This window comes from Terrisporobacter petrolearius, from assembly GCF_020748185.1.
GTDB classification, from domain to species: domain Bacteria; phylum Bacillota; class Clostridia; order Peptostreptococcales; family Peptostreptococcaceae; genus Terrisporobacter; species Terrisporobacter petrolearius.
This window is the reverse complement of the sequence record NZ_JAHZMO010000005.1, coordinates 1-57,671: the sequence shown is the minus strand read 5'-3', so window position 1 is coordinate 57,671 and position 57,671 is coordinate 1. Positions and strand designations below refer to the sequence as shown.

Genomic DNA, 57,671 nt, shown 5'->3' with positions numbered 1-57,671 from the left:
GTTTTAAAAACAATAAATGATAATACTTTATTTATACCAACTACAACAAGAACAAGAGAACAGTTTCAAAGAATTAACTTTAATAAATATAATATAAATTTTGACTATGCAATTACTAGTAATGGAGGATGTATATTAAAAAATAATAGACCACTTTTAAGTTGGCAGGAAGAAGTAAAAAAAATAAAAAAATCATCTGAATCTATTGATGTAATGTTAGATTTATTTGAACCATATACAAAAATGAATGGTGTTACTAATTTTAGAGTAGCAGAAAATTTATTTTTTTATATAGTTGTAGACTTTAAAGAATTTGACATAATGAGTTTATATAATTATATAGGTATATTAAACAATAAAAATTGGATTCATTATATTAGTGGGAGAAAAATATATTTTCTACCAAAAGGAATTACAAAAGAAGGTGCAATTAAGTATATTTGCAAAATTGAAAACATAAAAAATTTTGCTGTTATAGGGGATTCTAATATGGACATGGGAATGTTAAATATAACAGATAATGCCTATGTACTTAAGCATGGAGATATAAATCATGATGATATAAAAGGACAATTTGTTAGGAGTAAGGAAGAGGGTATAAAAGGTACAGAAGAAGTACTTCTAAATTTATTAGAAAAAATATCATTATAAAGTTAAAATATAATGGGGTTGGTAAATGGAGGGTAAAATGAATTTTATATAGAAGATGGCATGGATTCTGAGATTATACATAGTGAATACGCATATAATCTACCTAAAGTAATTAAACCTGGAACTAAAATTAAGAATATTGTTTACCCTATAACAATTATGGGAGATGGATATGATGATATTCCTGTCAAAGATATGAATGTACAAATGGAGACAGGGGTAAAAATGCAACATGAAGGTAAGAATATAAGAGAAAATATAAATAAATAGCAAAAGGAACTGTTGTATTAATTTAATATAACAGTTCCTTTTTAGTACTATGAAATTTACTTTTGCTATTTGCTTATGTATTTATTATTTAATATATTCTTTTAAAAACTCACTAATAGTTGACCAATAAAATTTAGGTTGAGCCAAATCTGAATTACTGTGTTGACCATCTTTTATACTTACTTTTTCCTTTTCAGAGCTAGTGGCATTGTACAGTTCATTCATCATAGAGATAGGAACAAATTTATCCTTATCACCATGAAGATAAAGAATAGGCGTTTTTGATTTTTTTACTGAATCAATGGCAGAGGCATTTTTTAAAGAATATCCAGCTCTTATTAAAGTTACCATATTAGTAAAATCAATTATGGGAAAAGAGGAAGAATTAGAATAGCTTGCTATTTCATAATCAAAAATATCGTATACACATGTGTAAGCACAATCAGAGATTATAGCTTTAACGTTGGATGGCAAATCTTCACCAGAAGCCATTAAAACAGTGGCACCGCCCATAGATGTACCGTAAAGTACTATTTCAGATTTACTGTCATCCTTTATTATACTGTTAGTCCAATCAATTATGTCTATTCTATCATCCCAACCCATTCCTATGTAACTTCCTTGGCTTTGTCCATTACCTCTTAAATCTGGTATTAGAACATTATAGCCCATCTCGTAAAAGTGGAGAGCTTTTCTACTAATAAATTTTCCTTCTTCTCCATATCCATGAACAACAATAGCCCACTTTGATGTTTTTTTAGGTTGTTTAACTACATATGAATGCAATTTTAAGTTGTCAAAAGAAGTTATATATTTATCTTTATAATTAGACTTTTTTATTAACCAGTTTTCGTTATCATAAGAGCTTTTATATGTATAGTCAGCATAAATTGCATTTTTAGGAGAACTGGCGCTAATCACTGCATTAAAAAGTAAATTACCAATAAAAGTACCAATACTAATGCCTGAAATTAAGATTACAACTAGAATTGATAATAAAAATTTTTTAAACTTTTTCATAATATACTGTCCCACCTTGAAATTATAAAATAATTAATCTGAATATATAGTTAATTGTAGTAATGATATTATGTTTTATCAAGGAAAATAAATTTAATTGATAATGTGATTAAAACAAACTACTTTTCTAATATATAAAAATTACACAAACTATAAAGACTAAAAATAAAATTGTGATACACTTATATCAATAAGTTAAAAATGGGGGGAAAAAAGTGAAGAATACATATGACATTGCAATTATTGGAGGAGGAGTTGTAGGAAGTTCCATTGCGAGGGAGTTTTCAAAGTATAATTTAAGTACCTGTGTATTAGAAAAAGAGTTAGATGTATGCTGTGAAACTAGTGGAAGAAATTCTGGGGTTTTACATGCAGGATTTAATAACAAACCAGGCACTTTAATGGCAAAATTTTGTGTAGAAGGAAATCAAAAATTTGATGAAGTTGCTAATGAACTTGATATCCCTTTTAAAAGAAGCGGAAAACTAGTAGTTGGTTTTACCAATGATGATAAAGAGAAGCTAATAAAAATGAAAGAGCAAGGTGAAGCAAACAATGTTTTTGGACTAGAGATTATAAATAAAGATAGGATTAAAGAATTATCACCTTTTATAGAAGGGGAATTTGCATTATATTCTCCAAGTACTGGAATTTTAAATCCATTTATTTATACTATTGCCATGGCAGAAAATGCTGTTGAAAATGGAGTGAATTATTTCCTAGGCAATGAAGTTTTGAATATAAAAAAAGAAATATGTGAAGATAAAGAGATTTATGAAATTAAAACAAGTAAAGGAACTTATAAATCTAGATGGATTATAAACTCTGCAGGATTAAATAGTGACAAAGTCGGTAAAATGTTGGGTATTAAAGAATACACTATACATCCTTGTAGAGGAGAATATTTCATATTAGATCAAAAGGCAGGACAATTTTTAAATATGCCTGCATATCCAGTGCCAAACCCTAAGGCAGGAGGGCTTGGAATACATTTAACGCCTTCGATTGATGGGAATGTATTTATTGGACCGAGTAGCGAATATATAGGTGAAAAAGATAATTATTCTGTAACAAAAGATGTTATGGATTTATTAATAAAAGATGGAGGAAGGATTTTTCCTCATATTAAAAAAGAACATTTTATAAGGAACTTCTCAGGAATCAGACCTAAATTAGTAGGGAAAGATCAAGGTGGATATGATGACTTTAAAATAGAATTAAGAGAGGATATACCAAATTTAATAAACTTAACAGGAATAGAATCACCTGGACTTACAAGTGCAGTTCCCATTGCAAAATATGTAGTGAGTTTATTGTCACAAAAAGAATCTCTTAAAGAAAATCCACATTTTAATAAATATAGAAAAGGAATTACATGTTTCAACGATCAACCTTTAGAAATGAAAAGAAAATTGATTGAAGAAGATGAAAATTACGGAGAAGTAATCTGTAGATGCGAAACTATAACAAAGGCTGAAATATTAGAGGCTATTAATAATCCTTTGGGAGTGGATACTGTAACAGGAATAAAATACAGAACTCGTGCCATGATGGGAAGATGCCAAGGTGGCTATTGTCAAACAAGAATAGCAAATTTAATAAAAGAAGAAAAGAACAAAAATGAAGAAGAAATACTCTACTGTAGAAAAGATTCAAATATGTTTGTTGGGAAGGTGAGAGTATAATGGCTATAAAAAAAGATGTAATAATAATTGGTGGAGGACCAGCAGGTTTAGCAGCTGCAGTAAAACTAAAAGAATGTGGAATAGAAGATATAGTAATAATTGAAAGAGAGAAAAAGTTAGGAGGAATCCTTCGACAATGTATTCATGATGGCTTTGGATTAACTAGATTTAAAGAAACTTTAAGTGGGCCAGAATATGCACAAAGGTTTATTGATGAAGCAAGACAAAAAAATATTGAGTGTATTGTGGATACTACTGTTATAGATTTAACTCATGATAAAAAAGTAATTGCTGTAAATAAGAATGGACTATTAGAGTATGAGGCTAAAGCTGTTATTTTGACAATGGGATGCAGAGAAAGGACTAGGGGTGCTATAAGCATACCTGGTAGTAGACCGGCGGGAGTATATACTGCAGGAGTGGCTCAATCTTATATAAATTTACAAAATACTATGGTAGGCAAAAAAGTTATTATTTTAGGTTCTGGCGATATAGGTTTAATAATGGCAAGACGTATGACTTTAGAAGGTGCAAAGGTGGAAGCTGTATTTGAGATACTTCCTTATGCAAGTGGACTTCCTAGAAATATTTCTCAATGCTTAGATGATTACAATATTCCTCTGTATTTAAGTCATACTGTTACTAAGATTAAAGGTAAATCAAGAATTGAAGGCATAAGCGTAAGTGAAGTAGATGAAAATATGCAAATAATTGAAGGTACACAAAAAAATTACGACTGCGATACCTTAATTTTATCTGTAGGCTTAATTCCAGAAAATGAATTATCTTTAAAAGCTGGAGTTGAGTTAGATAATAACACAAAGGGACCTATTGTAAATGAAAATTATGAAACAAGTGTAGATGGAATTTTTGTAGCAGGAAATGTTCTTCATGTTCATGATTTAGTTGACTTTGTTTCTTTGGAAGGGGAAAGACTGGCTACATCTGTAACAAATTATATAAATAATAACAAGCTTCCAAAGTGTGAAATGAATATAATAAAAGATAATAATATAAGCCATACAATACCTCAAAAAATTAGTGGAGAGAATGATTTTGTTTTGTCTATGAGAGTTAGAAAACCGATTAAAGATGCTGTAATAGAAATATTGCAAGATGATAATATTGTAAGAACTATAAAAATGAAAAAAGCTATTCCAGCAGAAATGATTCAAATTAAAATTAATAGGGAGAATATAAAATCTAAATCAGATTTGAAGGTGGTAGTAAAATGAGAAAAATATTTACTTGCATAGTTTGCCCAAATGGTTGTGAAATAGAGGTAGACTTAGACAATGATAAAATAATTAAAATTGAAGGAGCTACTTGTAAAAAGGGAAAAGAATATGTAAATCAAGAACTAACTAATCCTCAAAGAAATATAGCTACTTCTGTTAAAGTGATAAATGGTGATTTGGAGATTGTAAGCGTTAGACTAAGTAACAGCATACCAAAAAACAAAATATTTGATGTGATGAATGAGGTTAAAAATACTAAAGTTGATGCACCTGTAAAAATAGGTGATGTGATAAAACCTAATATTTTAAACTTGGGAGTAGATCTTATTGCTACAAAAAATATTGATTTCGTATAATAAGATAAAAGTAGGATTCCTGTTGGATTAGGAATCCTACTTTTATAATGAAAACTTTATTGTATCTTACTTTTGAGTATAATTAACAGGGTGTAGATAAAAAATAGTTTGGTTGTAAATTAATAGTAACTATATGAACTAGGAAAAGAAACAAATAGTAACAGTTAACTAGATTTTTTATTGTTAATTACAGGTTTATTTTTATAAAAAAATAATAATAATAATCCTATAATAGATGCAATACCTGTTGTTAAATAAACATTTTTAAATCCTATGTTAAGATTTTTTTGGAATGTATTTTCAATTTGATCACCTCTGTTGTCAATTTCTTTAAGATAAGATTTTTCACCTTCATCAAAAGCATTAGGTATAGATTTCTTTAAAATAATCATTTTATCTTCTAAAGATTTCATAGAACTTAATGTTTCCTCCATTGATGTTAATGCAGTTTTCATGGATTCAAGTTGAGATTTCATGTTGGTAGCCTGTATTTTCATAGTGTCAACTTGAGACTTCATAGTATTTACTTTTGTTTTCATAGTATCTACTTGAGCTTTCATAGCCTTAAGTTTAGCTGCCATTGAAGCAGTATTACCACCCATTTGATTCATATTATGATAGCTATTATCTGCAATACCTTTATTATCACTATGAGAGTTATTACTATTGTTTTTCGTAGTTTTAGTACTTAAAGTGTTGGATTCTACGGCGTTTTGTTAGGATTATAAGTTGTATTATTCATATTTGCTTGTTTATTATCAACATTTTTCATTGCTAGCTTCATAGCATTATTTGCTTTAATATATGATTGGTTCATTTTAATATAAGCAGAATTTACTTGAGTATAAGCAGAATTTAATTTATTATAACCAGCATTCACCTTCGTATAAGCAGTATTTAATTTGTTGTACCCATCATTTAATTTTGAAATAGAATTTTCCATTGATACAACACCTTTGTCTATACCATTAATTCCTTTTTGAACATTATTTTGTATATCTTTAATTACTGATGGAGTCATTTCACCAAACATAGTTTTTGCCATGATTTTAGAGTTGTTAGTTATAGTAGTAACGTCAGAAGTTTTCATCAGTTCAACTACATCATCAGGAACTTTATAGTCAGAATCATTATTATCAAAATCAATTTTCATTGTTTCCATAGACGTAAGGTTAGGAATATCCATATTTTTTAGTTTATCTTTCATTTGAGGATTTGATTTTAACTCATTAAATTCTTTAGTTATTTCATCAGCATAAGGCAATTTTGGAATAGTTATTGTATCAGGTAAATCTTTCATTATTTCGCCTTGAATATTAGAGCCAGCATGAGCAATAAAACCTACCATAATAGCTGGGGCTACAGCAGTACCTAAGGAACGAACTAGTGAAAGTGTTGCAAGAGCAGAGTTTGATTCACTTTCTTTAGTATGAGACAACATCATATAATTTAATGGAGTTCCCATAGTAAATCCAACACCTACACCAATTAGGATTAAACTAATAACAACAGTCAACGTTGATGGATGTGAAGTAGCTACAATTGATAAGAACAAAGAACCTACTATTGAAATAAGAAAACCAAATCCTAAAATTAGTTTTGCTCCAAATTTATCAATTAATTTACCAGATACAGGAGCTCCAACTCCTGCAAAAACTCCTAATATTATTACAAAATAACCACCGCTACCAGTAGCAATCTTCATTGTGTTTTCACAAAATTGAGGAACGAAAATCATTCCCATAATAATAACTCCAGTTAGCATGGAAATTAATAAAGTTAAAACAATGTTTTTATCAGTAAAATAATTTAAGTTCATTACAGGATCTTCTGCTTTTTTTTCAATAAAAATAAATAATGGAATAAGCACTAAAAATATTATTAAAAAAGGTAATACGTCTGTATTAGTAATAGTAGAAGATATATTAAAAAAGTCTAAATTTTTCAAACTATATAAAAGGGATAAAATCATAATTGTTAATATAAATATACCTGAAAAGTCAATTTTACTTGTGTCAGGTACTTTTGTATTTTTTAGTGTGGTAAATCCTGCAAATAATATGAAAATTGTAATAGGTATATTGATATAGAATATAAATTGCCAATTGTTAGTTCCAAATATGTCTAATATGGCACTTCCAGCAGATGCTCCAAATATATTGGCAATTCCATAGACACCACCTACAAGCCCTAATGCTAGACCGCGCTTTTCCTCAGGAAAAGTAGTTCCAAACTCAGCAGTAGCTACAGGTAAAATACCACCACCACCTAAGGCTTGAACAACTCTTGCTATAAGTAATAAATTAAAACTTCCTAGGTCTTGTGACAATCCACAAAATAGGGAACCAATACCGAATAAGAAAATACTAGTGAGATAAATATATTTTCTACCATATTTGTCTGCTAGTTTTCCCATAATAGGTATACTTACTGCATAGGCCAAGGTATAAATTGTTATCATCCATATTCCTGTTTGATCATTTACACCTAAATTATTTTGTATTACTGTTCTAGCTGGAGTAACAATTCCAGTATCAATTGCTCCCATAAATATTCCAGCTAAATAAATTATCATAACTAAAATATATTTTGAGTCTTTTTTTGTTTTAGTCATAGTTATTTCCCTCCTAATTTTTGAGCAAAGACAAATCCTTAATTCCATGAAGTAATCAACTATGTAGTTACTCAATTGAAGTAATTTTTAAATTTTATCAGAATCAATTATATTTTCAACCATTTTATCAAGTTGAGACTTTATTAAATCTGCTAACTCTTTGTCGATTCCTTGTAATAAGATGCTATTCCATCCACTTAAAATTTTTAATAATTCAGGTCTTAAATGAATAGCTTTTTCTGTTAATTCAAAAATGTATGATCTACTATCTTCTGGGTTATTTTTTCTTGTAACATATTTCTTATCTTCAAGTGACTGCATAGTCCTTGTCATAACACCTTTGTCATAGTGTAGCTCTGATATAATTTCGTCTTGTGTTTTTCCTTCTTTACTACTATGAATTTCATCAAGATCATCTTGTGACATTTTATTATTATGCTTTAAAAAAACGAGTAAAACTAACCCTTCAGCAGTATTTAAATCATGCTTTTTAAGTGATTTTTTTAGGTACATTTTAAAGTACTTATCAATTATAAAAATATTTAATCCTACAGCTTTATGTTCAAACATATTCATCTCCTTATTTATTTTAATGTAGTTGCTTTTACAACTATAATTTTATTATATGATAATATAGTTGCTTTTACAACTAAAATATGTTGAATTTTACAATAATAAAATAACAAATATACTTTATAAGTAAGAAGAATTAGTGAAAATACTTAAATTAGGTTATAATATTATTTACCATATTATCAACAAATTTTAATTAGATTTTTATGAGTAGATAAATATAAAATAAGATTATAATCAGATTTAGGAAGGAAATGAAATGAAAGGCGTAATTACAATTTCTTATAATGATTTACCAAAATCAATAGAAACTAAAGGAATTTTAGTGAAGGAATTAACTAAAGCAGGTTTTAAAGTAAGCGAAGAAATAGAAAAAGAAACAGAGTTGTTGATATCAATAGGAGGAGATGGATCATTTTTAAAGACAATACATAAATTTGACTTTGCTGAAGTTCCAGTAATAGCTATAAACACTGGTCATTTAGGTTTTTTTGCAGAGCTTTCACCAGACAAAATCAATGAATTTATAAATAAATACATAAATAAAGAATATTCTATACAGCAAGTATATGCCATAGAAGCAAGTATAGTTACCAAGAAAAAGAGTATAAACATAAGTGCAATTAATGAAATCGTAATAAAAAATACTCAATCAAGAACAGTACACTTAGACTTACAAGTGGATGGAATAAAAATAGAGCATTTTAGTGGAGATGGTATGCTTATATCAACACCAATGGGCTCAACTGCATACAATTATTCAGCTGGAGGAAGTATAGTTGATCCTAAACTTGATTTAATTCAACTAACACCTATTGCACCAATGAACACAAACGCATATAGATCATTTACGTCAAGTATTATACTGCCAACAACATCAGTTATATCAATAAGCCCAGAATATGATTTTGAGAATTCTATTCTTATTGTAATAGATGGGAAGCAGTATAAGTTTAGTCAAATTGAAGAAGTGAAAATATATAAATCTAATTATAAATTAAAATTATTAAGATTAAAAGGATATGAATTTTGGAATAGAGTAGCAGAAAAATTTTTATAAGTTTAAAATTTCTAAAGGAATATTATATTTTTAAATAAGTATAGTAAATAGACGCCGTAGTTTGAAATTATGGCGCCTATTTTTATTTAGCATTAATCTAAATCTTGAATATTCATTTTATTTATATCATGTTTTTTATTATACTTACTACGGCAAGCATAGTAAATTGCCATAAGAATGATTGTAGGAACATTATAAGCTATAAAAACAATCATAATCCCAATAAATATAGAAACATCAAGTAAAGTTGCATTTAAAAGGTAAATTAATCCTACTAAAATTGAAACTACAAAATTTATACATGGTAATACAAACCCTAATTTTTTATTGTCCTTACTTGATAAAAATATTTGTAAAACAGCTATGCCAATTAATATTGCTAAAAATAGAATGCTATTTGATATTAATAAAACTGGTGACATGCTCATATTATTTTTTCACATCCTTTATTTTTTTATATTCGTTGATTAAAAGCTTTGCAGTATCAAAATCTAATTTATCATTTAGGGCTAATTGTTTGATAAGTGAAATATATGGTTCACTAGGAGTTTTATCATTTAGTTCAATTTTTTGTATAAGCTTATCAAGTCTAAGTCTAACTGTAGGATAAGTGACATTATAAATCCCTGCAATTTCCTTAAGAGACCCTGAGGATAAAATAAATTTTTTAATGAAATTTATATCTTCATCGTCTAAATTTTCTAGCCACTTTGGAATATTATCCATAACTAATCCTCCTTATAGTGAAGATGTATTTTAACTTTGTTAAAGCTTACTTTAATTATATTAAAAAATAAATTAAAAAACAATAAATAAAAATAAAAAATACAAAAATAAATAAATGATAACAATTATCATTTACAAAATGATATCATTGTGGTAAAATATAATCAAAGTTGAAAAACAAAAGATTTTTAGTGAAAAATAAAAATTTATAATAAAAGCCATAAAAACACCTTAATATTATGTGAAATATTTTGCTATTGATTTTTTAACTTTTAAAATTACTCTTAATTGTAAAAAAGAATCTGGGAGTCTGCACCCAGATTCTTTTTCTATGTAGAAATCTATTTAATAAGAGAAGTGTATAAATGATATAAAATAACTAATTAAACGTTAATGAAAATCATTTACAATTACCTTATTGAATGATATAATTATTTTGGCTTTAAAAATTATCGCGGCAAATAATAATTTTTAAGGAGATTAAAGCAATGGCAAAAATGATGGGACCAAGATTTAAACAATGTAGAAGACTAGGACTAAATGTGTGTGGGCATCCTAAAGCGATGGACAGAGCAGTGAAAGGAACTTCTAGAGCAGATAAAAAACTTTCACCTTATGGATTACAGTTATTAGAAAAACAAAGACTTAGAGCTTACTATGGAGTACTAGAAAAACAATTTAGAAATTACTACAAAAAAGCAGAAAAATCTAAGGCATCTACAGGTACAGCATTAATTCAAATGTTAGAGTGTAGATTAGACAATATAGTTTATAGATTAGGTCTAGCAAATTCTATAAGACAAGCTCGTCAAATGGTTGTGCATGGACATATATTAGTTAATGGGAAAAAGGTAGATATACCTTCATGTGCAGTGAGTGTAGGGGATACTGTTTCTCTAAGAGAAAAATCTACAAACAATGAAATGTTTAAAACTAACTTCCAAGAAAGATCACTAGTAGTATATCCTTATTTAGCAAAGGATGAAGAAAATTTTGCAGGTACACTTATTAAAATGCCTGAAAGAAATGAGGTACCAATAGAAATAAACGAAATACTAATAGTAGAATTTTACTCAAAATAATAAGTAAATAAAAGACTCAATAAGGTATTATACAGCCTTTTTGAGTCTTTTTTAGTGTCTTAAATATTTTTCTTTATATTGGTAATAATAAGGGATATATATTTAAGGAGGTAAAAAATGCAAAATACAAACTTAAAATGTAATGCTACAAATTGTGCCTTTAACCAACGAATGGAGTGTAGTGCAGGAGCTATAAATATTAGAGGAACAGAAGCTGTTACAACTGATGGAACTACTTGCTCTTCGTATGTAGATAGAAATTCTAATTCTTTTACAAATAGTGTAAACTCTGCAAAAACAAATACTTACAACATAAGCTGCGAAGCTTGTAAATGTGCATATAATGAAAATAAAAATTGTACTGCTGACAATGTAAGCATAGATGCAAATACAGCATCTTGTGACACATTTATTCGTGAATAAAATCAAATTATACTAAGGTCTATCTTTTAACTATTTAAGATAGACTTTTTTCTTGCTATAGAATATCAATTATGTTATCTTAATATAAAGTGAGTAATCACTCATTATAGGAGGGTGGATATGAGAGATAATTATTGTATAAAAATAAAAAATATTAATAAATCATATAAAAAGCAAAAGGTGCTGAAAGATGTATCTTTTCATATTGAAAAAGGAGAAATATTTTGTTTACTAGGACCTTCAGGAGCAGGAAAAACAACTTTAATAAGGCTCATTATGGGTATGGAAAAAAATGATAAAGGAGATATACTTATTTTTAATAAAAAAGTACCTAATCCCGAAATTATAGAAAGCATAGGATATACAGCTCAAGCAGATGCTCTTTATACAGACTTAAATGCAGAAGAAAATATGAGATTTTATTGCAGATTATATAAGGTACCCAAAAAGGAAAGAAAAAATAGAATTGAAAAATGTTTGGGGATAGTAAACTTAAATGCAGATGCAAAAAAAATAGTAAGTAATTTTTCTGGAGGTATGAAAAGAAGGTTATCTCTTGCCATATCATTAATTCATAATCCACAAATATTGATTTTAGATGAGCCTACAGTAGGAATGGATCCTTTACTTAGAAAACAAATTTGGCAGGAATTATATAGATTAAAAGAAAATGGAGTAACTATTCTTATTACTACTCACGTTATGGATGAAGCATCTTATTGTGATAGACTGGCGTTACTTAGAAATGGAAGATGCATTTGTGTAGGAGAACCGGAGAATATAATAAAGGAAAATGAATGTAATACTTTAGAAGAAGTATTTTTAAAATTAGGGGGTGATGTATATGAGGATTAGTGCTATGGTTTGTAGAATAATTAGACAATTTTTACGAGATAAAAGAACTTTAGCATTATTAATTATTGCTCCTATGCTAGTTTTAACGTTAATGAGTTTTGTTTTTACTGATGAAGATGCTAAATTAAATATAGGTGTGGAAAATTCTAATGTGAAAAATATATTATCATCAATGGATGAAGATAATGACATAAGTATAATGAGTAAAAAAGAAGCAGAAGATAAATTTGAAGATAAAGGGTTAGATTCATATATTTATGGAGATGAAAAAGAACTTAATATTTTATTAAATGGTGCTGATAATTCTGTAATTAATCAGTTAAATAAAAATGTTCAAGAAGCAGTAAAAGACTATATGACTAAAAAAGGTGAAGATAATAAAAAAATAATAGAAGATTTAGCAAGCAATCCTATGATTAGTATTATAAATAAGGATTTTGCTAGTAAAATTGATTCTATAGATATAAATTCAACAGAAATTGAAACATATAATTATTTTGGTGATAGTGATATGAGTACAATAGATTATATTGGACCACTTTTAATAGGACTATTCATATTTTTCTTTGTATTTTTAATTTCAGGAGTAAGTTTCTTAAGAGAGCGTACAACAGGAACATTAGAAAGGCTTTTAGCAACTCCAATTAAAAGATATGAGATAGTATTTGGATATTTAATTGGTTTTGGTATATTTACCATAGTCCAATCTGCAATAATATCTGCTTTTTCCATTGGTATATTAAAAATATATAATGGTGGAAGTATAGGCCTTATTTTGTTAATAAGCACCGTAATAGCCCTTTGTGCTCTAAGTTTTGGAATGTTTGTATCATCTTATGCACATAATGAACTTCAAGTTATGCAATTTATCCCTATTGTTATAGTTCCTCAAGTGTTTTTCTGTGGGTTATTTTCCATAAGAAATATGGCAGAGCCCCTACAGATTTTATCAAAATGTATGCCATTAACCTATGCTAGTAATGCTTTAAGAGGAGTTATGACTTGTGGTTATAATTTACAACAAATTAGTATGGATTTATTAGTGCTTATAGGATTTACAGTGGTATTTGCAGTACTAAATATAATAACATTAAAAAAGCATAGAATTTGGTAAGGTGATAAAATGAGTAAATGGATTAACTATATTATTGAAGAAGGTAATAAAGAAAATAAACTTACAAAAAAACAGGAAAATATTTTGGTAGCAGCTGTAGAGCTTATTAGTGAAAAAGGATATGAAAAAGTATCAACCGCAGAAATTGCAAAAAGAGCTGGAGTAGCTGAAGGAACAATTTTTAGACAATATAAAACAAAGAAAGATTTGTTAGATGCCATATTTATTCCATCATTTATTAGATTTGTGAAACCTAAAATTATAAAAGAATTTATATCTAGTGTATTAGATAAAGATTACAGCACACTAGAAAGCTTTGTTGAGGTTATAGTAAGAGATAGATATGAATTTGCTAAAGATGAAACACCATTATTTAGGATTATTATTCAGGAAATCATATCACAAGATTATATAAAGGAAGAAATAAAAGAAATATTTTTAGTTGATGCATATCCTGTATTTACAAAATTAACTAAGAGGTTAAAGGATAAAAATGAAATTACAGATGTGGATGAGATTACTTTTTTCAGGATTATTATAACTAATATTTTGGGATTTTTAATACCTAGATTTGTTTTATTTCCTGATTTGCAGTGGAACGATGAAAAAGAAATTAACATGGTAATTCAAAATATAATAAAGTCATTAACTTAAAAAAAGCAGTATATGTAAATTTTACATATACTGCTTTAAATAAATCACCAAAGTTTATATGTACCCTTAGTGTAGTAATTATAATACATATAGTTAGCCCTAATTCCCATAACTATTGCAAATAATAAAGAAAAAACACCATGAACATAATTAGTTAATGCTCCGACTACAATAATATATACTACAGCTCCAACATACATTTTTTTTGTCAGCATCCAAATCCAAGAAAATAAAAAAGGAAAGAAATTAAACTTACCTTTATAAGTTTCACCACTATCTTTTATTTTGGTGAATTCTAGTTGATAATAAGGCTTTAGATTAGCAAATTCATCATAAATGCTATTGCCTGTTTTGCCACGTCTATAATATTCTTCATGACTACTTTTATTATCAGAATTAAAAATTATTATTTTTTCTTCTTTATCGTTCACATCTGTTTTTCCACCACATTTAGGACAGAATTTATCTTCTTCATCGTAATTAAATCCACAGTTCTTACAAAGCATAACTTATCTCCTTTAAAATATATTTATAATATAATACTGTGATTTTTCAGTGCATAGATAGTAGAAGTATTATAAATATTATTATTTGATCTAAATTCATATCTTTGAAAAGGAAAATCTGATGCTGAATAATTCAATTTTGGATCTGACCATGATTTGCCAAAATCTAAAGATTCACTAGTATATAAATCGAAATACTCAATCCATTGAATATATATTTTTGAATAAGTAGAAATTAAATTAGGAAATACACACATGGAATTTTTGCTGATATATTTTTCTGATGTAATATTAAAATTATCTTCTATAAAATTTCCTTGTATGTATTTACAATAGTACCTATTTTTATTATTTTCTGCAAAAACTATATGATAGTTATTTTTATTATCTTTTATTGCAGATAAATAAATTTTATCTTTTTTAGAATTAGTTATTTGTTTAGGACTTGACCATGTATAAAGATTTTTATCAAATGTAGATGAAAATAGTTCCTCATGATGATTTACTAGTTTAAAGTAAAATATGGTTGGAATATTATTACTATACGTGATGACGAAGTTAGTTAATATACTATAATTTATAAAATCAATTCTAGTTTTTTTACAAATATTTGGTGATTTATATAAGTGAATTATATACGCACAGTAAGGAAAATTTTTATTTATAGAGTAATATAATATATGATTTTCATCACTTATTTTTTTTATATAAGTAAATTTTATAAAAAAATTTTTATAATCATATTTAATAATTGTATTAAGATCGACGTCATCACTAGTTATAATTAAATTTTTAAGTTTTCCTTTTTTATCATTTAATATACCATAAATATTATCCTTATCATCTACATCTAGCCAAATATCTATAAATGAGTACTCTCCGTTAAATAATATACGTGAATCTATATTATTTAAATCAGGATCTATACGAGTAGAGACAATATTTTTACCAAATTCAAATAAGGTTAGTCCTTTATTAATAGAACTTTCAACTAAGATAGAGGTTTTATCTATAAAAGGCATAATATCCCTCCTTAAAAATATTCATATTAATACTTATATTAAAATACAGTTTTTTATACATAAATTATTGAAAACTATAAATATATTTATCTAATAGTAACATGTGCTCATTAAAATCATATATTTTATATAAGAAGAGAATATGGTCTTTTCTAAAAAAATAATCAGGAGAGGATATATGACATGAGTGAAGTAAAAGACAATTTAAATCAAGATTGTTGTGGCTGTGAAAAACCAGGTCCAGTTGAAAAGCCAAACAGATGCCAAGAAGGATGCTGCTCTCCAAAAGAGATAGCAGCTCCGTTGGATATATGTACAGCAAAGGGGATTCCAGTACTATCTGATAGAATATACGACTGTGTATATTTAGAAGATAAGCAGAGAAAATATTTAAAAGATATTGAATTTACTATAACATCAAATGGCGACTATAAACAAGGGGATGAAATATGTATAGAAACAATTATAGTTAAGTATAAATGCATAGGACTAATAGATGAGGAGATTGAAGTAAGAATCGATAGCTTAGATAATGAAGTATCTTTTCATTCATCTGATGAATCTGAAAGTTGCAAATGTGAATTTGATTGCAATGGAGGTTCTATAAAGAAAAAATTATATAACATATACAAAGGAAGTAAGACAATAGACATTGAATGCTGTGAAGAAGGAAGAAAAACTATAATAGGTGAAGATTGTTTAGATTTTTATATTTGTAAAGCGAAACTTATAGTTAAAGGTAAAATAGGTTGTGAAAAATTTAGAGCAGAAACTGAATCATTTAGTGGACCATTAAGCGCAGGGTTTGGATTTAATAAAGCAGATTTCTTTGGAACAATATGTTTACCAACAGGTAGAAATAGAGTACACTTTGAAGAAATTTTTGATGCGTGTCTGTCAATAGATTGTATAAGATCAACAAAAACTTATGATTCAACAACAAATAAATTCTGTGCAGATGCTTTTTCAACTTTATTAATAAGCAAGACAATATATGCCATAGTAAAAGAAGAGCTTATAGTATATACAAATACGAGTCCAAGCAGTATTACTTGTACAGATGGAAGAATTGGCTCAAACTGTCACTACAATGGATAAAAGTATGTATAGGACTAATCACTAATAATTTAGTCCTTGTCTTATGTAATAAAATCTCCTTATTATACATAGGTATAATGAGGAGATTTGTTTTTGAAAAGGAGTGAAAAAAATGAGTAAAAAAAATGAGAATAAGATATTTACCAAAGTTTTTGATCTTATAAATGATATAGTAAATATGCTATCAAATAAAAGAAATAATGAAATTAATATGGAAATAATTACGGTAGATGGAGTAAGAAAAGAAATAAAAATTACTAATAATAATGTAGACTTAATTAAAATAAATAGAAACATAATAATAATAGATAAAGAAGCATTACGTTTAGAAGACATAGTAAAATTAAAAATATTAGATACTAATTTGGATGATAGGGTTAAAAATATATTTATAACAGAAGTAGAAAATATTATTGAAAAGGAAATAACACAAGATTATAAAAATGCAGGATATTATAGAGGGGGTAATAGTTTATCAAAGGAAAAGAATATAGAATGGTATATACAAGAAAATAAAAATAATATAAATACAATTTATTGCAAGGGAACAAAATGTGATAGTTATATGAGTAATATTAGATCTGTGGATAAAAAGGAAGCTTTAAGCCATGATACATCGTTAGATATAAAAAGAAAAGGTGTTTTGGAAGATTTTAAAGTAAATGTGGAAAAAGATAATGTGTTAAGTTCCATAGAAGACAATAAGGAAAAAGTGATAAAAGATATTGAAACTGAAGAAATGCTTGTTTTAACTAATAACTCTGATGAAGTTGAAGTGGCAAAACCTATAAAAGTAGAAGAAGTGGGAATAGTAACAGAGATACATATGAAGGATTGCAAAGTAATTACAAATCAATCGTCTACAAAAGTAGTTAAAGATATTATAGAAAAAAAATCAAAAGGGATAACAGATATAAAACCTGTTTATGAAGAAAAAGTAATAGGAAATATTAATACAGATATTCAGCTAATTAAACCTCAAACTGTTGATATTTTAATTGTTGAGCCTAGTAATAAAAATATTAATAAAGAAGAAATAAAAGATAAATACCTAACTTTTGATCCAACAGGAGAGAATTATATAGGTATAGTACTGGATGACGGAACCTTTGAACCATTAAAAGTATCTATGGAAACTATAACAGTAGTACCTAATAATATAAAAAATATATTAGTTAATATAGATGAAAATGAAAATATAATAAGTCAAGTAGTTAAAGATATAAATTATTCTAAGGATAGTTTTGTAGATTCTGTAGATATTGAATACGATGATAACATACTAGAGAAAAAAGAAGAAAATGAAACTTCCATAAATAATATTATTAATGTTTCAAATAGTACTATAAACAATATAGTGAATAAGGATGAAACGGCTTTTGTTGCTACTAAAGAAAATGCAGAATCAATAAAGAGTATAAAAGATGTTAAATATGATTCAGTATCGAAAATAGATAAGATAGAAAAAGTAGATATGGTTAAGTCAGTTAAAGTTATTGAAAGTAAAAATTATGTTGTGGAAGATGTGAAATTGGATAAAAGACCTACCAGTTTAATAAGCAGTGTGGAAATAAGTAAGGAAAATATATCAACACCGTTTGAAGAAGATATAAATGGTGTTATTAAACAGGTTGGTAGTGGGGTTATGTTAGTGAATAACAATGATTCAGGTATAACAATTTACTCCACATCAAAAATAAGTTCAGTATTATAAAATAAAATTTTAGGGTATATAAAACAAAGTGTGTATTTTTCTGATAATGATATGTGATATGCTCCCTTTATGGCAGACAGTTAAAACAATAAAACTGTTATCATGAAGGGAGTATTTTTATGTCTAGAAAATCTAGAATATCTTTTGAAATAAAAGTTAAATATGTGCAAGAGTGTCTTACAGGTAAAGGGTCATTGTTAGAAATATATATACAGTATAATATTTCCTCAGATTCAGTACTTCAAAGATGGATTAAAAGGTATAATGTTATTCATTATAAAAGTTAGAAGTGAAGATTGAATAATCAACAAGGTTGCATATGTTGTAATAGGTATAACTTTAGAAGGAACTAAAGAGGTTTTAGGTATTTGGATTGGTGAGAATGAAACATCTAAATATTGGTTAAAAGTTCTTACAGATATAAAAAATAGAGGTGTAAAAAATATTTTAATTATTTGTGCAGATGGTCTTTTTGGTATTAAAAATTCAATAAATGTAGCCTTTCCAAACACTGAATATCAAAGATGTATCGTGTATCAAATTAGAAACACATTAAAATATGTAGCTGATAAGGATAAAAAAGAGTTCGCTAAAGATTTAAAATCAATATATCATGCTCATAGGGAAGAACAAGATTATGAAATAATGTTAAGAATAACTGAAAAATGGCAAGATTATTATCCAAACGCTATGAAAAGTTGCTCTAAAAATTGAGATGCAATAAGTCCTATATTTAAATTTTCTGCAGATGTACGTAAGGTTATCTATACTACGAATGCAATTGAAAGTCTAAATAGTACAGATAGAGGCTTAAACCGTCAACGTAGCGTATTTCTAAGTGATAGGGCTTTACTTAAAGCTTTATTTTTATATACCTTTGAGGTTGCAAAAATGGGCTTTACATCTTAGAAATTGGGGGGAGAGCTATCAATAATGTATGATGGATAACTAGATTAACAATTATTTACAACTAGAAAAAACACCTTTTTAAAGATGTGCTTGATGTGCAATTAAATTAGAATTACATTCAAGTTAAGGTACGGATAGATTTTTATTCTACCCACGCCTTAACAAATTTATCATAGAAAGCTATTTACAGAAAAAATTTCACAGTCTCAAGTAATGAAGGCAAAGTTAATCTTACTAAACAGCCTCTATACAGAGGTATAATTTTATATTTCTGTATAGAGGTTCTTCAGAGTGTTTTAATATTTACTTACCTTTTAATTTTTAAATCCTAGATGGTGTTTTTTGTGTACATGTTTGTGTCATTTAATTATATAACTTAGGAAATATAAAAATTTCTTCTATAGATATAAATATTATAAAATATTTATATCTTATTTGGTAACATTGTTTTGTTTTGTAGATATATTATATTATAAGCAAATAAAGCTTATAATATTTGAAAGGAGTAAATTTTATGAGTAATAATGGTTGGATGGTTTCAAAACCATCTCAAAACAGTGAGTCACATTCTTGTTCAGGACCAGGTCCTTGCCCAGAACCAAAACCTTGTCCAGAACCAAAACCTTGTCCAGAACCAAAACCTTGTTCAAAAGAAGAGAATTGTTGTTGTGCAAAAGATATGATAAGAGCTTTAAGATTATTATCTGATCCATCAATAAAAGATGATGTACTATTTGACGAGTTTGCTTTTATAGGTAAAAATTTTTTAGTAGGTACTGCTTTAGAAAGCGATCCAGATGATAATGATAATATATTTGATCCTTATGCTACACTAACTAGCATTGATCCATGTCAATCTAATTTCATAAATATAAGTGGTAACTCTGTTGTATATCCAACTTTAGCTGCTTCTATTTTAGATGCTGAACAATTTCCTATGGCAGTTAATCGAGTATCACTTTGTAGCCTGGATGCTATAGTATTCCAATATGATCCAGAAGCTACAAATTTCGAGGACGATTTACAAAAATTACTTGATAAAGAATATTGTTGTAATTGTTGTAAGGATGAAAGATATGGCTGTGGACAAGATATATTTGGATGTATATTCAATCCTTATCGTTTTGGAGATAGCTTTCTTAATTTTACTGCTGGTTGGTTAGCTTGTACAGAAGCTAAAATTTTAGGTAGAGTAGGAAATATATTAGTTCTTGCTAATACAGCATATTATCCGGCTGTGCCTGTGTCTAGAATTTATTTTGTATGTTTAGGATCTATTGGATTCTATAGTGAATACCTAGATTAGAAAATATCTTAGTTCCTGATAATTATATTCTTTAACAGGTATAGAATTTGTTTTGTATATCTAGAATCCTATCTGAAAATTTAATTGTACATTTTCTAGATAAATAATAAGGTAAATGGGAACTGTAGGTAGATTTGTGTAAAACAAACTTACCTACAGTTTTTTTGTATCTAAAATTGGTGAATTTGGAATAATACTTATATTAAACTTTTAGAGGTAGTAAAATGAAAGATAAAAAAGAAATAATTATTACAGATATAGACTATCAAGTTGAAGTTAAAAAGTGTAAAACTATGGAAGATGTAGTTGGTAAAAATGAACTAATGCAAAAGTTATTCAAAGATGTGATACAACAACTATTAGAAGCAGAAATGAATGAACATATAGATAGAGAAAATTATGAAAGAAGTGATGAACAGTCTCAGAATTATAGAAATGAGTATAGTTTTAAAACTATTGATAGCAGTTTTGGTGAGGTTGTATTATATTTTTGCTATCTTCATTAGGTATCCTAGAATAATTTATTACAGTTTTATTTGAAATACCCAGTTTTTGGTAATATCTTTAATTTTAAAATTTTGTAATTTTAGTTTTTTAATTGCACATATGAGCTCCCATTTTGTATTGGAAATATACTTTTTTTTATAAGATGAGAATCAGTGCAATTTAACCCCTTTTTGCATAACTGTATTTTTTATTGATATTATTTAGCATTTTTTTAGGATATTACAGATAGTACTTTTTCCTATGGTACCAATATTATTACTTAGTAGTTTTGATGCAGATACTAAACTCATGTTTTTAGACACATCTAGAATCCTACATTATAATCTTTTTGTTTTATTTGATTTACTATTAATAAACTTAAAAGTTTTAGCAAGCGTAATTTTTTACATATTTATTTTTGACAATAATTCTATCTCTTAATTTGCGAATAACTTTTTAATTATTACTACGTTCCCAATGTTTTTATTTTAATAATGACTCTCAAGGGATTTTTACTATATGTATATAAATATGGTGAACGTTTTATTATATTAAACCATATTGTACTAATAAGAAGTTATTTCTGATAAATTATATTTTAAGAAAGGACATTGATGTAATAATGGAAAATTTAGTGAAATTTATTAATTTATATAAATCTTATGACAAAAAAGATGAAGACCCAATTAAAAATCAATATAATAATGCTTTTTTTTTAAGAGAAGTACAAAAAGCTTTATATAAGGAAAAAGACAAAAATAAAAAAGATAAGAATCTACCTCAACAGGAGAAAAATATTAAAAAAATCTTAAATTATCTAAATAGATTTATTAATGCAAAATCATATTATGAAAAATTTGAAAGTTATAGAAATATAAAAGGTATAATGCGTGATTTAAATAATATAGAACAAAATATAGATGGTCTACAAATAGAAATAGATAAACTTATATATGATATCGAACTTGAAAATAATGAGTATATTTTAAATTATAATTATATAGAAGAGAAACTAGATGAAATAGTAAGACAGATTGCAAGGGAGAGAATGTAAGTATGAAAGTCATAATTTTTTATCATGAAATACAAAGAGAATTGCAAAATGCATATTTACTAAAGGCAGAGTTACAAAGAAGAGGACATGAGGTATATGTATATCACTATGATTATATAGTAAAGCCAAAGCGAGTTTTGTATTTCACACCAGATGTAGTTATTACACATTGTTTGCATGATCCAAAGACAGTGGAGTGTGTTACAAGAACATTTAATAGTAAGATTACCCGAATAGTTAATCTTCAATATGAACAAGTAATGTCAAATATGTGGGACAAGGCAACATACCAAATTCCACAAGGAATAGAAAAAAATGCAATGCATTTATGTTGGGGAGAAATGGGTAAAAACAGATTTATATCAAGTGGTATTAGAGAAGACAATGTAAAAGTAGTGGGATGTTTAAATGTGGATATGTGTAGTGAAAGATTTAGAAGTATTTATAAAAATAAAGAACAAATGGCAAATGATTATAATTTAGATAAATCTAAAGAATGGATACTATTTTTATCAAGTTTTACCTTGGCACAAGTAAAAAAATCTCAACAAAGAGGAATGGGCATAATAGTTGGCAAATCAAATGCTACAGAATTTTGTGAAATAAGTACACAGTCTAGAAAAATAATATTGGAGTGGATTGAAAAATATATAAGCAGTAATGACTGTGAATTTATATATAGGCCTCATCCTTATGAAAAAAGAAAGCTTAATAATTTTCATGAATTAGATGAGTTGGAATCTAATAATGAGAGATTTCATGTAATAAAAGAAGATTCTGTTAGAAGTTGGATAAATGTATGTGACAAAATTAATACATGGATGAGTACATCTATAATTGATGCCTATTTTATGAATAAAAGTTGTTCAATTCTTAGACCTGTTAATATTCCTGAATACCTAGATCATGAATTGATGATGAATTCAAAGAAAATAACTAAATATAAAGAATTTTATAATTATAATAAATTTGATAGTAATATGGAATGTACTCTAGATAAAAAAATCATAGATGGTTACTATTTTGTAGATAAAAATAAATATGCTTATGAGAAAATTTGTGATTTGTTAGAAGAGATTGTAGTAAAGAATAGAGTTATGAATTTATATAAATAAATATAATTATTTTCAAATAACACTACTAAAGTAGTACCTCTATTTACATTAAATGCATATTACAGAGAGAAATGTTTTATAAATACATTAATTTAAATATTAGAACATTTTTATAAGTATAGTGTTAAAGGAGCAAATATAATGTTGAATAGTAAAGTAATATTAATTACAGGTGGTACAGGATCATTTGGGAAAAACTTTACTAAATTGATTTTAAATAGATACAGTCCTAAGAAAATCATAATATTTTCTAGAGATGAATATAAACAAGATTTATTCAAGAAAGAATTAGCTCTATAAATGCCAGAAAAATTACATTTAGTTAGATTTTTTATAGGAGATGTAAGAGACAAAGATAGACTATATAGAGCATTTGACAATGTAGATTATGTAATACATGCAGCAGCTATGAAGCAAGTACCAGCCTGTGAATATAATCCTTATGAAGCAATAAAAACAAATATAAAAGGAGCCGAAAATATAATAGAGGCGGCTCTTGATAGAAATTTAAAAAAAGTAATAGCTTTATCAACTGAGAAGGCTGTTAATCCTATAAACCTTTATGGAGGAACAAAATTAGTATCAGATAAATTATTTATTTCAGCAAATGGATATTCAGAAGAAAAAGGAACAATATTTTCTATAGTAATATATGGAGCTGTATGTGGAAGTCGAGGTTCAGTTATTCCTTTCTTTAAGAATCTTATAGAACAAAACATAAAAGAATTGCCAATTACAGATTTTAATATGACTAGATTTTGGATTAGTTTGGAGGATGGAATTAAATTAGTTTTAAAAGCATTAGAAGAATCAAAAGGAGGAGAAACATATATATCTAAAATACCATCATTTAAAATAGTAGATTTAGCAGAGGCTATGTTACCAGGATGTGAACTTAGAAATATAGGCATTAGAGAAGGCGAAAAATTGCATGAAATAATGATAACAAAAGATGATTCTAGAACTACTTATGAATATGAAAACCATTATATAATATACCTTCAACTTGATTGGTGGAATGAAGACAATTATTTTGCTGAAGGTGGAAAACTTATACCAGTTGGATTTGAGTATAGCTCAGGAATAAATACTCAGTGGTTAAGTGTAGAGCAGTTAAGATATGAAATGAATAGATTAAGAATATATAAAACATAATTATATTTTATATATAAGAAGGATGTAATAAATATGAGTATATTAAATAAATATAAATTTGGTCCAGAAACACTATTAAAACACTGGATGCTTCGTATAAAACCTCTAAACAATATGCTAGTAAAGAGTAATATTGGACAATTGTGAGACAACGTACAGGTAAGGATAGTATGTAACAATTGTAAATGGAAATAACATTAACTTGGCAAATAATCTTGTATTAAGATCAGGAATACAGTTACATGCAGGTAAAGTATCTAAAATTATTATAGAAAATAATGTGCTAATTGAATCAGACGTGTTTATAACAGTTAATAATTATAATTATGCAGATATAAATAAGCCAATTCTTCAGCAAGGAGACTCTGAGGAAGAAGTAGTGATAAAATAGGGCTTTTGAATTGGTAGAGGATCACCTGCAAAAATAATTAAAAAACTGGACTAAAAATAGAGAAAGGAGAATATAAGATGAAAAGTGAATTAGCTATAAATGGTGGCTAGTTATGTAGGTTGCAAATATGCTGTAGCTGTATAAAATGGGACAGCTGCATTGCATGCATCTTGCTTTGCAGTAGGGATTAAAAAAGGAGATGAGGTTATAACTACTCCTATGACATTTGCAGCTTCAGCTAATTGTGTTTTATATTGTGGTGGAAAATCTGTATTTGCTGATATTAATCCATTCACTTATAATATAGATCCAAAAGAAATAGAAAAGAAAATAACTAGCAAAACTAAGGCAATAATACCTGTAGATTTTACTGGTCAAGCAGTGCATTTACAACCTTATTATAAAAAACTAGGATATGAAGAAGGTTTATGTTCTAATGTAGAAGATTTATATAATAAAATGATTACTTTACCACTACATGCAAATATGAGTGATAAAGATTTACAAGATGTAGTATTAGCAGTTAATAAGGTGCTAAACTACTATAAAAAATAAAGGTGGTAATTTCTATGAATATATTAATTGTAACTATTAAAGAGTGGAATAAATCAAATGCAATTATATATAAGTCACAAAGTACAAGAGCCTGTGAAAAAAAATCTATAATTTCTAAAATATAATAGATTTCTATGATAATATTAAATTATTATGGGAGTCTGTTTTTTATGGTAAGAAAAAGAAAAGAAAGATTAACTGAATGAAGAAAGAATATTATAGCTACGCCAATAGAAGAATATGACATTGCAACAGTTGAATGATATTCAAGATGTATTAAAAGATTCGCTTGGAGGTACAATTAAATCTATGCTTTAAGCTGAAATGAATAATCATCTAGGTTATAAACATTTATGAAAGGGATGAAAGTTCTAATTCAAGAAACGGAAATAAATCAAAAAAGTTAGAAGTATATATGGTGAGTTCTAAATTGAGGTACCGCAAGATAGAGATAGTTCTTTTGAGCCTAAAATAAAAGTAGTAAATATTGGTTAAGCGTACTAAATGAATTGGAAAAGGGCAAGATCATTATCCAAACGCTATGGAAAGTTGGTTTAAAAATTGGAATGCAATAAGCCCTATATTTAAATTTTCTGCAGATATGCGTAAGGTTATATATACTATAAATGCAATTGAAAATCTTAATAGTACACATCGTTTAAACCGTCAACTTACTGTATTTCCAAGTGATACGGCTTTACTTAAAGCTTTATATCTATCTACCTTTGAGGCTACTAAAAAAATGGAATTTACATCTTAGAAATTGGGATAAAGTTTATGTAAAGTTATCAATAATGTATGAAGGACGACTAGATTAACAATTATTTATACCTAGCAAAAAACACCTTTTTTAAAGGTGTGCTTGACGTGCAATTAAATTAGAATGACATTAAAGTTAAGGCATGGATAGATTTTTATTCTACCCGAGCCTTAACAAATTTATCATAGAAAGCTATTCATAAAAAAATTTCATAGTCTCCAACTTTTGGTAGAATAATGCACACCTATATTATTTAATTAAAAATAAATGATTTATTTATATATAAACATATCTAATTTTAAACTGGTATTCCATAGAACCCTATAGATTCTAAGCATACAAAATAAATTCTATTTATATCATCAAGAGTATTAGCAAGAACTAAAATATTTCCAACTTTACCTAAAATCTTAGCTTCATGTAAAGCAAGCCATCCACTTGTAATATTAACTAAATTATCATTGAAAGAATAAGGTTTATTTATATCTCTAAATATACCATCGCCACAACAACATTCATCATCTCTTAATATATCATTGCCACAGCAAAATTCATTATTTTTAAAATTATGACATGGGTATTTTTTGTCAAGTAATGTTTTTAAGCTTGCCTCAAAATCTTCTACAGCTTCTGGATCATAGTTGAAAATTATAGCATCTAAATTACAAAGAGATGCTCTAGAAATTGTATTTGGTATAAAATAAGGTGATGGATCTTCAGATGGTATTGGATAGTAATACCCAGGAGCATTTATATTTATAAAACTAAATTGACAAGGGTCAATTGAACTTAATGTTGCATCTGGTGGTCTAGTATTGTCGTTCTCCTCAGTGGTCCAATCAGTAATTAATTCTAAACTAGTACCTACTAAAAATTTTTCACCAACAAATGCGAATTCATTGTATATTATAGCATCCTTTATAGTTGGATTTAATAATAATTCTAAAGATCTTTTCATGTCTTTGTTACAGCAACATTTATTTTTTTGACATGGTTTAGGTTTTGGACTAGTACCAGAGCCAGGATAAGGATCATATTGTTGACATGAGGATGATAGCCAACCGTTATTACTCATAATATCTACTCCTTAAATATTTATATTATATAGGTTTCCTTAGCCTATATTTATAATATATTTATAAGATAGAATAATGTTACTAAATAAGTATAAAAAACTAAAATTTTGTTAAATATTGATGTATTTTATGGATGATAATAGAATCTTAAATTTACTATTAAAGAATTAATTCTAATATATTTAGAAAGAATCTTGTGTTACAAAATAAGATATCATGTAAAAACTTTTATATTAAAATAAAAAACTGACAAATATAATTGTCAGTTAAAATACATATATTTTTTATGATAAATATCTCCAGTATTATAGGAAGTATTATAAAAACACTTTCTTATTTTTTCATAGCACATTAAATCCATCAGAATTTCATAATTAATAAAGACCTTTCCTAAAAGGCCATCAATATTAGAATGGCAATCGTATTTAGGAGATATAAATATATACTCTGGATTAACCTCGGCATTTAAGCGGTGGTCTACATCTATAAAATTATTATCTAAATCACAATTGGCAGGTATGCAACATTTGTTCATTAAAAGAATTTCTATACGATCTTTAGACTTTCCAGTGGCTTCAAAATATATTTTTTTACAATTATCAGTATGAGCTATAGCCTTAAATTCTAATATAAGTGAAATTTCTAATTTTAGTTTTTCTATGATACTAAATAAGATTTTATTGTGGTTATCTTTTGGTAAATTAATAAATACGTCCTTTATATTTATACAATCATTAAGTAAAGATTTATGGGAATTTACACATTTACCATTGATCAACAATTCTTTTTCTGTTTTAGAAATACTATATTGTAATTTTGTTTCTAGGATTTCAATTTTGCATTTTTTAGGTAATTTTAAATTTTCGCATAAAGTAAAGTACATTGGTAAACTTGAATTTGCAGTAATTGTAGCAATATCAGAATCTAAAAAATTTTTTACCGTTGATGGACATATTATGTTGCTATGACAGTCATAATTTTTCATAAATATTCCCTCCTATCAAGTATATCTTATAATATGGAAAAAAAATAATTTTGTGATGTATTTTTATGTAAATAATATAAATTTTAATAAATAAAAACACTAAACTTAGTGTCAATTATTAGAAATGTTCATATATATAGGAAAAGAAGGTAATTTTTATTAAAAAACTTAATGAGTGATTAGCTACAAGAATTAAGTGCGTTAATAGCATCGATTTAAGTTTCTAATTAACACCAATGCATGCCTTCCTATACAGCAGAATCATTACAAAGAAAATCTGGAGAAATGTTCTATTCTAACATGACGAATTATGGAAATAGAGGTCTTACCCATACCAACGTCAAGATAGATGTGGCTGTGTTGCAAGAAATAAGTATTATAAAAGTTTTTACAAAATTATTAAAGAATTAGCATATAAAAAGCGTATTCTTAGACTAAAAAGGTGGGATGAGTAGTGTATTATGTATTTAATTTAAAATTTATTTATGAAATATTAAACGAAATGAAGTTTGATTTGATTTGTGATAAAAAATGTTATCATAAAGAATTTGACGATTGTCATAATGATTTTAAACCTTGTGAAGAAGACTGCATAGATGATATGCATCATGAGGATTGTGAATGTAATGAAAAACATCATGAAAATTGTCATGACCATAATTCTTGTGATAAGAAACGCCATTCAAAAGAAGTAGAAATAATAAGAAATATTACGAAAAATTTTTTAGAAGAAGACTTGTGCATTGATAAACTACAGGGATGGAATAAAGATTGTAATTGTATGAGTTTATTAGATATATTAATGACAACACTTTTTGATATAGAGGAATGTACTAGCTGCAAGAAAAACTATGGTTATCTATTACAAATAGATAAATTTGAATGTATATTAAAAAATTTAAAAAATTTACTTTGCCAATTAAAATGTCTATTTAGTAAAAAATGTGACTTGATATCAGATGTTTTATGTAAATTATTTAAAATAATAGATTTAATAGAAAGTATAATTTCGAAAATAAGTAATATAGAGTGCTTATGTAAGTCACATATGGATTGTAAGTGTGAATTAATAGAATGTATGGTGTGTGAATTAGAAGATGAAATAAATTCGCTAGAAAAAGTAGTATTAGAATTGGCTAGTACAATATTCGAACTAGCATCAAAAGAAATACTAAACTGTACAGCTTGTGGAGTATCAGAATGTGAAAAAGATAGAAAAAGAAATTCTTCGAAAAAACATTGTGAAGGAAGTTGTTATAGAAACTAATAAGTTTGTAATATAAGGTATTAATTAAGGAGGTATTTGACGATTTATTTAGTTCCATTATGCCAAATATCTAGATTTAGAGTATACAATAACTTTAAATAAAAACATCTTATATATTATAGGGTGTTTTATTTTTTTATTATTGTAACTATATTTAACGAAGAAAAATATAAATAAGTAAATAGAATTATTGGAGGGATTATAATGAAATGTTGTTCTTATAAAATAGGAGTAATAGTAGAAATAATGGATAGTAATGATGAAAGATATAAGTTAGTCACTATAGGACAGAATCCGAAGGATATTTATACATTTACAAGACTTGTTGTAAGTGATGAAACTTTAATAGTGGATCGCGAGTACAATGAAATTACTGTAGAAGATTTAAATATAGGTGATTTAGTTGTGGCTTATCATTCTAATATTATGACAATGAGTATACCGCCACAAACAAGCGCCTATATTATAGAAGTAAAATAAAATTCTCTTCGCTTGAGCCATTGTGTGGGTGAATCACTTCGTATTGTCAACGATATATCATAATCACTAATTAGGATAAATATATTACTCAAAATTTACTTTTTTATGATAAATGATGTATCCGCTTAGGAAATTATATTATAATAAAAGAATAATATCAATTTGGAAAAATTAACAAGGAGATGATGAAATGGCAAAAAAGCAACAAAAGACTAATGCTATGAGAATATTAGATGCTAAGAAAATAGAGTATAATATGTATACTTATGAAGCTGATGATAACCATATTGATGGAATAAGTGTGGCACACAAATTAAATCAAGATGAAAATATGGTATTTAAAACTTTAGTAGCACAAGGAGCTAGCAAGAATTTTTATGTTTTTGTAATACCTGTGGCAGAAAGTCTAGATATGAAAAAAGCAGCAAAATCAGCTGGAGAAAAGAACGTAGAAATGATTCATGTTAAAGATATAAATAAGGTGACAGGATATATCAGAGGAGGATGCTCTCCTGTAGGAATGAAGAAATTATATCCTACATTTGTACATGAAAGTGGCGAAAATTTAGAAAAAATAATTGTAAGTGGAGGAAAAATTGGATTTCAAATTGAGTTAAATCCTGAAGATTTACAAAAGACTATAAACTTTAAATATGCAGATATTATAAAATAAGGCATACCATGTGGTATGCCTTAAAATCTTTTTGTTCTATAAAATCTATAAAGAAAATCTTTTTCCAGTGATTTGCTCAAGGTTGCTGTTTCTTGAAAATTAATAAATCTTATTTCAAGAGATGATTTATTAATAGGTATAACCTTATGTATTAACTTTAAATTAACTATATATTGCTTATGAGAGGTGAAGAAATTTGGTGGTAGTCTTTTAGAGAAATCCTCGAAATTTTCATAGAATTTTATTACATCATGATCTTTAGTATAAAGATTTATTGCTCTAGAATTTTTTTCAAACATAACAATATCATCAAAGTTAAGCATATGAACTTGTTTTCTTACTTTATATACAAATAAGGTGTCTTCAATAAAGTTACTTTTAGCCAACTTGTGAGAATTAATGTGGTCTATGGCAATATTTAAAGAATCCAAAATCTTATCCTTAGTAAATGGCTTTACTATAAAATCAACAGGATGAACCTTAAAACTTTCTAAACTATAATCAGCAAAACCTGTCACAAAGATTATATGAACATCTTCATCTATTTTTGAGATTTCCTTTGCACAATCAATTCCATTTTTATGAGGCATATCAATATCCATTATAAGTAAATCTATTTTTTCACTTTTAATAAATTCTATGGCATCAATACCGTTTTTTACTTTTTTCACATAATCAACATAGCCAAAATTTTTTATTATATTTTCTATATCATCTCTTATAGCTTTATCATCATCACATATTAAAACTTTTATCATTAGAATAATCTCCCCCTTAGCAGTATTTCGGTATTATAATAGTAAATTCAGTTAAAAACTCATCACTACTTGCAAAAATATGATAACCATATTTATCTAAAATATTTTTCACAAGATAAAGACCATAACCCCTGTTATCTCCATCTTTAGTTGAAAATCCTTCTTCAAAAATACTCTCCGTATTATATATCTGTGGGCCATTATTTTTTATTGATATAACATATTGAAACTCATCTTCGTAGACGAAAAGTTTTATATATTTATGGTCTTTTTTAATAGTAGACAAAGAATCAATAGCGTTGTCAATTATGTTTAAAATTACGGAGCTCATATCACTTGGTTCAATTACCAAGTTATCAATAAAATCTTGGATATAAACATCAAATGTAATATTTTTCATAAGACACTCTTCGTATTTTAGTGAAGCAATAGCATCTAAATAAGATACTTTGCCATATCTAGAAGTTTTAGATCTAAAGCTATTAGATATATTTGTTATATAGTCTTTCGCATCCTTATTTAAATTGTTATTAAGGAGAGAATAAACTACTTGCAAATGTTTAAGATAATCATGCTTCTGACTTCTAAGTTTGGCTATAATACTGTCCTTATGCTCTATTTTGTTATTTAGCTTATTTAATTCACATTTGTATTCATACTTCTTATTTAATACTTTTGAAAATTCACAGCCTAGATATAAAGAAAAAATCATTAATATAAAGGCTAATACTGATATAAAAATACCTTTTGTCAATAAACTATCATTTAATTTATATAAAGTAAAAGTAAATATCTTATAAGTTATTAAAAATAATATTGAAGATATACATAAACTAAAAATATTTCTTTTACCAAGACTCATATTTTTATAAAAATCATATCTGTAAAAAAATAGATTACTACCCACAAAAACTACTAAAATACCCATTGTAAATATAAAAATATTGTACATATTTAACTCCTTAGTCATTCATTTATAATAGGAGTATATCATTTATAAAAAAATATGTAAAAAGTTGTAATTTACATAAATGAGCTGAAAATTTGTAATTATATCTATGGAAATGAACAAATAACCATAAAAAAATTGAATAAACTTGATTTGATAGAAATATTTATCACAGATATAATGAACTTATTCAAGGAAAGAATTTATTCAGACGGAAGGGAGTAAAACAAATGAGGGAAGATTTCAGTATAGTAATCAAATATATAAAAAGTTTTAAATCAAGATCTATAGCCATAATGCTTAGTATAGTTTTGGGAACAGCACTTATAGTAGGGGTAGGGACATTATCAAAAAGTGCACAAGAAGCTGGCTTAGAAAGGATAAAAAGAGAAACAGGAACTTATCATGTAGCCTATAAAGATATAGACAAGAATCAACTGAAGGTTGTTAAGGAAGGCAAGGATATAAAGAATATAGGATTAAATTCTTACTATGCATCTACAGATAAAGGAGAAAAGCTACCTATTAACATACTTTATGCTGACAATAATTTTCTAAATGATGAATCAAAAATTGTAAAAGGTAGATTGCCAGAAGGAAAAAATGAGGTTGTTTTAGAAGGTTGGATATTAAACAGTATGGGACTGGAAGGGTCTGTTGGACAAGAATTAACTTTTAAGCTTTATGAAAAAGAAAAGCCAGAAAAGTTTAAGGTTGTAGGAATACTTAAGGATAGATATAAAGATAAAAGTGTTGGAAGATGTGAGATGTTTTTGCATCTTGATGAGAATAAGATTAATAATTTTGTAGCTAATGTGGAGTTTAATGAAGGTAGTCCAATTAGCAACAATATAGAAGCTATAGCTAAAAAATCCAATCTTAATTTAGATAATCAAGTAGGTGTAAATTCTACACTAGTTGGAACCGTAGAAGAAAATGGTGGTATTGATAGTGAAAGTAGAAATACAGCCATAACTATGAGTGCATTTGCAGGACTTGTAATTTATAGTATTTTTTCAATATCTGTTTATCAAAGAATTAGAGATTATGGAATGTTAAGAGCAGTTGGGGCTACTAATTTTAGAGTATTTAAACTTATGTTATATGAGCTATTATTAATAGCACTAATATCATTACCTATAGGCATACTACTTGGTATGGGTGGTTCACAAATATTTAACAAAACAGGTGGAAATATACAATATGAAGGGAATATAAAATCAACTCCTTTTGTAATACCAACTAATATAATATTAATATCCATAGCATGTACTATAATCATGATTTTTGTAATAAGTGTATTAACATATATGAAGATAAGAAAAATATCACCCATAGAAGCCATAAAGAAAAATTTTGGATCAGATAAAAAGATAAAGAAAAGTAATTTTATATTAGGCGGGTTGAGTAATAAGATCTCTGCAACAAAGGCAATTTCCATAAAAAATATATTTAGAAATAAAAAAGCATTTATACTGATTATGCTATCAATGAGTATAGGTGGCATACTTGTAATAAAAAATGATTATGCATATTCTCGCTCTGAAGCTATGTATGAAGATCAACAAAGATGTATGTTTATGAATGGAGATTTTGTATTAAAAGTTAATGGATCAACTGATGAGGAAAATGGACTTACTGATAAAGAAATAAATGAAATAAAAAAAACAGATGGAATAAGTGAAGTGAAAACAGCTAGAGTATTACATTCTAGGATGGTATTAGATAAAAAAGACATATTAGATATGGAATTTATTGATCAATTAAATAATGGTGGATATACAGGAAGTGTGTTAAATGGTTTATTATTCAAGGATAAAAAAAGTGATCAGTATTTATTAAAACAAAAGTTGAAAGGTTTTAATGATGAAATGTTAAAATCACTGGATAAATATGTGGTAAGCGGCAAGATTGACATAGAAAAAATGAAAAATGAAAATTTAGCAGTTATTTATATGCCTTATATTGTTGATACTTTTTACGGAACGAAGAATGTAGTTGTTGGTGGAGGAAAACCCTTATCTAATATAAAAGTTGGAGATACTGTTACCATAAAATATCCAAAAGGGAAAATCGATAATGTAGAATCTTACTGGAAGGCAAAAGACAATCTTGAGTATGAAGAACACGAATTTAAAGTAGGAACTATAGTTAATTATCCTTTTGCAGATGATAGTATGTATAGTGGTGACCGTGGAATAGATGTTATCACAAGTAGTAATTATTTAGAAAAGCTATTTGGTGATAATAACTATGATGTAGTTTATGCAAATGCGAAAAAAGGTGAGAATCATAATGCTATAAATAAAAAGCTTGGGGAAATAGGAAGTAAAGTTCCCGGAACGATTACAACAGATATGGTTCAGGACAAAGCAACTAATGATAGAAGTTTAAAGCAAGATAAACTATATACTTATGGAATTGTGGCAATTTTATTTGCAATAAGTATATTTAATATAATAAATAATGTGAGTTACAATTTAACTTCAAGAACAAGTGAATTTGGAATGCTTAGAGCAATAGGAATAAGTGAAAAAGATTTTAAGAAAATGATAGCTTATGAGGGATTATTCTATGGAATAATTTCAAGTGTAATAGTTGTAGTAGGTGGAATTATTTTACAAACGAGGATGTATGAAACTTATGGTTTTGCAGATTATGGGATGGATTTTGTTATAAATTATAAATTATATATTCTAATAGTAATTGTAAATATAATTGTGGGATTATTATCAACTTATCTACCAGCAAGAAAAATAAAGGAAAGTAGCATAGTAGAAGCTATAAATATTATAGAATAGAGGGATTATTATGGTAATATTAGAGACTATTAATTTAGGTAAATTATATGGAAAAAAACAAACAAAAGTAGATGCAATTAAGGACGTTAATTTAAAAATAAATAAGGGGGAATTTGTGGCAATCGTAGGACCAAGTGGAAGTGGAAAAAGTACCTTTCTTCATTTAATAGGAGGACTTGAGCGACCAAGTAATGGAACTATAAAAGTTGATAATAAAGATATATGCTGTTTATCTGATGGTGAACTAGCTAAATATAGAAGAGAAAAAGTTGGATTTGTATTTCAACAATATAATTTAATACCAGTTCTTAACGTCAAAGAAAATATAGAACTACCACTGAAACTTGATAAACAAAAAATAGATAAAGATTATATAGAAGATCTTATGAAATTGCTTGGAATAGAAGACAGAAAAGATCACTTGCCAAATCAATTATCAGGAGGTCAGCAGCAACGTGTTGCTATAGCTCGCGCACTTGCAGCTAAACCCAGTATTATTTTAGCAGATGAACCTACAGGAAATTTAGACAGCAAAACTACAGAAGAAGTTATGGATTTACTTAAAGAATCCATAAAAAAATACAATCAAACTTTAATAATGATAACTCATAATAATGAAATTGCAAAAAAATCAGACAGAATTATATCAATAATAGACGGTAAATTAAATGATTTAGACTGTTAAAGCTTATAATTTTCATAAAAGCTATGAAGTTGAAGTAAAAATCAATTTCATAGCTTTTTAAATTGTAAAAATTAATCTTTAGCAAGGTCGTTGTCTAAAGCGCTAGCAAAATGATTCGCCAACACGTTGCTCAAAGGCATCGAGTTGGCGACATGAAGTGTAGCGCCCACACAGTGGCTTGAGCGAAGCGAATCTTTATAACAAATTTATAACAAAGATTACATTTTATTAAATATTTATTACAAAGAATGCACAATACTTCTAAATATGATATTTTAATGATTTTTTCAGTTATATTTATATATAAGAAAATTAATAGATGGAGGGGAAACAATTCTAAGATTTAGAATTGGAAATAATTATGGTTTTTAGCAGTTTAATTTTTTTATTTTTATTTTTACCTATAGTACTTATTTTTTATTATTTATCTAATGAAAAACTAAAAAATATGGTATTACTATTGGCTAGTTTATTCTTTTATGCATGGGGAGAACCTAAATATGTATTTTTAATGATTGCATCCATTATTTGCAATTATATATTTGGGCTTAAAGTATCTTCAGAGGATATAAAGGAGAAAAAGTTGTGGCTTATAATAGCTGTAATTTTTAATATTTCACTATTAGGAGTATTTAAATATAGTAATTTTTTAATAGATAATATTAATAGTTTATTACATATTAACATTAGTATTCCTACAATACCTTTGCCTCTTGGAATATCATTTTTCACTTTCCAAACAATGAGTTATGTAATTGATGTGTACAGAAATAATAAGAGGCTTCAGAGGAATGTATATAATTTAGCATTGTATATAAGTTTGTTTCCACAACTTGTGGCAGGTCCAATTGTTAGATATGAAACAGTGGACGAGCAAATAAATAGTAGAGTTCATACAATAAATAAATTTTCCGTGGGGATAAATAGATTTGTTATAGGTCTTGGGAAAAAAGTTATTTTCTCAAATAATCTAGGTTTAGTTGCTGACAGTATATTTGCTACTAATATGTCAGATTTATCTACAATGGAAGGTTGGCTAGGAATAATATGCTACACTCTACAAATTTATTTTGACTTCAGTGGATATAGCGACATGGCTATAGGCCTTGGAAAAATGTTTGGTTTTGATTTCTTAGAAAACTTCAATTATCCATATATTTCTCAAAGTGTATCAGAGTTTTGGAGAAGGTGGCATATATCCTTAGGAAGCTGGTTTAGAGATTATATCTACATTCCCTTAGGAGGAAATAGAGTTTCTCCTATTAAGCAGTATAGAAATTTATTTATAGTTTGGTCATTAACAGGTATATGGCATGGAGCTAACTGGACTTTTGTAACATGGGGATTATATTATGGTATTCTAATTGCACTAGAAAAAGCCTTCTTACAAAAATATTTAGATAAGGTGCCAAAGTTTTGTAGACATATTTATTTAATATTATTAGTAATGATAGGATGGGTATTTTTTAGAGCAGAAAATATTGTACAAGCATATGAATATATAAAAGTTTTACTAGGAATTGGAGTAAATTCTATTTGTAATATTTCATTTATTAACTACATAAATGAATCAGGATTTATTGTGATTTTAGCAATTATTTTTGCTACACCAATTTTATCTAAAATTAAGTCAAAAATTGAGTTAATAAATAATAAGTTGATTGATAATAGATTTGCTTATGCACTTCACTCAATTTCACTAATGTCAATTATGTTTATGGTTGTTGTGATTTTAATAAATTCAACATATAATCCATTTTTATATTTTAGGTTCTAAGAGGAGGAGACAATAATGAATAATAAAAAAGCTAAATATATAGCTATGCCATTTTTAATTGCAATAATAGCTACATTATTTATTCATACAATAAGTAAAGACAAAGAGATAAGCGCGTCTGAAAATAGAGCATTAGCACAAATACCATCAGTAGAAGATGTGCCAAAAGAAGACTTTACTAAAAAATTTGAAGACTATTTTTCGGATCAATTTCCTTTTAGAGAGGAGTTGTCACAGCTTTATAATAAAGCAGAATTAATGCTTGGTAAAAATAAAATTAAAAACTACTATGTGCTTGAAAATAATTGGGTTATGCCAACACCAATAGATTCATTATCAGAGGAAGAATTAAAAGGTTCAGCTGAAAAAATAAATGAACTTTCTCAGGCAGCATTAAAGTCTAACAAAAGTGTTTATTATGCATCAGTGCCACATAAAGAAAGCATGTTAACTCATTTGTACCCTAGATTTACAAAAGGTTTAAATAATGCTACTGAAAATAAAAATAAATTTAAAAGCTATTTAGATAAAGATAAAATAGATTTTATTGACATAGATGAAGATTTTTTAAGTGAATTTAATGAGAAAGAAAGAGAAAAATTATATTTTAAAACAGATCATCATTGGAATGGCATAGGGGCATATGAAGGTTTTAAAAATATTATAGAAAAAATAAAAAAAACAGAAGGTTTTAAAAATATAAATTGGAATGATTATACTAAAACAGATTTGAAAAAAGGATATTTCCTAGGAAGTTACAATTTAAATTTAAATAATTTAGTAAAAGAAGATGAAGATATACCTTATGTTCACTCAAAAAACAAACATGAATATGAGTATTTTAAATATGATGGAAAAAAAGAAACTAAAGGAAAAGAAGAAGATTTTGTAGCCACAAGAATACATGAAGATGAAATATTATATGGTGGGGCTTACATGTTTGGTAATGCTTGTAATATTTTGAAAATAAAAAATAAGGATGCTTTAAGTGATAAAAAAATACTAATAATAAGGGATTCTTATCAGGCTCCTACTTCGTGGCTGTTTGCAGATATGTTTTCAGAAGTACAACTAGTTGACCCCAGATATACGGAAAAATTAGATTTATCTATAAAAGAAATAATTGAAGATAGTGATGCGGACATAGTTATGTTTATGTACAACTCAACAGATTTTAAATCTATGATTGATGAAATAAAATAAATAAAAAACAGATACAAGTTTTGAATTTGTATCTGTTTTTTACATATTAGCAAATAATAGTTGAATTTACGCTGTTGATAAACTCTGGAATTAATTTATATCAACTCATTTAGAAAGTGTGAAAAATGTATTTTTGAGCAAGGTCGTTGCCTGAAATTTCATAGCGCCCACGCAGTGGCTTAAGCGAAGCGAATTTTTTATTGAAATTTTGTCTTATTATTTTGTGAATGCAATAAAACCGCAGTCTGTAGGATGATCTATAAAAAGGGCATCCTTATATTTACATAATAATAGAGCAATAGTAGTATCCCCACCTGCGCATAAAATATTAATCATACTTAAATTCATTAATAAAGAATTACCTGTGAAGAAAGAAACTATAAATAGTAAAATGCCTAAAATAAGTAAAGGCATAAGTCCCCCAGTTAAATAAGCTTTAAAGTTAAGTGGTTCTTTGCAGTGACAATAAGGAGTTAATGACTTCCACATAACACCAAAATTTATACTTTTAAAACCATTTTTACAAAATAAACTCCATGTGATTCCGTGTAAAAATTCATGTATAACAATACATAAAATTATTGAAATAAAAAATAACAAAATGGTAGCTGGAGTAAACTCTAAAAAAATACCCCCCCATTTTCTTATATAAATGATAAAACAAATAAGAGCTATTGGTCCGGCTGTAAATAGTGCATAAATGTTAGCTTTTATAACACTAATTGTTCCTAAATTCTCTTTATATCCATTTTTTATCATTTCTTCTTTGATTTTTTCAAAGCTTTTAAACTTTTCTTGTTCATTCAAATTTTTTTCATTAATACTTTCAGACATAATAAACCCCTTAAATATTATTTTATTGAAATTATAACATATAATCCCAATTTATCCTTGGATTTTTAAAGATTAACTTGGAAAAATAGAATCAAAGGAAGGTGAAGTAATGTTTGTACCTCAAAGAATTATATTTGAAAAAGGTTCTCTAAACTATGAAATAGGTAAAAATATTTATGACAAATTTAAAAATATAGAAAAAACAGAAATAATAAATTTGACAAATAATAAAGTGAAAGAGCATATACCAGGAGATAATATTAGGGATTTTTATAAAGAAGGAAAAAATACTTTAGTTGTAGGAGTTAAAAAAGGCTATAAATTTCAAAGCTGTAAACCTTCTGCTCATTGGCAATTACCTTTATTTAGTGGTTGTGTGGGTAATTGTCAATACTGCTATTTGAACACAAACTTAGGTGACAAGACTTTTATAAAAGTCAATGCAAACATTGATGATATTTTAGATAGAGCAAATGAGTATATGGATGAAAGAAAGCCCGAAATTACCATATTTGAAGGATCAGCCACATCTGACCCTATACCTGTTGAACCTTATACACATTGTCTAAAAAAAGCAATTGAATTTTTCGCAAAAAGTGAATATGGAAGATTTAGATTTGTAACAAAGTTTGATGATGTTGACACTTTATTAGATATTGAACATGGAGGAAAAACAGAAGCAAGATTTACTATTAATACAAGGAAAGTTATAGAAGATTATGAGAAAAGAACAGGTAGTAGGGAAAAAAGAATTGAAGCTAGCGTAAAAATGATGAAATCAGGTTATCCCGTGGGGTACATTATAGCTCCTGTGTTTATGTATGAAAACTGGGAAGAAGATTATAGAAACTTATTAGTTTATTTAAGTGAAAAAATACCCAATAATTTAAGCCATCCAATTACTTTTGAAGTAATATCTCACAGATATACAACAAGAGCAAAAAATATTATAAATGAAGTATTTCCAGATAATACTTTACCAATGGAGGATGAACACAGAACTTATAAATATGGTCAATTTGGTTATGGAAAGTTTGTTTATCCAAAAGAAAATTTAGCTTATATGAAAGACTTTTTCGCAGAAAACATAAAAGAAATATTTCCAGATGCTGAGATTAAATATATTATTTAATTAAAAAAGGAGAGTTAAACAATTTTAACTCTCCTAATCATCCTAAATTAACTATATTCTACTTTCTATCCATTTACTTATTTCAGATATTATATCATCTTTTATTAATTCATCCAAAAGCTTATGATACAAACCATTTAAAATTCTAATTTCCTTATCTTTAGAAATTATATTATTAAATAAAAATCTACTATCTTCACAATCTGTTACTGCATCCATTGAGCCATGAAGTATTAAGCAAGGATATTTAAATTTATATAAATATTCAATAATATTTGAACTACTTTTTTTCAAAGCATTATAAAGACTTACAGTAACTTGTTTTAAAACTAATTCATCTTCATCATAAGATTGAATAAAATCGTAATCATGGCTTAGATTATGAATACTTCCAACAGAAACAAAGTCAAAATCACTATCATATTCATCAGAACTACATTTTGTATAATTACCATAATCACAAATTAAAGGGCTGCAAAATATCATGCCATCTGCTAGGTTATCATATTGTCCACCAAGAATACTCATTAGTTGTCCTCCCATGCCTTGACCTAAAATAAATAAAGGAAGATTTGGGTTTTCTTCTTTAACTAAATCAATAACAATTTTTAGATCTTTTGCAAAAGTATGGGCATCATCAACATATCCTCTTTTTCCATCAGAATCTCCGTGCCCTCTGTGGTCATATCTATATACATTAAAATTATCTGAAACAAATTTTCTAGTGATATAATCATATCTTCTATAGTGCTCTGCTAATCCATGTAGGATTAAGATAGTAGCTTTAGGACTATTAACTAAGTCTTTTGCGCATTTTAAATAAGTATTATCAAATGATTTAACCCAAAAATCTACTGTTGCAACACTCATATATTTCACTCCTCAAGTTTTATAATGAATCCTAAAAAAGCATAGGACTAACATATATAAATATTCTATATAGAGGAGTGAAAATCCTTTATTAAAAATTGTGATTTATTTTTTCATAACTGATACAATTTATATATAAACATAATTACCATAAAAATTATACTTTAAAATATTGTTTATATTAAAAAAAAGTGGTAGAGTTAAAATGTAAACACGAATAATTATGAGATTGTTTGGGAGGTATGTTCGCTTGAGGAAAATTGATTCAAAAGTAATAACTAAAGAGGTTAAGAAACTTTGTATTGAAGGAAATATATACCTTGGGGATGACGTAATAAAATCCTTTAAGAAAAATTTAGAAAAAGAAAAAAGTGATCTAGGAAAAGATATATTAAATATTTTAATAGAGAATGCTCAAATAGCTAAAGAAACACATATACCTCTTTGTCAAGATACAGGAATGGCAGTATTTTTTGTTGAAATTGGCCAAGAAGTTATGATAAAAGGAGATACTTTAACAGATGCCATTAATAAAGGTGTAAGTGAAGGTTATACAGAAGGATATCTTAGAAAATCTGTAGTAAGTCCTATAACTAGAATAAATACAAAGGACAATACTCCTGCCATAATTCACTATGAAATGGTAAAGGGAGATAAAATAAAAATTCAATATGCACCAAAAGGTTTTGGTAGCGAAAATATGAGTCAATTAAAAATGTTGAAACCTTCTGATGGAATTGAGGGAGTTAAAGAATTTATAGTGAAAACTGTAAGTGAAGCGGGACCAAATCCATGTCCACCAATAGTTGTGGGCGTAGGTATTGGTGGTACAGTAGATAAATGCGCTCAAATTGCTAAAAAAGCTTTATTTAGAGATATTGGAACTCATAGTGAAGATGATATGATAGCAGATTTAGAAAAAGAGATGATTAAAAAAATCAATGATTTAGGAATAGGTCCTCAAGGTCTTGGAGGAAATACTACGGCTCTTGCTGTTAATATTGAAACTTTCCCAACACATATAGCAGGGCTTCCTGTTGTAGTTAATATAAATTGTCACTCTGCTAGACATAAGCAAGTGATTATATAGGAGGGGAAATATGATAGAGTTAAAATCACCTTTTAAAAACGAAGATATAGAAAAGTTAGTTTGTGGAGATGTTGTTAAAATTAGTGGTGTAATTTATACTGGAAGAGATGCAGCCCACAAAAGAATGATAAACTCAATACATAATGAAGAAGAGCTACCATTTGATGTAAATGGAGCTGGAATTTACTATGTGGGACCATCGCCTAGCAAAGAGGGACAAATAATTGGCTCAGCTGGGCCAACTACAAGTTATAGAATGGATGACTTAACAGTGCCTTTATTAGAGCTAGGACTAAAAGTTATGATTGGTAAAGGGAAAAGAAGCGAAGAAGTAGTAAATTCTATGATAAAAAATAAGGCTGTATATTTAGCAGCCATTGGTGGAGCCGGAGCATATATTTCTCATGCTATAAAAAAATGTGAAGTAATAGCTTATGAAGATTTAGGGCCAGAAGCAGTGAGAAGATTGGAAGTTGAAGATTTACAATTAATTGTTGCCATAGACTCTTATGGCAACAATATATATGAAAAAGGAAGAGCGATGTTTGCAAAAGAATCAGAATAAATTTAATAACTAATAATTTGTCAAGTGTTATAAAGGAGAAGTAAAATGAGTAATAAGAATTTTGCACAATTAGCATTAGAAATGCACGAAAATCATGGAGGGAAGGTTAGCATACAAAGTAAGGTTGAAGTAAAATGCAAAGATGATTTATCTACTGCATATACTCCAGGTGTTGCAGAGCCTTGTTTAAAAATAAAAGAAAATCCAGAAGATGTTTATAAATATACTTGTAAGAGTAATATGGTAGCAGTAGTTAGTGATGGAACTGCAGTTTTAGGTCTTGGAAATATAGGTGCCGCTGCTTCAATTCCTGTAATGGAAGGTAAATCAATATTATTTAAAGAATTTGGCAAGGTAGATGCTTTCCCAATATGTATAAACACTATGGATATTGATGATATAGTAAAAACAGTAAAATTATTAGAACCTGTATTTGGCGGAATTAATTTAGAAGATATAAATTCTCCTAGATGTATAGAAATAGAAAATAGATTAAAAGAAGAATTAGATATTCCAGTATTCCATGATGATCAACATGGTACAGCAATAATTGTTTCTGCAGGAATTTTAAATGCAGTTAAATTAGCAGGAAAGAAAATTGAGGACTTGGAAATAGTTATAAACGGTGCAGGATCAGCAGGTATGGCTATAGCTAAAATGTTACTTAATTTAAATGTAAAAAATATAGTTTTATGTGATATAAATGGTGCAATTCATGAAAACTCTAAAAATATTAACTGGGCACAAAAAGAAATGCTAACACTAACTAATAAAAATAATGAAGTAGGAACGTTAGTGGATATAATAAAAAATAAAGATGTATTTATAGGAGTTTCTGCACCAAAAATGGTAACAAAAGAAATGGTAGAAACTATGGCAGACAAACCAATAGTATTTGCCATGGCAAACCCAACTCCAGAAATTTTCCCAGATGAAGCTAAAGCAGGAGGAGCATTTATAGTGGGTACAGGCCGTTCAGACTTCCCTAACCAAGTTAACAATGTGCTTGCTTTCCCTGGGATTTTTAGAGGTGCTTTAGACGTTAGAGCAAAAGAAATAAATGAAGAAATGAAAGTTGCAGCAGCTTATGCAATAGCAAATGTAGTTAAGGATGAAGAGTTAACACCAGATTATGTACTTCCAGATGCTTTCAATAAAAATGTAGTAGAAAATGTGGCAAAAGCAGTAAGAGAAGCTGCTATAAAAACTGGTGTGGCAAGGATAGAAATATAATTAATATAAGCATAAAAATATTTTGATTTGAAAAAATGAAATATAAGTACTACAATTAAAATAAATTAAAAAGTTTTACCTAGGGGTGCCCTAAGAGGCTGAGAGATGGAAACATTAACCCTTATACCTGATCTGGATAATACCAGCGTAGGAAAGAGTAGAGTGTTATATGATGAAATATGTGAATTTTTACATATGATATGTGATTACTACAAGCTTTACCTACGGGTAAGGCTTTTTTTATTGAAATAAAAAGGTGAGGAGGTGTAACGATGAAGGTTAATGGAAAAGTAGTAGAATTTCAAAATAATAAAACTGTATTAGATTTATTAAATGATTACAACTTAAATAAAGATAGAGTTGTTGTAGAGATAAATTTAGAAATTTTAGAAAATGAGCAATATGAAAACTATGTATTAAAAGAGCATGATGCAATAGAAATTATTAGTTTTATTGGTGGTGGTTGATTTGAAAATATTTGTTAATGAAATAGAAAGAGAAGTTGAAGATGATATAAGTATTTTTAAAATTAAAGATATTTTTAATAAGTTTAGTGATGTTGTAGTTTTGAATGGATTTCCTACTAATAAAGACGAAATATTAAAAGAAAATGATAGAGTAACTTTAATAGAAAAAGGAAAGAAACCCTCTATGAATGAACTAGAAAGTCTTATGATTGCAAGGCATACACCAAAAGCACATGAAAAATTAAAAGTAGGAAAGGTAGCTATTTTGGGCCTTGGTGGTCTAGGCTCTAATATAGCTATCTCTCTAGCTAGAATAGGTGTAGGTAAGTTGATTTTAGTTGATTATGATGTTGTAGAACCTTCAAATTTAAATAGACAACAATATTTTATTAATGATATTGGAAAATACAAAACAAAAGCAATGAAAGAACATTTAGATAAGATTAATCCATTTATAGATATTGAAATACATAATTCTTATATTACTAAAGAAAATATGAATTTTTTACATGAAGTAGATATAATAATTGAAGCTTTTGATGATCCAAATTGTAAAGCTGAAATATGCAATTTTGTTTTATTTCATATGAGAGAAAAATATTTAATAGCATCTTCTGGCATGGCAGGATATTATGACTCAAATCTTATTGTAACAAAGAAAATAAGAGAAAAATTTTATATATGTGGTGATTTTGTACATGAAGCAAAAGAAGGTGAAGGTCTAATGGCACCTCGTGTGGCAATTTGTGCAAATCACATGGCAAATTTGGCAAGTAAAATACTTATAGATTATATGTAGGGGGATAAACTAATGGACAAATTAATATTAGGTGGATATGAGTTTGATAGCAGACTTTTAATTGGGACAGGAAAATACGGATCAAATGAAATACTTCCAAAAGTAATAAAAGAAAGTGGTAGTGAAATAATAACTATGGCACTAAGAAGAGTAGATTTAGATAATTCTAATGAAAATATTCTAACATACATACCTAAAAATATGACAATTCTTCCAAATACATCAGGAGCAACAACGGCTGAAGAAGCTGTAAGAATAGCAAGAATATCTCGTAAAATGGGATGTGGGGATTTTGTAAAAATAGAGGTAATATCAGATACAAGATACTTATTACCAGACAATGAAGAAACAATAAAGGCAACTAAAATTCTTGCTGATGAAGGATTTGTAGTACTACCTTATATGAGTCCAGATTTATATGCAGGAAGAAGATTAATAGAAGCTGGGGCATCGGCAGTTATGCCACTAGGAGCACCAATTGGTTCAAATAGAGGTCTTAAAATGAAAGAGATGATAAGAATAATGATAGATGAATTGGATATTCCTATTATTGTTGATGCAGGTATAGGCAAGCCATCCCAAGCTATGGAGGCTATGGAAATGGGAGCTGCAGCAGTTTTAGTAAATACAGCCATATCATCAGCAGGGGACCCTATAATTATGGGAAAAGCATTCAAAATGGCAGTTGAAGGTGGTCGTGCTGCATTTCTTGCAAAAACTGGAGCTGTATCAGAATTTGCCAATGCATCTTCTCCTCTTACTGGTTTTTTAGGAAAATTGTAGGAGGTATATAAAATGAGTTTTTATGAGGTAATAAAAAAATATAAAGATTTTGATTTTGATGGATATTTTGAAAGAGTAAGTGATAATGATGTACTAAGAAGTTTATCAAAGGATAAGTTAAATCATAAAGATATACTTAATTTACTTTCACCTACAGCAAGAAAACATCTAGAAGCGATGGCTCAAAAAGCTAGAAAGTTAGCATTGCAGTATTGTGGCAAAACTGTAACCTTATATACACCTATTTATATTGCAAATTACTGTGAAAATCACTGTGTTTATTGTGGTTATAATTGTCATAGTGGAATAAAAAGAAAAAAACTATCTTTAGAAGAAATACAAAAAGAAGGGGAAGCAGTAGCTGCTAAAGGTTTTAAACATATTATTGTTTTGACTGGAGAAAGTGAAACAAAATCAAGTATTGAATATATAGGTGATGCTGTGGGAATTTTATCTAAAAAATTTACATCAATAGCTATAGAAGTTTATCCTATGGACGTAGAAGGATATACACACTTAGTTTATAAAAGTGTAGATTCACTAACTATATATCAAGAAACTTATGACGAGGAAGTTTATAAGAAAGTACATATAAAAGGTCCTAAAGCTGATTATGCATATAGACTAGATGCACCAGAAAGAGGAGCTATTGCTGGTATGAGATCATTATCCATAGGAGCATTGCTTGGACTTAGTGATTTTAGAAAAGATGCATTTTTCTCAATTTTACATGGAGAATATTTAAAAACAAAATATCCACATATAGAGCTATCATATTCTGCTCCTAGAATAAGACCTTTTAAAGGAAGCTTCCAAGATGTATTAGAGGTGGATGATGCTACAGAGTTTCAGATTTTAACTGTTATGAGGTTGTTTGATCCTCATGCAGCATTAAATGTATCAAGTAGAGAAACTCTATATATGAGAAAACATTTAATGCCCCTTGGTGTTACAAAATTAAGTGCAGCAGTGTCAACAGATGTTGGTGGACATTCTCAAGGAGAAGAAAATACAGCACAATTTAAAACTAATGATGATAATAGTATAGAAGAAGTAGCTAGTATGTTGAAATCAATTGGATATCAATATGTATTTAAAGATTGGGTGAGATTTTAATGTATTTGATAACAAATAGACATTTATGTGATGAAAATCATTACTTATCAGTTATTGAAGATGCCATAAGTAGCGGAGTAGAAAATATTATTTTAAGAGAAAAAGATATGAGTGATGAGGAGTTAACTGATTTGTACAATAAGATTGTGAGTAAAACAAATTACTTACATAATGAGTTTAATTTGATTATTAACAGTAATATAAATTTATATGAAAACCTTAATTTTGATGGTATTCATTTGCCTTTTAGAAGATTTATACAACTTGTTAAGGAAGAGTTTGTTTTTGAATATAATAAAATTTTAGGATTATCTCTTCACAGTACAAATGAAATTAATAGATTAGAAGAAATTATTAAAGAAAAAAATATAAAAGTAGACTACATAATCTTATCTCATATATACGAAACTAAGTGCAAGGAGAGTTTAAAACCTAAGGGAATAAACCTTTTAGAAGAAGGAAAAAAAATCACTAATATTAAGATTGTTGCACTAGGAGGTATATTACCAAAAAATGTTAAAGAAGTTTCAAAGTATGCAGATGATTTTGCTATTATGAGTACTTTATTTACGTGTGAAAATGTGAAACTAAAAATAAAAGAATACAAAATATAAGTTTTAAATTTTATAGATGAAATTTATTTATGTTTATTAATTATTGATTATTTTTATATTGATTTGCCTAAACAAGTGGGTTTGTTATAATGAAATGGATTAAGAAGTTGAATTATTAAAGTATATTATAAGAAACTATAATAAGGAATTTAGCTGGAGGGATAATCGTGAAATTAAACAAAAAATTTAAAGTTTTATCATTGGGGATGTTACTGGTTGTGACATTAAGCTTTGCAATAGGGTGTTCTTCAAAGGAGAGCGAAAAAACATATAACAAAATAGACTCAGCAAAAACACTAGAGCTAGTAAAGGAAACCAAAGAGACATTGGTAATAGACGTAAGAGGTGCAGATGCATACAAAAAAGGACATTTAGCTAATGCAATAAACATACCATTTGATAATTTTGAGGGAAAAATAAGTGAGTTAGAAGGCTATAAAGATCAAACAATAGTGTTAATATGTAATTCAGGAAAGAAAAGTGGAGAAGCAGGACAAATGTTAGTGGATAAAGAATTCACTAAAGTATACAATGCTGAAGATGGAATGGAAGAATATGATTATGATACAGTTAAATATACTAATGTAACTGGAAGTGAATTTGAGAAATTAGCAACAGAAAATAAAGAGGCTGTTATATTAGACCTTAGAGATGCTAAAGATTTTGAGAAAAGCTCAGTAGAAAATGCAGTTAATATACCAATGGATGAATTTGAAGCAAAAGCTAAAAAAGAATTAAAAAATAAAGACCAAGAAATATTATTATACTGCAATACAGGAACTAAAAGTTCTGAAGCATCACAGCTATTAGATAAAAATGGATATACAAATGTTACTAATTCAGTAGATGGCGTAAAAGAGTACGAATTTAAATTAAAATAATATATGAAATTTAAAGAGGCTAAATTAATAAATAATTTAGTCTTTTTAAATTTCATGAAATATAGGAGATAAAGTCACTTTATTTTGTTATGAATAAAAAGGATATCTATTTAATTTGTATAAATATACTTAGTATTACAAGTAAAGGGGCGAGTGAAATGAAAAAGAGCGGTATTTTTATGGTGATAATATCTATAGTATTCTTATTTTTTGTAAATGAACACTATAGATATGATGGATATAAAGAGGTAGAAATACCCAACATAGGAATTGCTAAGGTTCCTGAAAGTTGGTACTGTGGGAAAACAAAAGATGGATATATTTACTTTGCAAATATGCCTATAGAAAATGAAGGTTCAAAAGTTTATCTTATTCAGCATTCAATTAAAGATTACTCCTTAGCTAAAAACCAGTTAGAGTCAGAGCATTCCTTAGAGGATTACCATTTAGGTGATGTTATTTCAATTGAAAAAATATTTTTATCCCCCTACGGAAATAATAATGTTTATTCCAATGGGTGTAGATATCAATCTTGCAATTTTTATTTAAATAATATTAAAGTTGACAGTTACTATATTGATTTTGTAGGAAATAATAGTAGTAGTATATTTTTTATTGTTGATGATTCCATTGATATTAAAACAATGGAGGATATGACCAAATGGTTTGAAAAATATTAATAATTTATGTTATTGAAATTTTTTGAAAAATGAGTTATTATGTAAAATAACCTATTAAATTATCTTAATAGGTTATTTTTTTCGTAAATTAATAAAAAATCCTTAATAAATGCATTAAAGTAAAAGAATGAATATATAGAAAAAAGATTGTTATAAAATATTCAAAGTACCAACTTCAATGAAAGAGTTGGTTATGTAACTTTTGTTGAAATATATTTTTTAATTTGATTTTATATTTTAAAAAAGCTATAAAAGAAGGAATATGAATAGTTTGTAAGCTTTAATTACAAATATTTTTATAATAGAAAATGCAAAAAGAAGCGCTAAGAGAATAACAAACATAGCACTTCTTTTTTAAAAAAGAATAAAGTAACAAGTACAAGGCATGGCAAAAACTTGCCTAAATTATGTAGAATTACTATATATTATAAAGTAATTTCAAAAAATTATTCAATATTCATAAATTTATTTTTATGTATTATAAATAACAACAAAACACGAAGGGGGAAATCATATTATATGAAAGTAGAAAGAGTAGCAATATTAGGTGGTGGAAATGGAGGAATTACTGCAGCAGCAGATTTAACTCAAAAGGGATTTTTAGTAAATATATTTCAATCCAAAAGATTTTGTAAAGACTTACGATTTATTAAAAGAAATAATGAAATAGCTATGGAATATAAAGGTAAAAAATCAGTAGAAAAAATTAATTTAATAACTGATGACTTAGAAAAAGCAATTAAGGATTGTCAAATTATTATGATAACAGTACCAGGAATGGGAATAGAATATTTTGCAGAAATACTTGCTCCAATAGTTAAAGAAGATCAAGTGATTTTAATCAATTCCGCTCCAGCTATGGCTTCTGTTAGATTTGTAAAAAAAGCAAAAGAAATGGGCATAGAAAAAGACTTTAAAATTGGAGAAACCAATTCTTTAACTTATGCTACAAGAGCATATGTAAATGAAGGAAGAGTAGATATTTCTTTAAAAGCAGGAAAAGTTTATTTAGCTGGTTATCCATCATATAATACAGATGAAGTATTCAATGCCTGTATCCAAATATATGATTGTTTTGTAAAAGCAGATAATGTAATTGTAGTGAATTTAGAAAATCCTAATCCTTTAGTTCATCCAGGACCAACTTTATTAAATGCAGGAAGAATCGATTACACTAAGGGAGAATTTTGGTTATACAAAGAAGGTATAACTGAGCATACAGTAAACATAGTTAAAGCAGTAGAAAATGAAAGAGAAGCTGTAGCAAAGGCTTTAAACATTCAGTTAGAAGATACTAAGCAAGCTCGTATAAATAGAGGCTACTTTGCAAATGAAGACAAACCTTTGCATGAACTTTTTAACACAAGTCCAGTTTTTCAACATATAAAAGGTCCGGCAAGTGTGGAAGGAAGATACATGGTAGAAGATATATCAACAGGTCTTGTACTTTGGTCTGATTTAGGAAAAGTTTTAAATGTGCCTACTCCTAATATTGATTCTATAATAGTTCTTGGTGGAACATTAATAGGAAGAGATTTTTATAAAGAAGGATTAACTTTAGATAGTATAGGTCTTGGACACTTAAAGAATAAAGAGGACATTTTAGCCAATATATAATAAATTTTTAATAAAATAAAAGGGATATTAACATGGATAATTAAAAGAGGAGTAATAGAATAGCTATTACTCCTCACTTTATTTTTGTAAAACTTGTTTATTTTAAGCAACGGAGATACCTGAAGCATTAGCAAAGGTATATCGTTGGCGCCATAAACTTAACGAAGTAAAACTTGTTTATTTTAAGCAACGGAGATACCTGAAGCATTGGCAAAGGTATATCGTTGGCGCCATAAACTTAATGAAGTTAAGTTTATTTTAGGAAAGTTCCTTCTTCATTTTGTATTAATAGTTCCTTTTTCATAAGAACACCTAAAGCTCTTTTGAAGTTTTTCTTACTTGAATTAAATACAGTAGCTATTTCTTCAGGAGAAGACTTATCATTAAATCTCATAAATCCATCATTTCCTTCCATATAGTTAATTATAGCTAGTTCTAACATATCTAACTCAACTTTTCTTTCTCCTCTAGGAGTAAGTCCAAGTCTTCCATCTTCGTAAATTTTAATAACTTTAAGGTTTTCTAACTTATCTCCTATACTAAGTTCTGTAAAGTACTCGTTTCTTAATATGACTCCATCATACTTATTGTCTACACATATAGTTGCAGAATTGTTAGTTTGGAATCCGTAAACTATACCATCAACACTGTCACCAACATTATATGAATGTTCTACAGAAAGGTAAGGGAATATGTCAGTAGTAGCGGCAAGTCTACCAGTTTTATCTTCGTAAATATAGAATAAATATCTATTTCCTTTAGTCATTTCGTATTTTTGTGCTTTAAAAGGAACTAAGATATCTTTTGGAAGACCAATATCTACAAAACTTCCTATTTTTGTGTGAGCTACCACTTTTAAATAAGCAATTTCTCCAACTTGAGCCTTTGGGTATTCCATAGTAGCAGAAAGTCTTCCTTCAGAGTCTTTGTATATAAATACTTCTACTTCGTCACCAACTTCAATTTTATTTTTATTAAGTAGTCTATTGTGAAGAAGTACATCATCGCTAGTATGTCCAGTTTCAGCATCTAAAAAATATCCAAATTCAGCTTTTCTTTTAACTTTAAGCTTGTTATACTGTCCTAATTTTATCAAATTTTCATCTCCTTATTATGTTTGTAATATATATATCATAATTAAATATAATAACATATTTAGCCTTAATTATACTCAAAACTTAGAAGAATTTAAAAAAATTATTTTAACATAGTAAAAAAATAAAATAAATATTGCATTAACCTTCAATTGTATTATAAAATTACTTGTGGACTATATTTTACTATGCCAACGACAATAATGAGGAGGAAGACAGTGAGCAAGAAGATACGCCTAGCAACAGTAAAAGATTTAGCGAGAATACAAGAAATATATAGACCTTATGTTGAACAAGAAGATATTGTTGTAAACTCGGAGCATAGAGTACCAACCATGGAGGAATTAGAAGAAAGATTTGCTCTAGTAACTAAAGAATTCCCCTGGTTAGTATGTGAAATAGATGATGTAGTTGTAGCTTATGCATATGCAGGAAAGCCATTTAAAAGAGAAGGATACAAATGGAATGCAGAAGTTTCAGTATATGCTGATGGAAATTATCATGGAAGAAGATTAGCATCTGCCCTATATGAAAGTTTATTAGAATTATTAGAGACACAGGGGTATTACAATGTATATGCTTGTATATTATCAATAAACGAAAAAAGCATAAAATTCCATGAAAAGTATGGATTTAAAGTAATGAGTATTTTTCCAAACTCAGTGTATAAGCACGATAAATGGATGGATGTAATTTGGATGAATAAAGTATTACAAGAATTTAAAGACGATGTTAAAAACCCTGTATCAATATGGGATTTAGATAAAAAACTAGTGGATAATATATTAAATAAAAATGGGGATATAATAAAAGGGTAATAATATGGACACCAATCGGTTTATAAAAAAATATATAAAAACAAAGCTATCTTGATGAATGATATGATAATCATTACAAAAAGATAGCTTTTTTACTTTATACACAAGAGTTGTAAAATGGTTAAATTTAACCATTTTAAAAGCAACTCTTTTTAGGGAAATTCAAAAAGATGTATTGTATTATCACAGCTATTTGGGGGAGCTGTGATTCTTATTTTGATATAAGTATAATTTCTATTATATTTATAAAAATCCTTCAATGATAAAAAAAAATTATATTTAAAATCTTTATAAAAAAATAAAAAATTTTATATTTTGGAAATCAATTCTTAGTTTTATTAGTAATAAAAATATGTGGGTGTGGAAATCTATAATAAATCTATATTTTATAGAAGAAAAAAGGAGGCACATATGCGAAAAGTAAATCAAAGTAGAAAAGAACTCCATGAAACTGATATAAACAACTTTGTAAATCATGCAAGAAATTTGGAAGAATTAACTGATTTAATAGAAGATGAAAATGAAAAAGTAAGTAAAAAAATAAAAAAAGAAGGAAATTTCAAATTACCTTCTTATGAAGAAGTACATTATAGTAATGACAAATTTTAATTTAAAAAACTACTGGATAAATAATTCCAGTAGTTTTTTTATATTATAAATTATTATATATCTACTTATGTGTAAAAAAATGGTAAAAAAATATGTGATTATGTTATAATAAGTTGGAATAATAACTATTAATGCACGAATAAACTTAAAATGGTTTGATAATAATTTATAAGATACATAACATAAATAGGATAAGATTATTTGTATAATTGAAATCATATGGTTATTTTTCCCATGTTAATTATCCATGAAAATATGATAAAATATTTCAGATATAGATAATTAACGGACTTTTACGGCTGGGTAAAAGTAAGTGTAAAAATATATGAGTAGGTGGAAGATAATATGAAACAAGTGAGTGTTGTTGGTATAGCAGGTGGAACTGCATCAGGAAAATCAACTATAGTAAATTATATTAAAGAGTTTTTTAAGGATGATATAGAGTTAATTTGTCATGATAGTTACTACAAAGCAAATGATGATAAGACTCTTGAAGAAAGAAAAAATTTAAACTACGATCATCCATCATCTTTTGAAACAAAAAGAATGATAGAAGACATAAAAAATTTAAAAGCAGGGAATGAAATAGAAGTTCCTGTTTATGATTACACTAAACATACTAGAGCTAAAGAAACAGTGCTTGCTCACCCTAAAAAAGTTATTATAGTAGAAGGAATATTAATATTTGAAGATCCAGAACTTAGAGATCTTATGGATATAAAAGTATTTGTTGATACAGATGCAGATGAACGTTTAATGCGTCGTATATTGAGAGATACAAAAGAAAGAGGAAGAAGTGTAGAGTCAGTATTATCACAATATGTTAATACGGTAAAACCAATGCATGAGCAATTTGTAGAGCCCTCTAAAAAGCATGCGGATATAATAATACCAAGAGGTGGAGAGAATACTACAGGTATACATATCCTACAAGAGCATTTAAAATTAATATTAGGATAATTACTAAAAGCAGTTTATTATGAATTTAATAAGCTGTTTTTTACATTTTTAAGAAATTATAGTTAAATTTACGCTGTTGATAAACTCTGGAATTAAGTTATATCAACTCATTTAGGAAATGTAAAAAATGTATTTTTGAGCAACGGAGTTGCCTGAAGCGATAGCGAAGGCATCTCGTTGGCGACATGAGCGAAGCGAATTTTTTATGTTTCCTTAACAAATTGTAATTATAACTTTATAGGAATTATTTGTAAATTATAATATAATAAAATGAGTTAATAACTTAATGCACTTAATCCGTTTTGAAGGGGGGAAATTTAATGAAATATGAAAAGTTAAGCAAAATATCTATAAGTTGTATGTTTGTAGCCTCGTTAGTACAATTTTTAATAAGTAGTAGTATTTTATTTGTGATTTGGTTTATATTTGGTCATCATTTTCCACAAATTGTTGTAAACATAATGATAGGATTAGTTTTATTAGATTTTTTATACTTAATAGTATCACCAAAGATAAGATATGAAAGATATAGGTATTTGATAACAGAAGATGCTATTGATGTTAAAGAAGGATTTATATTTATAGAAAGAAATATAGTTCCTATAGAAAGACTTCACAAAATTGCCATAGAAAAAGGACCTATTGATAGAATGTTTAAACTGTCAAAAGTTATCGTTACTACAGCTGGTGGAGATGTTACAATTAGGTTTTTGGAAGATGAAAAGTCTGAATTTATAGCTGATACTCTTAAGAAGAAAATAAATGAAGTAGCTATAGATTCAAGATTAGACAAGCAAGGTAATTTATTATAAGGAAGGTGACATTTATGAGTAAAGAAAAATTTAGGTGTCATCCGAGTATTGTTCTTGAAAAAACATGTGGAGTTATTATAGCATTGTTTTTTATATTTTTTAGAAACTTAGATGATTTGGAGGAAATGGTAAAGGAAGGATTTAGTGGTGAAAACCTATTAATTTTAGGAGTTATTATGGGTGTCTTAATTCTAATCTTAATTTACAATATTATGGTTTGGGCTAAAACTTTTATAGCTATAGAAGAAAATACAATAGTCATTCAAAGAAATACAATTAATTCAAAGGAGAATACATTTGGAATTAGAAATATATCCAATGTAAACTTAGAACAAAATATTTTTGAAAGAATAATTGGAACTTATAAAATAAAAATTGATACGGATAGCTTATCTACAGCAAATTCAACAGATATAGAAATTGTACTTTCCAAAAAACATGCCTATGATTTTAAAAATAAAGTTTTATCTCTTATGAATAATGAAAATTTAAAGAATGTACAAAGTGGAGAAGATAATATAAGTATTGATGCGATAAGAAGTGAGATATATTTTGATGATGAAAACATAGAGTATGACATAGTTTATTCTGTAAATGATGTATTAAAGCATTGCTTTTATAATTTATCATTATTTGGCTTTATATTTAACTTAGCTATGATAGTATTTGCGGCATTTGCTTCAATCAAATTTGATGGAACCAAAGGCTTTTTTGCATTGGCCATAGTATTAATTACTTCTTGTTTTTCCATAGTTCAATTCTTTTTTGGTGATTTAATTAAATATTATAATTTTTCGATTAAACGTGAAGGAGATAAACTTTACATAAGCTATGGTTTATTAAAAATAAAAAAGTTTGCTGTGCCAATAAATAGGATTAATGCTTTAAATGTTAAGCAATCTTATATATCCAGAATATTCAAAAGGTATCAAAGTGACATAGTAACTATTGGTGTAGGAGATGATGACTCTGAAGGTTCTCAAATTTTATTATCTAGTAATAAAGAAGATTTTATAAAAAATATGAAAGTTTTGCTTCCAGAGTTAAATTTAGAAGAATACTTAAATTTGGAGAGAGAATCTAAAAATCATCATATAATAAAAATTATTGATGTTATACTTGGAACAATATTTTCTTCAGTGATTTTATATTGTATTTATAAGTTTAATACAGGTATTTCACCATTAATATTAGTGGGTATTGGTTTTGTAATATTTTTAACTTTAGTATTATTTTATTATATGATCTATATAACTCGTGGACTTTATATGGGTAATGAAAGTATGGCTATGTCCTGGGGTGTTTTTGCTAAAAAAATTAGTATTATAAAATATGAAAAAGTACAGTATATGGATGTTAAAGAAGGGCCTATAAGTAGTAAGTTAGGTCTGTGTAATGGCGAACTTCATATTTTAGCTAGTTTTGGCAATAATACAAGGACGTTGGGATACTATAACAATAGTTTCTTTGAAAAATTGAAAGAGAAAATTTTATTTAATTAATAGATGGAGTTACAACACAAATTTAAAATGGACCCTTTGTCAAGGACACTAGAAAAAACGACTGGCTAAGCCGTCATTAAAAGTTGACTTCTATACTTATTAGGAGTCAGCTTTTTTAAATTCCATTGACATCTATAATTATTGTAATA

General features: G+C 27.4%; 60 protein-coding genes, 5 pseudogenes and 1 riboswitch (1 of these 66 running past the window's edge). Of the genes and pseudogenes, 49 read left to right on the top strand and 16 right to left on the bottom strand.

The window, feature by feature from the left end; all coding sequences use genetic code 11:
• Together K0040_RS04715 and K0040_RS04710 are read left to right on the top strand one after the other, a co-directional pair.
• Positions 1-651, top strand: partial view of an HAD hydrolase family protein gene (locus tag K0040_RS04715; RefSeq protein WP_228107790.1) — the 3' portion only. The gene continues 138 nt to the left of window position 1, outside the view; the window shows 651 of its 789 coding nt (coding positions 139-789); the start codon falls outside the window, past its left edge; it ends in the stop codon at positions 649-651.
• 60 nt (positions 652-711) lie between these two features.
• The gene (locus K0040_RS04710; protein WP_228107789.1) at positions 712-921 is read left to right on the top strand and encodes a hypothetical protein; all 210 of its coding nucleotides are present in this window, start codon (positions 712-714) and stop codon (positions 919-921) included.
• Positions 922-1,005: 84 nt separating this feature from the next.
• Here K0040_RS04710 and K0040_RS04705 read toward each other — a convergent pair whose 3' ends face one another.
• Positions 1,006-1,941: an alpha/beta hydrolase gene (locus K0040_RS04705; RefSeq protein ID WP_228107788.1), complete on the bottom strand. Its 936-nt coding sequence runs from the start codon at positions 1,939-1,941 to the stop codon at positions 1,006-1,008.
• Between the two features lie 215 nt (positions 1,942-2,156).
• Here K0040_RS04705 and K0040_RS04700 point away from each other — a divergent pair, with 215 nt between their 5' ends.
• From K0040_RS04700 to K0040_RS04690, 3 genes are read left to right on the top strand one after another with little or no spacing between them, the layout of a single operon-like run.
• Positions 2,157-3,626 carry an NAD(P)/FAD-dependent oxidoreductase gene (locus K0040_RS04700; RefSeq protein WP_228107787.1) on the top strand — a complete coding sequence of 490 codons (1,470 nt, stop codon included), beginning with the start codon at positions 2,157-2,159 and terminating at the stop codon, positions 3,624-3,626.
• Positions 3,626-4,861: an NAD(P)/FAD-dependent oxidoreductase gene (locus tag K0040_RS04695; RefSeq protein ID WP_265588806.1), complete on the top strand. Its 1,236-nt coding sequence runs from the start codon at positions 3,626-3,628 to the stop codon at positions 4,859-4,861. Before K0040_RS04700 ends, K0040_RS04695 begins: the two co-directional genes overlap by 1 nt.
• Positions 4,858-5,220 (top strand): DUF1667 domain-containing protein, encoded by a 363-nt coding sequence (locus tag K0040_RS04690; RefSeq protein WP_228107786.1) that lies wholly within the window; start codon positions 4,858-4,860, stop codon positions 5,218-5,220. Before K0040_RS04695 ends, K0040_RS04690 begins: the two co-directional genes overlap by 4 nt.
• A gap of 164 nt (positions 5,221-5,384) precedes the next feature.
• Here the strand turns inward: K0040_RS04690 and K0040_RS04685 are convergent, their stop codons facing one another.
• The 3 genes from K0040_RS04685 to K0040_RS04675 form a co-directional block, all read right to left on the bottom strand.
• On the bottom strand, positions 5,385-5,831 hold the full coding sequence (locus K0040_RS04685) for a hypothetical protein (RefSeq protein ID WP_228107785.1): 447 nt from the start codon (positions 5,829-5,831) through the stop codon (positions 5,385-5,387).
• 92 nt (positions 5,832-5,923) lie between these two features.
• Positions 5,924-7,834 (bottom strand): MFS transporter, encoded by a 1,911-nt coding sequence (locus tag K0040_RS04680; RefSeq protein ID WP_228107784.1) that lies wholly within the window; start codon positions 7,832-7,834, stop codon positions 5,924-5,926.
• 87 nt (positions 7,835-7,921) lie between these two features.
• The gene (locus K0040_RS04675) at positions 7,922-8,404 is read right to left on the bottom strand and encodes a MarR family winged helix-turn-helix transcriptional regulator (RefSeq protein WP_228107783.1); all 483 of its coding nucleotides are present in this window, start codon (positions 8,402-8,404) and stop codon (positions 7,922-7,924) included.
• A 262-nt stretch (positions 8,405-8,666) separates the two neighbouring features.
• Between K0040_RS04675 and K0040_RS04670 the strand changes: the two genes are divergently transcribed.
• Positions 8,667-9,467 carry an NAD(+)/NADH kinase gene (locus K0040_RS04670; RefSeq protein WP_228107782.1) on the top strand — a complete coding sequence of 267 codons (801 nt, stop codon included), beginning with the start codon at positions 8,667-8,669 and terminating at the stop codon, positions 9,465-9,467.
• A gap of 92 nt (positions 9,468-9,559) precedes the next feature.
• Here K0040_RS04670 and K0040_RS04665 read toward each other — a convergent pair whose 3' ends face one another.
• Together K0040_RS04665 and K0040_RS04660 are read right to left on the bottom strand one after the other, a co-directional pair.
• Complete coding sequence (locus K0040_RS04665) at positions 9,560-9,895, bottom strand: hypothetical protein (RefSeq protein WP_228107781.1); 336 nt, start codon at positions 9,893-9,895, stop codon at positions 9,560-9,562.
• 1 nt (position 9,896) lies between these two features.
• Positions 9,897-10,193 (bottom strand): DUF2089 family protein, encoded by a 297-nt coding sequence (locus K0040_RS04660; protein WP_228107780.1) that lies wholly within the window; start codon positions 10,191-10,193, stop codon positions 9,897-9,899.
• Between the two features lie 488 nt (positions 10,194-10,681).
• Here K0040_RS04660 and rpsD point away from each other — a divergent pair, with 488 nt between their 5' ends.
• The 5 genes from rpsD (at position 10,682) to K0040_RS04635 (ending at position 14,321) form a co-directional block, all read left to right on the top strand.
• Entirely contained in the window at positions 10,682-11,275 is a 594-nt protein-coding gene (gene rpsD, locus K0040_RS04655; protein WP_228107779.1) for a 30S ribosomal protein S4, read from the top strand.
• A 117-nt stretch (positions 11,276-11,392) separates the two neighbouring features.
• Positions 11,393-11,698, top strand: a complete 306-nt coding sequence (locus K0040_RS04650) for a DUF1540 domain-containing protein (protein ID WP_228107778.1) — start codon at positions 11,393-11,395, stop codon at positions 11,696-11,698.
• 120 nt (positions 11,699-11,818) lie between these two features.
• Complete coding sequence (locus K0040_RS04645; RefSeq protein WP_228107777.1) at positions 11,819-12,553, top strand: ABC transporter ATP-binding protein; 735 nt, start codon at positions 11,819-11,821, stop codon at positions 12,551-12,553.
• Positions 12,543-13,667 (top strand): ABC transporter permease, encoded by a 1,125-nt coding sequence (locus K0040_RS04640; RefSeq protein WP_228107776.1) that lies wholly within the window; start codon positions 12,543-12,545, stop codon positions 13,665-13,667. The genes K0040_RS04645 and K0040_RS04640 overlap by 11 nt, the downstream gene beginning before the upstream one ends.
• 9 nt (positions 13,668-13,676) lie before the next feature.
• The gene (locus tag K0040_RS04635) at positions 13,677-14,321 is read left to right on the top strand and encodes a TetR/AcrR family transcriptional regulator (protein ID WP_228107775.1); all 645 of its coding nucleotides are present in this window, start codon (positions 13,677-13,679) and stop codon (positions 14,319-14,321) included.
• A gap of 44 nt (positions 14,322-14,365) precedes the next feature.
• Here the strand turns inward: K0040_RS04635 and K0040_RS04630 are convergent, their stop codons facing one another.
• Positions 14,366-14,827, bottom strand: coding sequence for a hypothetical protein (locus tag K0040_RS04630; RefSeq protein ID WP_228107774.1), 462 nt, complete (start codon positions 14,825-14,827; stop codon positions 14,366-14,368).
• A gap of 23 nt (positions 14,828-14,850) precedes the next feature.
• Complete coding sequence (locus K0040_RS04625) at positions 14,851-15,849, bottom strand: hypothetical protein (protein WP_228107773.1); 999 nt, start codon at positions 15,847-15,849, stop codon at positions 14,851-14,853.
• 183 nt (positions 15,850-16,032) lie between these two features.
• Between K0040_RS04625 and K0040_RS04620 the strand changes: the two genes are divergently transcribed.
• From K0040_RS04620 to K0040_RS21010, 13 genes and pseudogenes are all read left to right on the top strand, one after another.
• A complete protein-coding gene (locus K0040_RS04620; protein ID WP_228107772.1) occupies positions 16,033-16,947 on the top strand; it encodes a hypothetical protein in 915 nt (304 codons plus the stop codon).
• 112 nt (positions 16,948-17,059) lie between these two features.
• Positions 17,060-18,661: a hypothetical protein gene (locus K0040_RS04615; protein ID WP_228107771.1), complete on the top strand. Its 1,602-nt coding sequence runs from the start codon at positions 17,060-17,062 to the stop codon at positions 18,659-18,661.
• A 119-nt stretch (positions 18,662-18,780) separates the two neighbouring features.
• Entirely contained in the window at positions 18,781-18,948 is a 168-nt protein-coding gene (locus tag K0040_RS04610; protein WP_228107770.1) for a transposase, read from the top strand.
• A 13-nt stretch (positions 18,949-18,961) separates the two neighbouring features.
• Positions 18,962-19,595: pseudogene (locus K0040_RS04605) on the top strand (IS256 family transposase); the annotation flags it as partial.
• 489 nt (positions 19,596-20,084) lie between these two features.
• The gene (locus tag K0040_RS04600; protein WP_228107769.1) at positions 20,085-20,876 is read left to right on the top strand and encodes a CotA family spore coat protein; all 792 of its coding nucleotides are present in this window, start codon (positions 20,085-20,087) and stop codon (positions 20,874-20,876) included.
• Between the two features lie 224 nt (positions 20,877-21,100).
• Positions 21,101-21,361 (top strand): annotated as a pseudogene (locus tag K0040_RS04595) (transposase); the annotation flags it as partial.
• Between the two features lie 623 nt (positions 21,362-21,984).
• The gene (locus tag K0040_RS04590) at positions 21,985-22,416 is read left to right on the top strand and encodes a hypothetical protein (RefSeq protein ID WP_228107768.1); all 432 of its coding nucleotides are present in this window, start codon (positions 21,985-21,987) and stop codon (positions 22,414-22,416) included.
• 2 nt (positions 22,417-22,418) lie between these two features.
• Positions 22,419-23,531 (top strand): surface carbohydrate biosynthesis protein, encoded by a 1,113-nt coding sequence (locus K0040_RS04585; RefSeq protein ID WP_228107767.1) that lies wholly within the window; start codon positions 22,419-22,421, stop codon positions 23,529-23,531.
• Between the two features lie 141 nt (positions 23,532-23,672).
• Positions 23,673-24,686, top strand: a pseudogene (gene pseB / locus K0040_RS04580) (UDP-N-acetylglucosamine 4,6-dehydratase (inverting)).
• A gap of 202 nt (positions 24,687-24,888) precedes the next feature.
• Positions 24,889-25,077 carry an LbetaH domain-containing protein gene (locus K0040_RS04575; RefSeq protein WP_228107766.1) on the top strand — a complete coding sequence of 63 codons (189 nt, stop codon included), beginning with the start codon at positions 24,889-24,891 and terminating at the stop codon, positions 25,075-25,077.
• A 156-nt stretch (positions 25,078-25,233) separates the two neighbouring features.
• A pseudogene (locus tag K0040_RS21020) lies at positions 25,234-25,449 on the top strand (DegT/DnrJ/EryC1/StrS family aminotransferase); the annotation flags it as partial.
• A gap of 9 nt (positions 25,450-25,458) precedes the next feature.
• On the top strand, positions 25,459-25,632 hold the full coding sequence (locus K0040_RS21015; protein ID WP_316720020.1) for a DegT/DnrJ/EryC1/StrS family aminotransferase: 174 nt from the start codon (positions 25,459-25,461) through the stop codon (positions 25,630-25,632).
• Positions 25,633-26,146: 514 nt separating this feature from the next.
• Positions 26,147-26,450 (top strand): annotated as a pseudogene (locus tag K0040_RS21010) (transposase); the annotation flags it as partial.
• A gap of 240 nt (positions 26,451-26,690) precedes the next feature.
• Here K0040_RS21010 and K0040_RS04560 read toward each other — a convergent pair.
• Both K0040_RS04560 and K0040_RS04555 read right to left on the bottom strand, forming a co-directional pair.
• On the bottom strand, positions 26,691-27,467 hold the full coding sequence (locus K0040_RS04560) for a CotA family spore coat protein (RefSeq protein WP_228107765.1): 777 nt from the start codon (positions 27,465-27,467) through the stop codon (positions 26,691-26,693).
• A 263-nt stretch (positions 27,468-27,730) separates the two neighbouring features.
• On the bottom strand, positions 27,731-28,453 hold the full coding sequence (locus tag K0040_RS04555; protein WP_228107764.1) for a hypothetical protein: 723 nt from the start codon (positions 28,451-28,453) through the stop codon (positions 27,731-27,733).
• A 240-nt stretch (positions 28,454-28,693) separates the two neighbouring features.
• Here K0040_RS04555 and K0040_RS04550 point away from each other — a divergent pair, with 240 nt between their 5' ends.
• The 4 genes from K0040_RS04550 to ybaK all read left to right on the top strand — a co-directional run bounded on the left by K0040_RS04550 (position 28,694) and on the right by ybaK (position 30,873).
• Positions 28,694-28,864: a hypothetical protein gene (locus tag K0040_RS04550; protein WP_228107763.1), complete on the top strand. Its 171-nt coding sequence runs from the start codon at positions 28,694-28,696 to the stop codon at positions 28,862-28,864.
• A 43-nt stretch (positions 28,865-28,907) separates the two neighbouring features.
• Positions 28,908-29,720 carry a hypothetical protein gene (locus K0040_RS04545; RefSeq protein ID WP_228107762.1) on the top strand — a complete coding sequence of 271 codons (813 nt, stop codon included), beginning with the start codon at positions 28,908-28,910 and terminating at the stop codon, positions 29,718-29,720.
• A gap of 204 nt (positions 29,721-29,924) precedes the next feature.
• A complete protein-coding gene (locus K0040_RS04540; protein WP_228107761.1) occupies positions 29,925-30,200 on the top strand; it encodes a hypothetical protein in 276 nt (91 codons plus the stop codon).
• A 190-nt stretch (positions 30,201-30,390) separates the two neighbouring features.
• Positions 30,391-30,873, top strand: a complete 483-nt coding sequence (gene ybaK, locus K0040_RS04535) for a Cys-tRNA(Pro) deacylase (protein WP_228107760.1) — start codon at positions 30,391-30,393, stop codon at positions 30,871-30,873.
• 20 nt (positions 30,874-30,893) lie between these two features.
• Here the strand turns inward: ybaK and K0040_RS04530 are convergent, their stop codons facing one another.
• Both K0040_RS04530 and K0040_RS04525 read right to left on the bottom strand, forming a co-directional pair.
• On the bottom strand, positions 30,894-31,631 hold the full coding sequence (locus tag K0040_RS04530) for a LytR/AlgR family response regulator transcription factor (protein WP_228107759.1): 738 nt from the start codon (positions 31,629-31,631) through the stop codon (positions 30,894-30,896).
• A gap of 16 nt (positions 31,632-31,647) precedes the next feature.
• Positions 31,648-32,583 carry a sensor histidine kinase gene (locus tag K0040_RS04525; protein WP_228107758.1) on the bottom strand — a complete coding sequence of 312 codons (936 nt, stop codon included), beginning with the start codon at positions 32,581-32,583 and terminating at the stop codon, positions 31,648-31,650.
• A gap of 227 nt (positions 32,584-32,810) precedes the next feature.
• Between K0040_RS04525 and K0040_RS04520 the strand changes: the two genes are divergently transcribed.
• The 4 genes from K0040_RS04520 (at position 32,811) to K0040_RS04505 (ending at position 39,046) form a co-directional block, all read left to right on the top strand.
• On the top strand, positions 32,811-35,381 hold the full coding sequence (locus K0040_RS04520) for an ABC transporter permease (protein WP_228107757.1): 2,571 nt from the start codon (positions 32,811-32,813) through the stop codon (positions 35,379-35,381).
• 10 nt (positions 35,382-35,391) lie between these two features.
• A complete protein-coding gene (locus K0040_RS04515) occupies positions 35,392-36,066 on the top strand; it encodes an ABC transporter ATP-binding protein (protein ID WP_228107756.1) in 675 nt (224 codons plus the stop codon).
• A 361-nt stretch (positions 36,067-36,427) separates the two neighbouring features.
• Positions 36,428-37,843 (top strand): MBOAT family O-acyltransferase, encoded by a 1,416-nt coding sequence (locus K0040_RS04510; protein WP_228107892.1) that lies wholly within the window; start codon positions 36,428-36,430, stop codon positions 37,841-37,843.
• Between the two features lie 15 nt (positions 37,844-37,858).
• The gene (locus K0040_RS04505) at positions 37,859-39,046 is read left to right on the top strand and encodes an alginate O-acetyltransferase AlgX-related protein (protein ID WP_228107755.1); all 1,188 of its coding nucleotides are present in this window, start codon (positions 37,859-37,861) and stop codon (positions 39,044-39,046) included.
• A gap of 216 nt (positions 39,047-39,262) precedes the next feature.
• On the opposite strand, the gene K0040_RS04500 is transcribed toward K0040_RS04505, so the two are convergent.
• Positions 39,263-39,880 carry a DUF3267 domain-containing protein gene (locus K0040_RS04500; protein WP_228107754.1) on the bottom strand — a complete coding sequence of 206 codons (618 nt, stop codon included), beginning with the start codon at positions 39,878-39,880 and terminating at the stop codon, positions 39,263-39,265.
• A 109-nt stretch (positions 39,881-39,989) separates the two neighbouring features.
• Between K0040_RS04500 and splB the strand changes: the two genes are divergently transcribed.
• Positions 39,990-41,012, top strand: a complete 1,023-nt coding sequence (gene splB / locus K0040_RS04495) for a spore photoproduct lyase (RefSeq protein ID WP_228107753.1) — start codon at positions 39,990-39,992, stop codon at positions 41,010-41,012.
• Between the two features lie 51 nt (positions 41,013-41,063).
• On the opposite strand, the gene K0040_RS04490 is transcribed toward splB, so the two are convergent.
• Complete coding sequence (locus tag K0040_RS04490) at positions 41,064-41,882, bottom strand: alpha/beta hydrolase (RefSeq protein ID WP_228107752.1); 819 nt, start codon at positions 41,880-41,882, stop codon at positions 41,064-41,066.
• Between the two features lie 250 nt (positions 41,883-42,132).
• Here K0040_RS04490 and K0040_RS04485 point away from each other — a divergent pair, with 250 nt between their 5' ends.
• The 11 genes from K0040_RS04485 to K0040_RS04435 all read left to right on the top strand — a co-directional run bounded on the left by K0040_RS04485 (position 42,133) and on the right by K0040_RS04435 (position 51,727).
• A complete protein-coding gene (locus K0040_RS04485; RefSeq protein ID WP_228107751.1) occupies positions 42,133-42,972 on the top strand; it encodes a fumarate hydratase in 840 nt (279 codons plus the stop codon).
• A gap of 10 nt (positions 42,973-42,982) precedes the next feature.
• Positions 42,983-43,537, top strand: coding sequence for a Fe-S-containing hydro-lyase (locus tag K0040_RS04480; protein ID WP_228107750.1), 555 nt, complete (start codon positions 42,983-42,985; stop codon positions 43,535-43,537).
• A gap of 45 nt (positions 43,538-43,582) precedes the next feature.
• Complete coding sequence (locus K0040_RS04475) at positions 43,583-44,770, top strand: NAD(P)-dependent malic enzyme (protein ID WP_228107749.1); 1,188 nt, start codon at positions 43,583-43,585, stop codon at positions 44,768-44,770.
• A gap of 71 nt (positions 44,771-44,841) precedes the next feature.
• Positions 44,842-44,942, top strand: a riboswitch (TPP riboswitch).
• 100 nt (positions 44,943-45,042) lie between these two features.
• Positions 45,043-45,237: a sulfur carrier protein ThiS gene (thiS, locus tag K0040_RS04470; protein ID WP_228107748.1), complete on the top strand. Its 195-nt coding sequence runs from the start codon at positions 45,043-45,045 to the stop codon at positions 45,235-45,237.
• Entirely contained in the window at positions 45,230-46,036 is an 807-nt protein-coding gene (gene thiF, locus K0040_RS04465; RefSeq protein ID WP_334302489.1) for a sulfur carrier protein ThiS adenylyltransferase ThiF, read from the top strand. The genes thiS and thiF overlap by 8 nt, the downstream gene beginning before the upstream one ends.
• A gap of 12 nt (positions 46,037-46,048) precedes the next feature.
• On the top strand, positions 46,049-46,819 hold the full coding sequence (locus K0040_RS04460) for a thiazole synthase (protein WP_228107746.1): 771 nt from the start codon (positions 46,049-46,051) through the stop codon (positions 46,817-46,819).
• A gap of 12 nt (positions 46,820-46,831) precedes the next feature.
• Positions 46,832-47,935 (top strand): 2-iminoacetate synthase ThiH, encoded by a 1,104-nt coding sequence (gene thiH, locus K0040_RS04455; protein WP_228107745.1) that lies wholly within the window; start codon positions 46,832-46,834, stop codon positions 47,933-47,935.
• Entirely contained in the window at positions 47,935-48,549 is a 615-nt protein-coding gene (locus K0040_RS04450; RefSeq protein ID WP_228107744.1) for a thiamine phosphate synthase, read from the top strand. The genes thiH and K0040_RS04450 overlap by 1 nt, the downstream gene beginning before the upstream one ends.
• Before the next feature lie 167 nt (positions 48,550-48,716).
• Positions 48,717-49,430, top strand: a complete 714-nt coding sequence (locus K0040_RS04445; RefSeq protein ID WP_228107743.1) for a rhodanese-like domain-containing protein — start codon at positions 48,717-48,719, stop codon at positions 49,428-49,430.
• Positions 49,431-49,588: 158 nt separating this feature from the next.
• Positions 49,589-50,110 carry a hypothetical protein gene (locus K0040_RS04440; RefSeq protein ID WP_228107742.1) on the top strand — a complete coding sequence of 174 codons (522 nt, stop codon included), beginning with the start codon at positions 49,589-49,591 and terminating at the stop codon, positions 50,108-50,110.
• 519 nt (positions 50,111-50,629) lie between these two features.
• Positions 50,630-51,727, top strand: a complete 1,098-nt coding sequence (locus tag K0040_RS04435; RefSeq protein ID WP_228107741.1) for an NAD/NADP-dependent octopine/nopaline dehydrogenase family protein — start codon at positions 50,630-50,632, stop codon at positions 51,725-51,727.
• Between the two features lie 253 nt (positions 51,728-51,980).
• On the opposite strand, the gene K0040_RS04430 is transcribed toward K0040_RS04435, so the two are convergent.
• The gene (locus tag K0040_RS04430; RefSeq protein ID WP_228107740.1) at positions 51,981-52,823 is read right to left on the bottom strand and encodes a CvfB family protein; all 843 of its coding nucleotides are present in this window, start codon (positions 52,821-52,823) and stop codon (positions 51,981-51,983) included.
• 216 nt (positions 52,824-53,039) lie between these two features.
• On the opposite strand from K0040_RS04430, the gene K0040_RS04425 reads away from it, so the two are divergent.
• The 5 genes from K0040_RS04425 (at position 53,040) to K0040_RS04405 (ending at position 57,522) form a co-directional block, all read left to right on the top strand.
• Positions 53,040-53,639 (top strand): GNAT family N-acetyltransferase, encoded by a 600-nt coding sequence (locus K0040_RS04425; RefSeq protein ID WP_228107739.1) that lies wholly within the window; start codon positions 53,040-53,042, stop codon positions 53,637-53,639.
• 411 nt (positions 53,640-54,050) lie between these two features.
• Complete coding sequence (locus K0040_RS04420; RefSeq protein WP_228107738.1) at positions 54,051-54,248, top strand: hypothetical protein; 198 nt, start codon at positions 54,051-54,053, stop codon at positions 54,246-54,248.
• A 345-nt stretch (positions 54,249-54,593) separates the two neighbouring features.
• Positions 54,594-55,208: a uridine kinase gene (udk, locus tag K0040_RS04415; protein ID WP_074920178.1), complete on the top strand. Its 615-nt coding sequence runs from the start codon at positions 54,594-54,596 to the stop codon at positions 55,206-55,208.
• 320 nt (positions 55,209-55,528) lie between these two features.
• Positions 55,529-56,020 carry a PH domain-containing protein gene (locus K0040_RS04410; RefSeq protein WP_228107737.1) on the top strand — a complete coding sequence of 164 codons (492 nt, stop codon included), beginning with the start codon at positions 55,529-55,531 and terminating at the stop codon, positions 56,018-56,020.
• Between the two features lie 14 nt (positions 56,021-56,034).
• Entirely contained in the window at positions 56,035-57,522 is a 1,488-nt protein-coding gene (locus K0040_RS04405) for a PH domain-containing protein (RefSeq protein ID WP_228107736.1), read from the top strand.
• Positions 57,523-57,587: 65 nt separating this feature from the next.
• Here the strand turns inward: K0040_RS04405 and K0040_RS21005 are convergent.
• Positions 57,588-57,671: IS3 family transposase (locus K0040_RS21005; RefSeq protein ID WP_331476270.1), on the bottom strand; the 84-nt coding region annotated here is incomplete at its 5' end.

What these genes read in the sequence shown, in the direction of transcription:
- K0040_RS04590 (WP_228107768.1), top strand. Translation starts at nt 21,985, where the DNA reads ATGGAAAATTTAGTGAAATTTATTAATTTATATAAATCTTATGACAAA.
- K0040_RS04710 (WP_228107789.1), top strand. Translation starts at nt 712, where the DNA reads ATGGATTCTGAGATTATACATAGTGAATACGCATATAATCTACCTAAA.
- K0040_RS04690 (WP_228107786.1), top strand. Translation starts at nt 4,858, where the DNA reads ATGAGAAAAATATTTACTTGCATAGTTTGCCCAAATGGTTGTGAAATA.
- K0040_RS04540 (WP_228107761.1), top strand. Translation starts at nt 29,925, where the DNA reads ATGAAATGTTGTTCTTATAAAATAGGAGTAATAGTAGAAATAATGGAT.
- thiS (WP_228107748.1), top strand. Translation starts at nt 45,043, where the DNA reads ATGAAGGTTAATGGAAAAGTAGTAGAATTTCAAAATAATAAAACTGTA.
- udk (WP_074920178.1), top strand. Translation starts at nt 54,594, where the DNA reads ATGAAACAAGTGAGTGTTGTTGGTATAGCAGGTGGAACTGCATCAGGA.
- K0040_RS04685 (WP_228107785.1), bottom strand. Translation starts at nt 5,831, where the DNA reads ATGAATCAAATGGGTGGTAATACTGCTTCAATGGCAGCTAAACTTAAG.
- K0040_RS04695 (WP_265588806.1), top strand. Translation starts at nt 3,626, where the DNA reads ATGGCTATAAAAAAAGATGTAATAATAATTGGTGGAGGACCAGCAGGT.
- K0040_RS04665 (WP_228107781.1), bottom strand. Translation starts at nt 9,895, where the DNA reads ATGAGCATGTCACCAGTTTTATTAATATCAAATAGCATTCTATTTTTA.
- K0040_RS04680 (WP_228107784.1), bottom strand. Translation starts at nt 7,834, where the DNA reads ATGACTAAAACAAAAAAAGACTCAAAATATATTTTAGTTATGATAATT.
- K0040_RS04560 (WP_228107765.1), bottom strand. Translation starts at nt 27,467, where the DNA reads ATGAGTAATAACGGTTGGCTATCATCCTCATGTCAACAATATGATCCT.
- K0040_RS04555 (WP_228107764.1), bottom strand. Translation starts at nt 28,453, where the DNA reads ATGAAAAATTATGACTGTCATAGCAACATAATATGTCCATCAACGGTA.
- ybaK (WP_228107760.1), top strand. Translation starts at nt 30,391, where the DNA reads ATGGCAAAAAAGCAACAAAAGACTAATGCTATGAGAATATTAGATGCT.
- K0040_RS04405 (WP_228107736.1), top strand. Translation starts at nt 56,035, where the DNA reads ATGAGTAAAGAAAAATTTAGGTGTCATCCGAGTATTGTTCTTGAAAAA.
- K0040_RS04620 (WP_228107772.1), top strand. Translation starts at nt 16,033, where the DNA reads ATGAGTGAAGTAAAAGACAATTTAAATCAAGATTGTTGTGGCTGTGAA.
- K0040_RS04420 (WP_228107738.1), top strand. Translation starts at nt 54,051, where the DNA reads ATGCGAAAAGTAAATCAAAGTAGAAAAGAACTCCATGAAACTGATATA.
- K0040_RS04550 (WP_228107763.1), top strand. Translation starts at nt 28,694, where the DNA reads ATGCCTTCCTATACAGCAGAATCATTACAAAGAAAATCTGGAGAAATG.
- K0040_RS04530 (WP_228107759.1), bottom strand. Translation starts at nt 31,631, where the DNA reads ATGATAAAAGTTTTAATATGTGATGATGATAAAGCTATAAGAGATGAT.
- K0040_RS04500 (WP_228107754.1), bottom strand. Translation starts at nt 39,880, where the DNA reads ATGTCTGAAAGTATTAATGAAAAAAATTTGAATGAACAAGAAAAGTTT.
- K0040_RS04625 (WP_228107773.1), bottom strand. Translation starts at nt 15,849, where the DNA reads ATGCCTTTTATAGATAAAACCTCTATCTTAGTTGAAAGTTCTATTAAT.
- K0040_RS04660 (WP_228107780.1), bottom strand. Translation starts at nt 10,193, where the DNA reads ATGGATAATATTCCAAAGTGGCTAGAAAATTTAGACGATGAAGATATA.
- K0040_RS04600 (WP_228107769.1), top strand. Translation starts at nt 20,085, where the DNA reads ATGAGTAATAATGGTTGGATGGTTTCAAAACCATCTCAAAACAGTGAG.
- K0040_RS04440 (WP_228107742.1), top strand. Translation starts at nt 49,589, where the DNA reads ATGAAAAAGAGCGGTATTTTTATGGTGATAATATCTATAGTATTCTTA.
- K0040_RS04610 (WP_228107770.1), top strand. Translation starts at nt 18,781, where the DNA reads ATGTCTAGAAAATCTAGAATATCTTTTGAAATAAAAGTTAAATATGTG.
- K0040_RS04645 (WP_228107777.1), top strand. Translation starts at nt 11,819, where the DNA reads ATGAGAGATAATTATTGTATAAAAATAAAAAATATTAATAAATCATAT.
- K0040_RS04525 (WP_228107758.1), bottom strand. Translation starts at nt 32,583, where the DNA reads ATGTACAATATTTTTATATTTACAATGGGTATTTTAGTAGTTTTTGTG.
- K0040_RS04675 (WP_228107783.1), bottom strand. Translation starts at nt 8,404, where the DNA reads ATGTTTGAACATAAAGCTGTAGGATTAAATATTTTTATAATTGATAAG.
- K0040_RS04435 (WP_228107741.1), top strand. Translation starts at nt 50,630, where the DNA reads ATGAAAGTAGAAAGAGTAGCAATATTAGGTGGTGGAAATGGAGGAATT.
- splB (WP_228107753.1), top strand. Translation starts at nt 39,990, where the DNA reads ATGTTTGTACCTCAAAGAATTATATTTGAAAAAGGTTCTCTAAACTAT.
- K0040_RS04650 (WP_228107778.1), top strand. Translation starts at nt 11,393, where the DNA reads ATGCAAAATACAAACTTAAAATGTAATGCTACAAATTGTGCCTTTAAC.
- K0040_RS04515 (WP_228107756.1), top strand. Translation starts at nt 35,392, where the DNA reads ATGGTAATATTAGAGACTATTAATTTAGGTAAATTATATGGAAAAAAA.
- K0040_RS04490 (WP_228107752.1), bottom strand. Translation starts at nt 41,882, where the DNA reads ATGAGTGTTGCAACAGTAGATTTTTGGGTTAAATCATTTGATAATACT.
- K0040_RS04510 (WP_228107892.1), top strand. Translation starts at nt 36,428, where the DNA reads ATGGTTTTTAGCAGTTTAATTTTTTTATTTTTATTTTTACCTATAGTA.
- K0040_RS04410 (WP_228107737.1), top strand. Translation starts at nt 55,529, where the DNA reads ATGAAATATGAAAAGTTAAGCAAAATATCTATAAGTTGTATGTTTGTA.
- K0040_RS04505 (WP_228107755.1), top strand. Translation starts at nt 37,859, where the DNA reads ATGAATAATAAAAAAGCTAAATATATAGCTATGCCATTTTTAATTGCA.
- K0040_RS04670 (WP_228107782.1), top strand. Translation starts at nt 8,667, where the DNA reads ATGAAAGGCGTAATTACAATTTCTTATAATGATTTACCAAAATCAATA.
- K0040_RS04520 (WP_228107757.1), top strand. Translation starts at nt 32,811, where the DNA reads ATGAGGGAAGATTTCAGTATAGTAATCAAATATATAAAAAGTTTTAAA.
- K0040_RS04705 (WP_228107788.1), bottom strand. Translation starts at nt 1,941, where the DNA reads ATGAAAAAGTTTAAAAAATTTTTATTATCAATTCTAGTTGTAATCTTA.
- K0040_RS04475 (WP_228107749.1), top strand. Translation starts at nt 43,583, where the DNA reads ATGAGTAATAAGAATTTTGCACAATTAGCATTAGAAATGCACGAAAAT.
- K0040_RS04630 (WP_228107774.1), bottom strand. Translation starts at nt 14,827, where the DNA reads ATGCTTTGTAAGAACTGTGGATTTAATTACGATGAAGAAGATAAATTC.
- rpsD (WP_228107779.1), top strand. Translation starts at nt 10,682, where the DNA reads ATGGCAAAAATGATGGGACCAAGATTTAAACAATGTAGAAGACTAGGA.
- K0040_RS04450 (WP_228107744.1), top strand. Translation starts at nt 47,935, where the DNA reads ATGTATTTGATAACAAATAGACATTTATGTGATGAAAATCATTACTTA.
- K0040_RS04615 (WP_228107771.1), top strand. Translation starts at nt 17,060, where the DNA reads ATGAGTAAAAAAAATGAGAATAAGATATTTACCAAAGTTTTTGATCTT.
- K0040_RS04585 (WP_228107767.1), top strand. Translation starts at nt 22,419, where the DNA reads ATGAAAGTCATAATTTTTTATCATGAAATACAAAGAGAATTGCAAAAT.
- K0040_RS04480 (WP_228107750.1), top strand. Translation starts at nt 42,983, where the DNA reads ATGATAGAGTTAAAATCACCTTTTAAAAACGAAGATATAGAAAAGTTA.
- thiH (WP_228107745.1), top strand. Translation starts at nt 46,832, where the DNA reads ATGAGTTTTTATGAGGTAATAAAAAAATATAAAGATTTTGATTTTGAT.
- K0040_RS04640 (WP_228107776.1), top strand. Translation starts at nt 12,543, where the DNA reads ATGAGGATTAGTGCTATGGTTTGTAGAATAATTAGACAATTTTTACGA.
- K0040_RS04460 (WP_228107746.1), top strand. Translation starts at nt 46,049, where the DNA reads ATGGACAAATTAATATTAGGTGGATATGAGTTTGATAGCAGACTTTTA.
- K0040_RS04635 (WP_228107775.1), top strand. Translation starts at nt 13,677, where the DNA reads ATGAGTAAATGGATTAACTATATTATTGAAGAAGGTAATAAAGAAAAT.